Source organism: Sphaerisporangium sp. NPDC049457 (assembly GCF_055586705.1).
The window spans coordinates 1-56,655 of sequence record NZ_JBVJHR010000009.1; the positions used below are offsets into that span (position 1 = coordinate 1).

Below are 56,655 nucleotides of genomic sequence, written 5' to 3' on the forward strand. Positions count from 1 at the left end.
AAACTCTCCAAACAATGTCTGAAGAACCATCCCGGCAGACACCCCGCACACAACATGCAGGATGCCAACCAAAGGAAAACCATCCCCACACCCACAACCAAAAGGGGCGCGGAAGACGGGAGTAATGCATATTCATGCACTGGCTTTTAACACACTGTTGAGTTCTCAAGAAACGGACGCGTACACCAGCCGGAAACCAGACCCACAGGGCCCGACCCCCGTCCGGGGCGTTCATTTCGTCTGCCTTCATTTTAGCCGACCCGGTCGATCAGAGCCAAATCGCGGTGTTACCCGCACTTGACTTCCAACCACCCGAACCATCTAGCATTCAGGCCGCCCCGTCTCCAGGGCAACCCCTCTAGCTTACACAGTCTGTCGCAGCTGCGCAAGCGAAGCTTCGAAGATCTTTTGGAGGGGTGTCGCCATCATGCTCCCGCCGCCGCGCACGTCTCAGCCACGTGAAGTGGTGAGCGGGTTGGTGGCCGGGCGATGCCGACGACAAAAGATTAGCAGCCCTGGCGCGGCCCTCGATCCAATACAGGCAACGATCGAGTAGAACCTTTTCGCGTATGGGGCAAGACCAGTACAACAACGGGTAGGACCGAAGAATCACGAGCGGATCGAGGCTGACCACCGTGAGCGAACGCAGGACACCCCGTGCGCTGGTGATGCTGCTGGTCGCGGCCGCGGCCGTGGTGGTGCTGGCCGGCATCAAGGCGGTCAACGCGATCGTCGGCCCCATCGTCCTGGCCCTGGTCCTGGTCGTTGCGGTCTCCCCGATCAGAAGCTGGCTCGTTCGCAGGCGGGCTCCCAGCTGGCTGGTCGTCGCCGTGCCGTTCTCCGCGGTGATCGTCGTCTTGATGGGCATGGTCGCGATCCTCACCACCGCCGTCGTCCAGATGGCCGTGCTGCTGCCGGACTATTCGGCCCAGTTCAACAAGCTGGTGGCCGACGCCCAGGCATGGGCGGCGGCGCGAGGCATCGCCCCCCAGGTGAACCAGGCCCTGCGGTCGCTGGACCCGGGAAAGATCTTCGAGGTCGCCCAAGGTCTGGTGAGCAGCGTGCTGGGCGTGGTGTCCAGCCTCTTCCTGATAGTGATCTTGCTGCTGGCGATGAGCCTGGACGCGCCGGTCACCTCGCGCATCATGGCCGCCGCCGCGGCGGAGCGGCCGGCGATCACCAAAGCGCTGTCGACCTTCGCCTACAAGACCCGCCGTTACCTGCTGGTGTCGACGATCTTCGGCCTGATCTGCGCGGCGCTGGACGTGGTCGCGCTGTACCTGCTGAGCGTGCCGCTCCCCCTGTTGTGGGGTGTGCTGGCGCTGATCACCAACTACATCCCGAACATCGGGTTCGTCATCGGGCTGGTGCCGCCCGCGCTGCTCGCCCTGCTGACGGGCGGCCTGCGGAGCATGATCCTGGTGATCGTGGCGTACATGGTGATCAACATCGTCGTGCAGTCGTTCATCCAGCCGAAGTTCCTCGGTGACGCGGTCGGGTTGAGCACCACGGTCACCTTCCTGTCGTTGATCATCTGGGCCACGGTGCTGGGACCGCTCGGGGCGCTCCTCGCGATCCCGCTCACTCTGCTGACCCGTGCCCTGCTGATCGACAGCGACCCCGACCTGAAGTGGTCGGGCGCGCTGGTCTCCGGCGAGATCCCCGCGGAACGGCCGGGTTCCTGATAGCCGGGCGCCTCCGCGCCCGCGTCAGACCGAGGCGCCGATCCGCGAGCGAGGAACCCCCGGACGGGACGCGAGCGAGGACCATCCGGTTCGGCGCGCACCCCAGGGCATGGCGGCGACGAGAACCGGCAGCAGCACCGCCGAGCTCATCGCCCACGGCGAGTGCAGATACCACCAGCGCACGTCGTCGAACTGGGTCAGATAGAGATACCCCACCCCGGCCCAGGTAGAGGTGCCGATGATGGCCGGCCAGGCGAACCTCGTCGGCCGCGCCACGAGGAACGGCATGAACCACATGAGGTACTGGGCGCCGAGCCTCGGCGTGACGACCATGAAGGCCAGCAGCAGCGCCGTGGTCAGGTCGATCGGATCGGCGCGCCGCCACAGGAAGCCGACCACGAGCAGCGTGCCGTAGATCGCCCACTGGCCGTAACGTGCGAGGTCGGCGTCGAGGGCCCACTCTCCACCGGTCTTGAGCGCGGTCCATCCCCATTCGCCGATGATGGGACGCACGTCGCCGATGGTCCGGATCACCTTGGGAAGCTGGTCGAGGGACGTGCCCGCGCCGATCGGCAGCGTCACGAGGAAGAAGATCGGCGCGACGCCGGTGGCGAAGAAGGCGTAGATGCGCGAGCGCAGGTCCGGCAGGAACAGCAGCATGCCGGGGACCAGCCAGATCGGCCAACTCTTGGCGCACAGCGCGAGGCCCATCAGCAGGCCGGCGACGATCGCGTTGCGGACGGGCCGGGACGTCCTGGCGTTCCTAGCCACGACGAAGGCGGCGACGCCGAACACCAGCGAGACCGGCTCGACCTGGCCGTGGATTGAGGCGACCAGCACCGCGAGAGGGTTGCAGGCGTACTGGAAGGCGCGCAGGCCGGTGTCCTTGCCGCCCGCCAGCTTGCCGACCAGGGGGATCAGGATGATGTCGGCCACCACGGTGACCAGGCGTCCGGCGATCTCCCATGGGATGTGCATCCACAGCAGCAGGCCGTAGACGTACGGGATCGTGGGCAGGAAGTGCCAGCCCCCGTTGCTTTCGAGCACGGGATCGCGGTGGGCGAGGATGGCGTCGCCTGCCGGTTTGAAGCTCTTCATGAAGTCCACGGGCTGCCAGGTGGATTTCACGGCCAAGATCATGATCAGGACGCGTACCGCGATGCCGACGGCGAGCGCGACGGTCAGCGACGGCCGCCAGCCCTTCCATTGGGCCACGATCGCCAGCACGACACCTGAGACGAGGACGCACCCCGTGAGAATTGCGTTGTCCATGACGCCCACTAGCCTGCCGGAACGCAGCCCATACCGACTACTCGGGTGGGAAAATTGCCACCATCTATCCAGGATTGATCACACAAAGAAGTGTTTTGACTCCTATGGGTGACATCAACAGTTAGATGGTCATTTCAACCCCCAGTCGAACGCCCCAACATCCGCAGGTGCCCCGCGTTGATGGTCCGAGGTGACCGCGCGCCGAAGGACCGGCATGATCCCGGCGGCGGCCTCGGCAGGGATGGTCCGGCGTCCGGGCGGGCCGCTGCCGGGACGGGCGGCCACCGGAGAATGCTTTCCCGTTGGCCGCCCGCCGATCAGGAGCCGGCGTGATCTGAGTGAACTGCCAGTCGTTCTGGGCGATGCCGCTGCACGCCGCCTGCACGCCGCCGCCGGGTCAGGGCCGGTCGCGTTTCACCGACCAGAACGCCAGCCGCGCGAGCCCGTTGGACCTGGCCCAGTCGCGGATCTGGGTCCACGTCGCCGGCGTGGTGGTCTCCTGCTGGTCGGACAGGCCGTTCATGCCGGAGATGCCCATGGCCGAACGTCACGATGGTCTTGATGCCGGGATTGTTCTGCTTGAGTTGAGGGGCGCGGCGAAGTTGCCCGGGCTGCCGTTGAAGCCGAAGGTGGTTACGGCGCCGGCGGGCAGGTCGGCGGGCAGGTCGAAGGCGACGCCCCAGCCGTTCAGCGGGCTCGATGTGCCATTGCTGATCGTGCACTAGCCCTCGAAGCCGCTGCCCCAGTCCTGCGGCTTGGTGAACGTCGCGGTGGCCGAGGCGGCCGAGGCCGGCGCGGTGGTCACTGGTCCACTCGCCTGCCTGGCGACATATGGTCGGCACGGTCAGTTGTCTCGGTATAACGTGACAACTCCCTGCGTTTATGGAGTTCAGCGGCATGTTCTTCGGCATCACCAACATCTGGGCCTACGTGATCGGCGCGTTCCTGATCATCCTGCTCCCCGGCCCCAACTCGCTGTACGTGCTGACGGTCGGGGCTCGACGCGGCGTGCGCACCGGCTATCGCGCGGCCTGCGGCGTCTTCGTGGGAGACAGCGTGCTGATGGTGCTGTCGGCGGCCGGGGTCGCCTCGCTGCTCCAGTCGACCCCGCTGCTGTTCAACGTGGTCAAGTACGCCGGGGCGGCCTACCTGGCGTGGCTGGGCTTCAACATGATCCGCGCCGCCGTGCGGTCGTGGCGCGGCAAGGGGGAACAGGAGACGCCGGGAGAGGCGGCGCCCGACCTCGCCGACCCGTTCAGGAAGGCTCTGACGATCAGCCTGCTCAACCCCAAGGCGATCTTGTTCTTCATCTCGTTCTTCGTGCAGTTCGTCGACCCGCATTACGGGGCGCCGGCGCTGTCATTCCTGATCTTGGGCGCGATCTGTCAATTCTTCAGCGTTATCTACCTGTCAACGCTGATTTTCGGCGGCGTGTATCTGGCCAACCAGTTCCGGCGGCGGCGCAGGCTGTCGGCCGGTCTCACCTCGGGCGTGGGGGCGCTGTTCCTGGCGTTCGGCGCCCGGCTGGCCACCTCCAGCCTCGGGTGACGGCCGAGGCCTCCTGCGGCACGTCCCCCGGTTGTCGTGCGCCTTCGGCGCGACGCTCACCAGCGACAGGAGCGGCGCGGCGCCGAGATCTCGGCGCGAACCCGGCCGGTGTTACGACCTGGGTGTGACACGATGAGAGTCAGCGAGCACCCGGGCCCACCGGTCGATGAGGGGGCGGCGAGCACGCAACCGCACGTCAATTAATGATCAAATTAAACGATCTTTTCTTGCATATGTACGTCTTACTCAGACATTGTGTACGGTGGGCCACCAACGGCCATAATTCGGTGTTTCAGCCGAGTTTCGACAATCCCGTTCCAGGGTAGGCGTCGAAGCTTTAGCGTCGGTCATCCAACGTCCTCCCTGGGAGAAGCATGAACGCTCCGCACTTCACCCTGCCGAGGATCACCGCGCTCGTCCGGCAGGCCGTGCCCCGGCTCCTCGAAGGCGTCGTCGCCCCGCTCGCGGTCTTCTACGCCGCCTTGGCCGTTCTCGGCCTGGACGGGGCGCTGGTTGCGGCGGTGGGCTGGGTGTACGCCGGCGTCCTGTGGCGGGTCGTGCGCCGCCGTCCGGTGCCCGGCACGATGATGCTGGCCGCCATCGCCATCACCGCCAGGGCGGCGCTCGGCTGGTGGACCGGCAGCGCCGTCGTCTACTTCCTCCAGCCCGAACTGGGCACCATCTGCATCAGCATGGCCTTCCTGGCCTCGGTCCGGCTGAACCGGCCCCTCGTGCAAAAGCTGACCTTGGACTACATCCACCTCCCCTCGGCCGTGCTGCGGCACGAACGGATGCGGCGCTTCTTCGCCCGCATCACGCTGCTGTGGGCCTTCGTGCTGCTGGCCAACTCGGCGGTCAGCATCTGGCTGCTGCTGCACCAGTCGATCGGCACCTACCTGCTGGTGCGCACGTCGGTGGTCGCGGTCATCAGCGGCGCCGCGGTCGGCGTCTCGATCTACGCGTTCCGCAGGGTGCTGCACCGCCTGCACGCCGACGCGCCCGCCCCCGCCATCACCGCCGGCTGACCTGACGGCCCCCGCCTCGCGGCCCCTCCCTCGCTCTCCGCTGAAGTCATCCGGAGCGATCCCGGGCGATCCAGGACTCCTGACGTCTCACCTGCGCTCACCAGGTACGCGGATGCGCATATATGGGCAAAGATGAGGGCGTTTCCGGCAAGGAGAGGACAGGACCATGGGGTGTGCACTCGTGACCGGCGCGTCGCGGGGTCTCGGCGCGGTCATCGCCGAGCGGCTGGCCACCGACGGCTGGAAGGTCGTCGTCAACTACGCCCACGACAGCGCGGGAGCGAACGCGGTCGCCGGGCGCATCGGCGACGCGGCGTACGTGGCGCGCTTCGACGTCACCGACGAGGACGAGGTGGCGGCGGGCATCGAGGACATCCGCCGGCGGGTCGGCCCGATCAGCGTCGTGGTGAACAACGCGACCGGGCCGCAGCCGATGATGCCGATCGAGAAGCAGACCTGGCAGGACCACCTCGACCAGCTCCGGTTCTTCGTCAAGGCGCCGCTGCTGCTCCTGCACGCCGTGCTGCCCGACCTGAAGGCCGCGGGCGGCGGGCGCGTCATCAACATCGGCAGCGAGGTCGCCGACCTCGGCAACACCGACTTCGGGCACTACGTGTCGGCGAAGGCGGCCATGCACGGCCTGACCCGCTCGTGGGCGCGCGAGCTCGGCCCGCTCGGCATCACCGTCAACACCGTGGAGCCGGGTTGGATACCGGTGGAGCGCCACGCGGGCGACGACTGGAGCGACTACCGCGACCGGCTCCCGCTCCGCCACATGGGCGTTCCCGCCGACGTGGCCGAGGCTGTCGCGTACCTGGCCTCCCCCGGCGCCGGCTTCGTCACCGGCCAGCGCCTGGCGGTGAACGGCGGCAACACCATGAGCTGAGGCCGCGGCGACCGGGGACCGCGGGTCCATATTTCATCAACTGTTGATTTCAACGATTGATGAGTTTACCGTGGAGTCACACATACGGACAGCGTCGCCGGGGAAGGGCGGGCCCCGTCCACCCGGCGGCACAGGGAGAGACGACCATGCTCATCTCCGACGGTGACCACCGGCCCGCCGGCCTGGAGCACCACCCCCTCATCCTCGCCTTCGACGACATCACGGCCGACCTGCTGCCGCTGGTCGGAGGCAAGGCGGCCAACCTCGGCGTGCTGACCCGGGCCGGGCTGCCCGTGCCGCCGGGGCTCTGCCTGACCACGTGGGCCTACCGCCGCGTCGCCGAGACCGCGGAGCTCGCGGAGGTGCTGGACGCGCTGACGCGCACCGCCCCCGGCGACACCGCCGCGCTGGCCGAGCTGGCCGGACGGGCGCGCGCCGCCGTCCTGGCCGCCCCCGTCCCGGACGACATCGCCCGCGCCGCGCGGGAGGCCGCCGACGGCCCTGTGGCGGTCCGCTCGTCGGCCACCGCCGAGGACCTTCCCAACGCCAGCTTCGCCGGCCAGCAGGACACCTACCTGAACGTGGTCGGCCCGGACGCGGTGCTCGACGCCGTACGCCGGTGCTGGGCCTCGCTGTGGACCGACCGCGCGGTCGCCTACCGCGCGGCGAACGGCATCGACCACGCCGCCGTGCACCTGGCCGTGGTGATCCAGCGCATGGTACAGGCCGAGGTCGCCGGGGTGATGTTCACCGCGAACCCGGTCACCGGCCGGCGCCGCGAGACGGTGATCGACGCCAGTCCCGGACTCGGCGAGTCGGTGGTGTCCGGCGGGGTCAACCCCGACCATTTCGTGGTCAGCCCGGACAAGAAGATCACCAAGCGGCTGCTCGGCGACAAGCTGACCGTGATCCGTTCGGTGGAGGGCGGCGGCACCGAGCGGGTCGGCCGGGAGGCAGCGGACGGCCCGTGCCTGACCGACGACCAGATCATCGCCCTGGCGAAGCTCGGGACACGGGTGGAGGACCACTACGGCTCACCCCAGGACACCGAGTGGGCGATCGACTCCTCCGGCGCCCTGTGGCTCACTCAGGCGCGGCCGATCACCACTCTCTATCCGCTGCCCGAGGCGCCCGCCGACGGCCTGCGGGTGTACTTCTGCTTCAGCCTGGCGCAGGGCCTGCACCGGCCGATCACTCCCATGGGGGTCTCGGCCTTCCGCACGCTGGCCGGCTCGGTCGCCGCCCTCTACGGCGCGCGCAACGGCCCTCTGCCGCTCGTGGAGCCGGGCATGCGCCTGTTCGGGGACGTCACCGGCGTGATGCGCAGCCGCGTGGGGCGCGCCATCGTGCCCCGGCTGCTCGACTTCATGGAGGCACGCTCGGCGGTCGTGCTCCGCGGCCTGTTCGACGATCCACGGCTGAGCGTGACCCACCGTTCGCCGCTGCCGGCGGTGCGCCGGCTGGGCCGCATCGCGGCCAGGTACCGCATACCGGTGCGCATCATCCAGGCCGTGCGCGATCCCGAGACCTCCCGCCGGCGCATCGCCTGGGTGGGCGACCGGCTGCGCGAGCGGCTGGCGCTCGCGGAGGGCGCCACGGCGGCGCAACGGCTGGACCACGTGGAACGCTGCCTGGGCACCCAGGTGGTGCCGATGATCCCGCACATCGTCCCTGGCCCGATCGCCGGCTTCCTGATGATGGGCCTGGCCGCCCGCCTGCTGCGGGGACGCACCAGGCCGGGCGAGCTGCCGACCGTGCTGCGCGGGCTGCCGCACAACGTCACCACCGAGATGGACCTGGCCCTGTGGCAGGCGGCCGCCCGCATCCGGGCCGACGAGCCCTCCGCCCTCGCGCTGAGCGGCCCGTCGCTGCCGGAGGGCGAACTGCCCGCCGTGCTGCGCGAGGAGCTGGACGGCTTCCTCGCCCGCTACGGCCACCGGGCCGTGGCCGAGATCGACGTGGGCATGCCCCGCTGGCGGGACGACCCGTCGCACGTGCTCGGCGTGCTCGCCAACTACCTGCGGCAGGACGACCCCGCGCTGGCCCCCGACGCGCAGTTCGCCCGGGTGGCGCGCGAGGCGGAGGCGATGATCGACACGCTGGCCCGCCGCGCCGGCGGCCTGCGGGGGCGCGTCGTCCGCTTCGCGCTGGGGCGCACGCGGGAGCTCGCCGGCGCCCGGGAGATGCCCAAGTACAACTTCATCGTGGCCCTCGGCGAGATGCGCGGGCACCTGGCGGCGGTCGGCGGCGAGCTGGCCGGGCGCGGGCTGCTGGAGGAGCCCGGCGATGTGTTCATGCTGAGCATCGCCGAGGCCCGCGCCGGGCTCGCCGGCGCCGACCAGCGCGCGCTCGTCCGGACGCGGCGCGCGACCTACGAGCGGGAGCTGCGCCGCCGGCACATCCCCCGCGTCATGCTGTCGGACGGCACCGAGCCGGAGGCGGTCGGCGCCGCCACGCCCGTCGAGGGCGCCCTCACCGGCACTCCGGCCTCGCCCGGCACGGTGACCGGCACGGCGCGCGTCATCCTCGACCCGGTGGGCGCCCACCTGTCGCCCGGGGAGATCCTCGTCGCCCCGTCCACCGACCCGGGCTGGACGCCGCTGTTCCTCACGGCGGGGGGCCTGGTGATGGAGATGGGCGGGGCGAACTCCCACGGCGCGGTGGTGGCACGCGAGTACGGCATCCCCGCGGCCGTCGGGGTCCCCGACGCCACCACGCGCATCGCGACCGGCGACGTGATCACCGTCGACGGCACCACCGGTTCGGTCAGCCTGGCCGATCCGCCCGCCTGACCCGTCGAAGCCGGGCCGCCGTCAGGAGACCAGGCCGGCGAGGAAGCGCCGGGTGCGCTCGGCGTCGTCCCCGTCGGCGAACGTGGCGGCGGCGAAGTCGGTCACGCCGAGTGCGGCCAGGTCGGCGATCTGGGCGGCGACCTCGTCCTCCTCGCCCACGATCGCCACGTCGCCGGGGCCCGCCGCGCCCTCCCGGTCGAGCATCGCACGGTAGGAGGGGAGCTTGCCGTAGATGGCGAAGACGTCCGAGGCGCGCTCCCTGGCGGCGTCCTTGTCCCCGGTGACGGCGACCGGCAGCGCGCACACGATGCGCGGGGCCGGGCGTCCGGCCTCCCGGGCGGCCTCGGTGATGGCCGGGACGACGTGCTCGGCGACGGTCTTGGGCCCGGTCATCCACAAGATCGTGCCGTCCGCCCGCTCTCCGGCCAGGCGCAGCATGCGGGGCGCGAGCGCGGCGATCAGCACGGGCAGTTCCCCCTCCGCGCGCGGGGTGCCGAGGGCGATGTGCGCCCGGAGGGTGTCGCCGTCGAAGTCGGCCTGCTCGCCGCGGAGCAGGGGGACCAGCACCGACAGGTACTCGCGCATGTGGCGCGCCGGCTTGTCGTAGTCGTAGCCGTACATGTCCTCGATGACGAGCCGGTGGGACAGCCCCACGCCGAGCGCGAGCCGCCCGCCGAGGGCCAGGTCGGTGGTGAGCGCCTGCTGGGCCAGGACGGCCGGGTGGCGGGGGTAGGTCGGCACGACGGCGGTGCCGAGTTCGATGTCCGGCACCCTGGCGCCCGCGACCGCGAGCGCGGTGAGGGCGTCGAGCCCGAAGATGTTGGAGACCCAGGCCGAGGCGAACCCCGCGTCGGCGGCGCGGGCGATCCTCTCCTCCAGCTTGGCGATCGCGTCCGGCCCCGAGGGCTCGTTGAGGTACAGCCCGATGCGCATCGTCCGTCCGTCCGTTCCGAGATACCGAATTTCATTCTGTTCGTGTGCGCTCATCGTACGCATGCGCGCCCGTCGGAGCGACGCGGATCGGCCGCCGATCCCGCGCCGTGCCGGACTGCGGATGATCGGTAGAGTGACGGGGATGCGGAGTGTCGCGGCGTGCGGTCTGGTCCTGGCGCTGGCCTGCGCCTGCGGCGGCGCCGAGCCGTCCTTCGAACAGGCCGCGAAGTTCCTGCGCGACGACGCCGCCGCGCTGAGCCGGCTGTCGCTGCCGGGCAAGTCCGTGGCCCTCACCCGCGACACCGCCGGCTGCCCGGCCGGCACCGCGCGCAGCGTCTATACCCTCACCGGTGACCTTCCCCCGGACTCCGGAGCCCAGGGCCAGTCGACCGTCACCGCCATCCTGGCCTCGGAGCTCCACCGCATGGGCTACCAGGAGGGCGAGAGCGCGCAGGAGCGCTTCGGGGTGAACGTCAGCGTGCTGAAGAAGGAGTCCCTCGGCATCGTGTTCACCGTCACCGTGCGCCCCGACCGGCCGAACGTCGAGGTCACCGGCAGAACGGCCTGCGCGTCCTGACCGCCGGGCGGCCTTCCCTGCAAGCCCGGCCGGCGTCTCGCCCGGCGGGTCCGGCGGGCCCGGCGGGCGGCGGATGCGCACCCCGCCGCGGCCGCCCGCCGCTGGACGGCCGGGCACGGCGCCGTTCGCGATTTGCGCGTACGGAGATCGGCGGTAAGGTGGGAAACACCGACGCGGGGTGGAGCAGCTCGGTAGCTCGCTGGGCTCATAACCCAGAGGTCGCAGGTTCAAATCCTGCCCCCGCTACCACGAAGGCCCTGGCCGCCGAGAAATCGGCGGCCAGGGCCTTTTGTCGTCCCCGGGCTCGCGTCCCTTCCCGCCCGCCGCGTGTCCCGGGCCGCCCGCCGCGTGCGTCGCCCAAGGCCTCCTCCTCCGTCTCGCCGTGCGCCGATCCGGGCGGGGAGGTCGCGGACTCGCCGCAGGGCGCCCTCGGACACCGACCCGGCCGATCGGCGCGGACCGGAAGGACGCACGGCGGCCTCTCGCCGATTCCAGGGGGTGCCCGAACGGCGGGGGTGACGATACGATGTGCTCTGTTCCGTCTATCAAACCAACGTTCCAAATAATGGAATAGGCGATGGCTGATCTTCGTAGTTCACACTGGTACGCCGGCGATGACCGAAACGCCTATATTCACCGGGCCTGGATGCGCCGTGGCGTGCCCGGCACCGCGTTCGAGGGGCGGCCGCAGATCGCGATCGCCAACTCCGCCTCCGACCTGACCCCCTGCAACAGTCACCTCAACGAGGTGGCCGAGAGCGTCAAGCAGGGCATCTGGGAGGCCGGCGGGGTGCCGCTCAACCTTCCGGTGGTGTCGCTCGGCGAGACGCAGGTGCGCCCCACCGCGATGCTGTGGCGGAACATGGCGGCGATGGCCACCGAGGAAATGCTGCGCGCCAACCCCATCGACGGCGTGGTGCTGCTCGGCGGCTGCGACAAGACCATTCCGTCGCTGCTGATGGCCGCGGCGTCGGTGGACCTGCCGGCGGTGGTCGTGCCCGGCGGCCCCATGCTGACCGGCACCTTCCGGGGAGTGCCGCTGGGCTGCGGCACCGACGTGTGGCGGCTGAGCGAGGAGGTCCGCGCCGGCACGCTGTCGCAGCAGGCGTTCATGGACTCCGAGTCCTCGATGATCCGCAGCCGGGGGCACTGCAACACGATGGGCACCGCCTCCACCATGGGCCTGCTCGCCGAGGCCCTCGGCACCACCCTTCCCGGCACCGCCGGCCTGCCCGCCCCCGACAGCAGGCTGCTCGCCCGCGCGCACGAGACCGGCCGCCTGATCGTCGAGATGGTCGCCGAGGAGCGCCGGCCCAGCCAGGTGCTGACCAGCGGCTCGTTCCGCAACGCGATCATCGCTCTGGCCGCCCTCGGCGGGTCGACCAACGCCGTGGTGCACCTGCTGGCGATCGCCGGGCGCCTCGGCGTCCCGCTCGGGCTGGACGACTTCGACGCCATCGGCGCCGGCGTGCCGCTGCTGGTGGACCTGCAGCCCGCCGGGCGGCACCTGATGGAGGACTTCCACCGCGCGGGCGGCCTGCACGCCGTGCTGCGCGAGGTGGCGGACCTGCTGGACCAGGACGCGATCACCGTCACCGGCCGTCCGCTGGTCGACTACCTTCCCGAGGCGCAGATCTGGGACCACGAGGTCATCCGGGCCCGCGGCGAGCCGTTGCAGGCGGAGGCCGGCATCGCCGTGCTCCGCGGCAACCTGGCCCCCGACGGGGCGATCATCAAGCCCGCGGCCGCCTCCCCCCACCTGCTGCGCCACCGAGGACGCGCGGTCGTCTTCGACTCCATCGAAGACTTCCACGCCCGCATCGACGACCCTGAGCTTGACGTGGACGCCGACTCGGTGCTGGTGCTGCGCGGCTGCGGGCCGAAGGGATATCCCGGCATGCCGGAGGTGTCGAACATGCCGCTGCCCGCCAAGCTGCTCAAGGAGGGCGTGCGCGACATGGTGCGGGTCTGTGACGGGCGCATGAGCGGCACCGCGTACGGGACGGTGGTGCTGCACGTGGCCCCCGAGGGCGCCTCCGGCGGCCCGCTGGCCCGGGTCCGCACCGGCGACTGGATCACCCTGGACGTGGAGGCGAGGCGCATCGACGTCGACGTGCCCCAGGAGGAGTTCGACCTGCGGGCGCCGTCGCAGGCGATGATCGACGGCCTGGCCCGGCCCCGCCGCGGCTGGGAGGACCTGTACGTGCGCACCGTCATGGGCGCCGACACCGGTGCCGACCTGGACTTCCTGGCCGGGTCCAGCGGACACGAGGTGTCGCGCGAGTCGCACTGACACGGGCGAGGTCGCTCGTCCTCACCGGGAGGGGTGGACGAGCACCTTGCTCGCCTTGAGCCTGCCCTCGGCGAGCGCGCGGAAGGTCGCGGGGGCCTCGTCGAGGCCGACGCGGCCCTCGATCAGCGGCTCCAGCTCGGCGGCGTGCGCCGCCGCCCACACGGCGGTGTCGCGGAACCCGGCCTCGTCGTAGGTGAAGCTGCCCAGAATGGTGCGCTCTTCGGTGCTCACGGCGTACGCGGCGATCTCGACGCGGGGCGACGCCATGCCGAGCAGGACGACGCGCGCGCCCAGCCCGGACACCTCGAAGGCGTCCTGCAGCGTGCGGGCCGAGCCGACGGCGTCGATCACCACGTCGGCCGGTCCGCCGAGGACGGCCCTGACGCCGGCGGCGGACCGGTCCACCGGGTCAATTGCGGTGAAGCCGAGCCTGGTCAGCAGGTCGCGGCGCGCGGGGTCGAGCTCGCCCACCACGACGCGGGCGTCGCCGGCGCGGCGGACGGCGAGCGCCACGGCCTGCCCGATGGGGCCGCCGCCGATCACGTACACCTTGTCGCCCGCGGCGAGGGCGGCGCGCTCCACGGCGTGGTGGCCGACGGCGAGCGGCTCGACCAGGCCGCCGATGTCCGGCGGGGTGCCCTCGGGCAGCGGGACGAGGTTGCGGGCGGGGGCCGTCATGCGCTCGGCGAACGCCGCGCTGATGTCCGGCTGGACGCCGATCACCCGGCGGCCGGGGCAGCGCTGCGGCGTGCCGGCCGCGCAGGCGGCGCAGCGCCCGCAGCCGATCACCGGGTTGACCGTGACCAGGGTGCCGGGACGGCAGGCGCCCGTCGGGTCGGCGAGCACCCGGCCGACCGTCTCGTGGCCCATGACCTGCCCCGGATGCCGGCGCCCGTTCTCGCCGGTGTAGCCGTGCAGGTCAGAGCCGCAGATGCCGGTGGCGAGGATCTCCAGCAGCGCCTCGCCGGGACCGGGGCCGGGGTCGGGGCGGTCCTCGACCGCCATCTCCCAGGGCCCGTGGAACACCAGTGCGCGCATGTCGCCTCCGTCAGGTCGGGATCGGTCACCGCCGCGGATCCACGTGGATCTTGGGCGCGGGCCCCCAGGCGGGCGGGCGGCGGCCGGCCAGCACGCCGGCCACCTCCTCCAGGGGCACCGTCGCGGCCACCAGCGGGCGCGGGTCGACCACGCCCGAGGCGTACAGCCCGATGGCGTCGGCCATGCCGCCGAAGGCGCTGAGCACCCCGACGACGGTCACGTCCTTCAGCACGACGGCGCGGCTGTCGACCGCGCTGGGCTCGCTCGACAGGCCGATGAACACCACCCGCCGCCCCGGTTCGACCAGGTCCACGGCGAGGGCGGGCAGGGCGGGCGCGTTGGAGGCGTCGATGACGGCGTCGTAGCGCAGCCCGGGCAGCGTCTCGCGGGTCCACACGTGCGCGAACCCGAGCGAGCGGGCGAAGGCCAGGGACGGGCCGGCGAGGCCGAGGAGGTGGACCTCCGCGCCCTGGGCGGCGGCGATCAGCGCGGCCAGCAGCCCGATCGCGCCCGGGCCCATGACCAGCAGCCGCTCCCCCGGCGCGAGGGCCGCGCCGCGCACGGCGCGCAGCGCGTTGCCGCCGGGCTCGGCGAGGGCGCCGAGCGCGGGGTCCATGCCGTCCGGCAGGGGGTGCAGCGCGGTCACCGGGACGGGCAGCCGCTCGGCGAGGGCGCCGGGCCACCCGTTGCGGATGCCGACCTCGTACCGGTCCGCGCACACGTGGCGGCGCCCGCTCGCGCAGCGTTCGCAGCGGCCGCAGCCGAGCATGGTCTCGCCGGTGACCCGGCGGCCGAGCCAGGACGGCTCGACCCCGTCGCCGAGAGCGCGCACGATCCCCGACCACTCATGCCCTATGCGGACCGGGTAGCCGGCCTGGCCGGTGTGCAGGTAGGACATGTGGCCGGTGAAGAACTCGACGTCGGTGCCGCACACCCCGGCCCGCTCGACCTCGACGACGACCTCGCCGGGACGCGGCTCGGGCGGCGCGACGTCGCGCACGCCGGCCTCGCCGGGCCCGGTGACGACGAAGGCGCGCATGCCTACCGGACCCGCGGGACGCGCGGGCGGCGGCCCGGCCGGAAGGGGAGCGCGCACGGGAGACCGGCGCGAGGGCGGCGGCCGGGGCCGGCGGCCCGTCCGCCGGTCACCGGGCGGCCTCGCGCTCGGCGACCATGGCGCGGATGGCCGGCACCTGCGCGACGAGGCGGTCGAGCGGGGTGCGGTAGGCCGGGGCGGAGACGCTGACCGCTCCGCTCGGCACGGTCGGCGAGGTGAGGAAGGCGGGGACCGCGACACAGACGATGCCGGGCTCGTTCTCCTGGTCGTCGACGGCGTACCCCCGTTCGCGGGTGGCGCGCAGCTCGGCGGCCAGGGCTCGCGCGGTGGTCAGCGTGTTGGCGGTGCGGCGCTCCAGCGCGCGCCCGCCGGCCCAGGCGGTGACGGCGTCGTCGTCGGGCAGCGCGTGGGCGAGGAGCATCTTGCCGACGGCGGTGCAGTGGGCGGGGTTGCGCCCGCCCACTGTGGAGGTCAGCTTGACCGCGCCGTGCGGCGAGTCGGCCTTGGACCGGTAGACCACCGTCGCGCCGTCCAGGATCGCGTAGTGCGCGGTCTCGCCGTAGCGCTCGGCCAGGGCGTGCAGGAGCGGCCCGACGCGCACGTGGTCGGGGCGGGCCTCGTGGTGGGCGAAGGCCAGGCGCAGGAACTCGTCGCCCAGCACGTAGTGGCCGCGGCTGTTCTTGGCGGCGAAGCCGAAGCGCGACAGCGAGGCCAGCGCGCGGTGCACGGTCGGTTTGGGACTCGCCGCCACGCGCGCCATCTCTTCGAGCGCGATGCCCTCGGGATGACGTGCCAGCTCGGCGAGGATGGCGAGGACGCGGTCGGCGCCGACGAGACGCCGCGCGTCTTCGATCTCGGTGCCGCCGTCCTCAGCCACATTCCATATCGTAGACCAGCATTTCACTATTCGGAATTGACTCGCCTGGATGTCGTCGCCGGGATCCGCCGGGACGGGACGGCGACGCGGACCAGGTCCTCGGCGACCACGATCTCGCCGGGGAAGTGGCGGGCGGCCTGGGCGCCGAAGTGCGCCGGGTCGCTGTAGCGCTGGGAGAAGTGGGTCAGCACCAGGCGCCGCACCCCGCACTCGCGGGCCACGCGGCCGGCCTCCCCCGCGGTCAGGTGGCCGAAGTCGCGCGCGAGCCGGGCGTCCTCGTCCAGGAACGTCGACTCGATCACCAGCAGGTCGGCGCCCTCGGCCAGGGCGAAGACCTCGTCGCAGAGCCGGGTGTCCATGACGAACGCGAACCGCTGCCCCCGGCGCGGCACGCTGACCTCCTCCAGCGTCACCGCGCGCCCGCCGGCCCGTACGACGCCCTCGCGCTGCAGCTCGCCCACGCGCGGGCCGGCGACGCCGCGCTCGCGCAGCCGGTCGGGCAGCATCCGGCGCCCGTCGGGCTCGACCAGCCGGTACCCGAACGCCGGCACCGGGTGGTCGAGGGGACGCGCCTCGATCACGCCGAACCGGCCTTCGGCGATCACCCCGGGCCCCTGGACCGGCTGGGCGATCACGGTGGCCGCCTCGTGGTAGGAGCTCGCGTGGCGCAGCCGGGCGAAGTACTCCGCGCCCGCCGCGGGGAAGTGGGCGTACACCGGGTGCGGCACGCGGTCCAGGGAGATGCGCTGGATCACCCCGGGCACCCCGAGGCAGTGGTCGCCGTGGAAATGGCTGATCAGGATGCGGTTCACGTCGGTCGCGGCGACCCCGGCCATTATCATCTGCCGCTGAGTGCCCTCACCCGGATCGAACAGCAGCCCCAGGCCGTCCCAGCGCAGCAGGTAGCCGTTGTGGTTGCGCCGCCGGGTGGGCGTCTGACTGCCCGTCCCGAGCACGACCAGCTCGCGCGATGACACCGCCGGCCCTCACAGGTGCTCGGCGAGGAACCGGGCCGTCTCGGCGACCGCCTGTGAGACGTACGGCTCGGTGTCGTACAGGTCGATGTGCTGCTTGGCGTCCAGCCAGACGATCTCTTTGGGCTCGCCCATGCGCTTGTAGGCCTCCTCGGCGCCCTCGGGGGAGCAGAAGCGGTCGACGACGCCGTGCACGATGAGGCCGGGCTTGGGCGACAGGAAGTCGGCGCCCATCATGTTGTCCACGGTGATCAGCTCGCGGATCGACGCCCTGGTCACCTCGTTCTCCCACGAGGGCGCGGCCGACCGCTCGGTGCCGTAGTAGGCGAACGGCTCGTCCCCCGGCATGGCCGCCTCGCCGGACTCGGCCACCGCCGGGAGGTACTCGACCTCGCCGCCCTGGTCCTGCCGTTCGAGCACCTCGGTGAAGGACGCCAGCGCCCGTTGGTACCCCTGCTCGGACATGCCCGCCCGCATGGCGTAGGGGTCGTTGTAGGCGCCCGCGATGCCGACGAAGACCTTCACCCTGGGGTCGAACGCCGCGAAGCGCAGCGCGTAGCCGGCGCCGAGGCAGACGCCGACGACGCCGACCCGCCCGGCGTCGACCATGGGCAGGCCGCGCAGGAAGGAGACGGCGGCGCGCAGGTCGCGCAGTTTGCCCTGCGGATCCTCGTGCCGCCGGGGCAGGCCCCCGGAGGCGCCGAAGTTGCGGTGGTCGAAGGCCAGGGTGACATGGCCGGCGTCGGCGAGCCGGGAGGCGTACAGCCCGGTCACCTGCTCTTTGACGCCGGTGAACGGGCCGGTGAGCACCAGCGCCGGATGGGGCCCGTCACCGGAGGGGACGCGCAGGTCGCCGGCGAGCGTGACGTCGTCGGCGCTGAACTGGACGTGATCGGCCATGCCGTAAGTCAACCGCATGACGGCCCTCCCGCGCGCCTCCCTCTCACTCCAGCCAGCGGCCGAACCAGTCGGCCACCGCCTCCATGAAGGCGATCTTGTTGGCCTTGCGGAGGGTCTCGTGGCCCTCGTCCTCGAACAGCAGGTAGCGGCACGGGACGCCGCGCGCGGTGGCCGCGGCCACGACCTGCTCGGCCTCGTGGACCGGGACGTTGGTGTCCTGGGCCCCGTGGACGACCAGCAGCGGCGCGGCCAGCCGGTCGAAGGAGTGCAGCGGCGACAGCGCCCGCAGCAGCTCGTGGTCGGCCACCGGGTCGCCGTACTCGGTGACGGCCGCCGCGGCGATCCACGGTTCCGTGCGGGCGTAGAAGGTGGCGAAGTCGGCCATGCCGCACACGTCGACCCCGGCGCGGAACAGCTCGGGGTAGGTCACCAGCGCGGCGAGGGTGAGATAGCCGCCGTAGGAGCGGCCCATGCACGCCACCCTGGCCGGGTCGGCGACCCCGGCCTGGACGAGGTAGCCGACGCAGTCGGCGACGTCGTCGATGGCGTGGAAGCGCAGCGCGTGGTTGTCGGCGTCCTGGAAGGCGCGTCCGAAGCCCGACGAGCCGCGCACGTTGGGCGCCAGCACGCTGACGCCCGCGGCCAGCAGCCGCTGGAACAGCGGGTTGAACGTCGGCCGCTCCTGGCTCTCCGGGCCGCCGTGCAGGTGGATCGCGCACGGCCCGGCGCCGGGGCCGGCGCGGTACAGCCAGCCGGTGAGCTCCAGGCCGTCCCTGGCCGGGAAGCGCACCAGCTCGGCGTGGATCCGGTGGGGCAGCGGGTCGTCCCCGGCCACCCGGTGGTACGAGCCGGTCGCAAGGTCGCACAGCAGCACGTGGGACGGCGCGTCGGGCGACTCCCCCGCCATGACGGCCAGCGACCCGTCCAGGGACAGCCGCACCGAGCCGACCACGTCCACCGGCGGCGGCGGGAGCGGCCGGACGCCGCCCTCGATCAGGTCGGCGACCTGCAGCTCGGAGCGGCCGGCGACGTTCCAGGCCAGCAGCGCGACGGTGCCGTCCATGCTGACCGCGAACCGGTCGAGCTCGGCGTCGGGACGCTCGGCGACGACCTGCGGGGCGCCGCCCACCGGCATGGCGATCAGCGCGCTGCGGTCGCGGCCGGCGTTGGAGCGGATGTAGGCCACCTCGCCGTCCGGGGACAGCGAGCCGAGGTCGGTCGTGGGCGGCAGCAGCGGCCGCTCCTCGCCGAACGGAAGGTCGGCGACCGACATCTCGCGCATCCCGCGCGGGCCGTGGCGCAGCAGGGCGCGGCTGTGGTCGCGGCTCACCGCGCTCGGCCACATCAGCGGCCCGGCCGCGATGGTGTCGCGGTGGCCGAGGCCCGCGTCGATGAGCACCGCCTCGGTCGCCCCGGAGGCGGACAGCTCGGCGACCAGCAGCGTCGAGCCCTGCCCGGTCCAGCGGACGAACACCGCCGAGCCCTGGGCCGGGGCGCCGCCCGTGCCGGCGGGGCCGGCGAGCAGGCGGCGGTCGGCGCCGTCCGGCCGCACCGCCCACACCTGGGTGTGCTCTCCCCCGCCCGGCGACACGGTGACGGCCAGCCACTCGCCGTCGGGCGACCACAGCACGTCGCCGACCGGCTCGGGGCCGGTGTCGACCACTCGCGCGCGCCGGGCCCCCTCGCGGGTGAGCGGCTGGACCCAGACGCGCGGGGAGCCGTCGCGGTCGCTGACGTACGCGACGGCCTTGTTGTCGGGGGACAACGCGGGGGACCGGCAGGTCCATGAGATGTCGACGGTCAGACTCCTTGTGCTTGCAGCCACAATTCCAGGAGTCCAAGCTGCCACAACGCGTTGGCTCCCAGGGTCGTTCTGTGCTCGCCGGGCGCGGCGAGCAGCTTGTCCACCATGTCGGGACGGAACAGCCCGCGCGAGCGGGCGGCCTGCCCGGTGAGGGCGTCGCGGACCAGTTCGAGGAACGGCCCGTGGATGTGGCGGATGGCCGGGACGGGGAAGTAGCCCTTGGGCCGGTCGATGACCTCGTCGGGGACCAGGCCCCGCGCGGCAGCCTTGAGCACTCCCTTGCCGCCGGAGGCCAGTTTGAGCTCGGGCGGGCAGGTGGCGGCCAGCTCCACCAGCTCGTGGTCGAGGAACGGCGTGCGGGCCTCCAGGCCGAACGCCATCGTCATGTTGTCCACCCGCTTGACCGGGTCGTCGACCAGCATGACGCCGGTGTCCAGGCGCAGCACGGCGTCCAGCGCGGTGTCGGCGCCGGGCGTGGCGAGGTGGCGGCGGACGAAGTCGGCGCTGACGTCCTCACCGGCCAGGTAGCCGGGCTGGAGGACCTGGGCCAGGTCCTCGTGCGGCCGGTCGAAGAAGACCTTCGCGTAGGCGTCGGCGGCGGCGTCGCGCGCCACGTTCTCCAGCGGCGGGTACCAGTCGTAGCCGGCGAACACCTCGTCGGCGCCCTGTCCGGACTGCACCACCTTGACGTGCCGGGACACCTCCTGCGCGAGCAGGTGGAAGGCGACGCAGTCGTGGCTGACCATCGGCTCGCTCATCGCCGCCACGGCCCGTTCGAGTGACGGCAGCAGCCGCGGGTCGTCGACCATGATGCGGTGGTGGTCGGTGCCGAACCGCCGGGCGACCAGGTCGGAGTAGGCGAACTCGTCTCCGGACTCGCCGCCCGCCGCACGGAAGCCGACGCTGAAGGTGGCCAGGCCCCGCTGCCCCTCGCCGGCCAGCAGGGCGACGATCAGGCTGGAGTCCAGGCCGCCCGACAGCAGCACGCCGACCGGCACGTCGGCGACCATGCGCCGCCGTACGGCGGCGCGCAGAGCGTCCAGCACGGCCTCGCGCCACTCGTCCGGGCCCATCTCGTCCCGGCCCGCTCGCAGCACGTCGAGCTGCATCTCGCCGCTGCCGGGGGCGCCGCCGGACGGGCGGGTGTAGGGCGGGTCCCAGTAGCGGTCGTCGCTGGACGTGCCGTCGGGCTCGATGGTGCGGACCGTGGCGGGCGGCAGCTTCCGCACGCCGGTCAGGATGGTGCGGGGCGGGGGCACCACCGAGTGGAAGGTCATGTAGTGGTGCAGCGCCACCCGGTCGATGTCGGTGGGCACTCCCCCGCCGGCGAGCAGCGCGGGCAGGGTGGAGGCGAAGCGCAGGCGGGACGCGTCCTGGGTGACGTAGAGGGGCTTGATGCCGAGCCGGTCGCGGCCGAGGACGAGCCGGCCGGTGTCGCGCTCGGCGACTGCGAAGGCGAACATGCCCTTGAAGCGGTCGACGCAGCGCGGCCCCCAGTGACGGTAGGCCTTGAGCAGGACCTCGGTGTCAGACGTGGAGAAGAAGCGGTACCCCTCCGCCAGCAGCACCTCGCGCAGCTCCCGGTAGTTGTACAGGCAGCCGTTGAACACCCCGGTGAGCCCGGCCTCGGCGTCCACCATGGGCTGGGCGCCCCGGTCGGACAGGTCGATGATCCTCAGCCGCCGGTGGCCGAGGGCGACCGGGCCGAGGGACCAAAGGCCGGTGCCGTCCGGCCCGCGGTCGGCCATGGTGGCCGTCATCCGCTCGACGGCGCCGATGTCGGCCGTGCGGCCGTCGAAGCGGATCTCACCGCTGAATCCGCACATCAGAGGACCTCCCGCATGAGCCAGGTGTCCTTGGCCCCGCCGCCCTGCGAGGAGTTGACGATCATGCTGCCGTGCGGGGCGACGCGGGTCAGCGCGGCTTGCGGGACGACCGGCCGCTCGCCGAGGAACACGAACGCGCGCAGGTCCACCGCGTGCGGGCGCAGCCGCTCGCCGTCGAAGGTCGGATGGGTGGACAGGGCGATCGTCTCCTGGGCGACCCACCGCTCGGGCTCGGCGAGGATGCGCTCGCGAACCTCCTCCAGCTCGCGCGCGGAGGCGAGCCCACCGATGATCACCCCTTGGCCGCCGTAGCCGTCCACCGGCTTGACCACCAGCTCCGGCAGGCGGTCGAGCACCTGCTCGCGGTCTTCCGGCTCGCGGCACAGGTAGGTGGGGACATTGGCGAGCAACGGGCGTTCTCCCAGGTAGTAGTCGATGAGGCGGGGCACGTAGCGGTACAGGCTCTTGTCGTCGGCGAGCCCGTTGCCGGGCGCGTTGGCCAGGGTGAGCGCGCCGCGCTCGACGGCGTCGAGCAGCGCGTCGCCGAGCGGGCCGCCCAGCAGGTCGTCCTCGTCGATCCTGCGGTAGAGCACGTCGACCCGCCGCCCGGCGGCGTACACGACGCCGTCGCGCACCGACAGATCGCCCGGCTCGGCCAGGACGGCGTCCATCTCCTCGGCGAGGGCGCGGTGCTCGTAGTAGGCGGGGTCGCTCGGCCCCGAGGTCACCACGCCGAGGGCGGGGGCGTCCGCCGGGGACGCCGCGAGCAGCGCCCCGCGCAGCAGCGCCGCGGAGCCTTCGGGGTCGAGGACGCCGTCGCGGTCGAGTTCGGGGAGCGTGTGCAGCGCCGTGCGGCGGTTGCCCACCGCGTAGCCGATGCCGGAGGGCACTCTGAGGTTGTCCTCCAGGACGACCCAGCGTCCGGCCCCGTCGCGGGCGACGTCCAGGCCGGCGACCGTGCACCTGGTCGCGGCGCTGTGCACCCGCCGGCCGGCGGCGCGGTAGCCGGGGGACTCGTCGACGATCCACGCCGGGAGCACCCGGTCCTTGATCGCCTCGCGTCTGCCGTACACGTCGCGCAGGAACGCCTCCAGCGCGCGCACCCGCTGGGGCAGGCCCTCGCTGATCTTGGCCCAGTCGTCGCCCGCGATCAACCGCGGCACCAGGTCCAGCGGCATCTTGCGTCCGCCGCCCGCGCCGTCCCGGTCGAGCGCGCCGCCTTCCCCTCCCTCGGCGCCGTCGACGCGGAAGGCCATGCCGGTGCGCTTCATGTAGTCGTCGCGCACGGCCTCGCGCCTGCGCAGCTCGGCGGAGCCGAGCTTGTCCAGCACCTGGACGATGGGCTGGTACGGCTCGCGCACGATGCCCTCGATCACGGCCTCGTCCTGCACGGCCCGGTAGTCGTCGAGCAGCTCGGTGCTCAGGCGCGGGGAGGGCCCGCCGAACTCGGCCTGCCAGCCGTCGGACCTGGTCACGGCGACCAGCCGGTCGACCACGTCGGCCAGGGTGCCGCCGTGCGCGATGATCTGCCGCTGGCGCTCGGCCGAGCTTCCCCGGCCGAGCGCGTACTCGGCCAGCGTGGTGACCGACTCCCAGTCGCCGGTCGCCTCCAGCTGGGGACGCAGGCCGTCGAGCATGCGCCTGATGACCTCGCCCACGGGCCGCGGCGTGCCGTCCGCCGGGTCGACGAGGAGGCCTTCCAGGCCCGAGCGGGCGGACCGCCAGGTGGCGGCCCGCACCAGCTCCATGGGCACCTCGTGCTGGACGGGCCCCTCGTTCTCGATGGCGTCCAGCTCGCGCATGACCACCGCGCGGAAGACGCCGGCCAGCAGCACGACGTCCTCCACCCGGGGGCAGGCGTCGCACATGCGCATCTCGACCGTCGGCAGGTGCGCCGAGGGCCGGACGTCGAAGTAGATCATCCCGGGGTCGCTGATCACCCCGGACCGCACCAGCTCGTCGACCATTCGGTCGTACTCGGCAGCGGAGGAGAACCGGCGCACCGGCCCGGTGGTCGGCCAGCGCTGCCAGACCAGGGTGCGGGAGCTGGCGTACCCGCTGTCGGCCCCCATCCAGTACGGGGAGCTGGCGCTGAGCGCCAGCAGCGGCGGCAGCCACCGGGCGGCGCGGTGGGCCACCTCGACGGCGACGTCGCGGTCGGACACGTCCACGTGAACCTGGGCGCCGCAGATGAGCTGCTCGCGGGTGAGCAGCTGGTAGTCCTCCAGCATCTTCTCGTACCGCGCGTCCGGCGAGATCTTCAGCGCGGCGGGGTCCACCAGCGGCACCGTGCCGGCGGCGACGATGCCGAGGCCGAGGCCGTCGGCGGCCTCGACCACCGTGCGGCGCAGTGCGGTGAGGTCCTGGCCGAGATCCTCCAGCCGTACGTAGGGGCGGCTGTTGGACTCCACCACCGAGCGCTGGAGCTCGTGGGTGAACCGGTCCTTCGGTAAGCGCTCCAGCAGGTTCGCGGCCCGCGGGACCAGGTGACGCGTCTCAAGGTCCACGACGTGGAATTCCTCTTCGACACCTACGGCGATCGACTCCCCGTGACCCGACATCCCACCATCCTTTTTCGCCCTTTAGCAGGCCGTTGCTTGATGGCCCACTGCCCACAACGGAGCAAAAAGCACGTCACACCGCAAGTGGGCGACCGGTGAGGCGCCGCAACTCGCACACATGGCCCCGTTCCCGACTTTGCTCCCGGTCTTAACCGATTCTTTACTGTGTCCTCTGGCGCTTAAGGTCGTCGCAGAGATGTGATGGCTCCTGCCTGGAAGCCCCCACTCCCGGGCAGTCGAAAAGGAGTCACATATCGTGAGATCTCCCGCACGCAGCATGGCCGTGGCCGGCGTGGCCGCGGCCTTCCTGTTGTCAGCCGCCACCGCCGCCCTGGCGACCGGCGACGGCAGCGCGTCCGCCCCGTCCGCTCCGTCCGTCTCCTGCGCGGAGACCCTGTCCGCGCCGTCCCGCGAGGCGGCGTTCTCCGCGGCGGCCGCGGCCACCGGCGTCCCGGTGCGGTTGCTGAAGGCGGTCGCCTACATGCAGTCGCGCTGGGACGACCACCAGGGCCGCCCCAGCGGCGACGGCGGCTACGGGCTGTTCGACCTGAGCGCCCAGACCCCGCCGGCAAGGGACGGCGCCGGCAAGGGCCGCGCGGCTTCGCCGCGGAGCCAGATCGACGCCGCGGCCGCCCTGACCGGGCTCTCGGCGACCGCCCTGAAGCAGGACGCGGACGCCGGCGTCTGCGGTGGCGCGGCGCTGCTGGCCTCCTACCACCGGGACGGCGGGCAGGCGGACTGGTACGGCGCGGTCGCCCGCCTCGGCGGCAAGAAGGACTTCGCCGCGCAGGTGTACCGGACGCTGAAGAACGGCCAGAGCCGCCGCACCGCGGACGGCGAGCGGGTCACCCTGGCCCCCGACGCCTCGGCCGCGGCCCCCGGCCCGGCCGCCTCCGCGGTGGAGGTCGACTGCCCGGCCGGCCTGGACTGCGAGTGGATCGAGGCGCCGTACGCCAAGGGCGACGCCGCCGACCCCGACGGCACCACCGACTACGGCAACCACGATATCGCCGACCGCACCGGGCCGGGCGGCCCCAGGCTGCGGTACATCGTCATCCACGACACCGAGGGCTACTACGAGCCGTCCGTGCGGCTGGTGCAGGACCCGGCCTACCTGGCGTGGAACTACACCATCCGCTCCTCGGACGGGCACATCGCCCAGCACCTCGACCCCAAGGACGTGGGCTGGCACGCCGGCAACTGGTACGTGAACGCGCACTCGATCGGCATCGAGCACGAGGGCTTCGCCGGCACCGCCGCCTGGTTCACCGAGTCGATGTACCAGACCTCGGCCGCGCTGGTGCGGCACCTGGCCGCCAAGTACGGCATCCCGCTCGACCGCGCCCACGTCATCGGGCACGACCAGGTGCCGGGAACGGTGTTCGGCAACACCAAGAGCGTGCACTGGGACCCAGGGCCGTACTGGGACTGGGACCACTACTTCGAGCTGCTCGGCGCGCCCATCGGCGGCGGGCGCGAGACCACGACGGAGATCGCGGCCGGTGACGTCGTCGAGGTGCGCACCGGCTACGCCGGCAACCCCCAGACCGTCACCGGGTGCGCGGTGGCCTCGCCGAACTCCCCCGACTGCGTCCCCGGCGCGGGCGCCAACTTCGTCCCGCTGCGCCAGTCGCCCTCCGAGGAGGCGCCACTGGCCAGGGACCCGGGCTGGAAGCCGGGCGGCGAGGACGGCACCACCTACGTGAGCGACATCAGCGCACGCGTCACCTCCGGCCAGAAGCTCGTCGTGGCGCAGGTCCAGGGCGACTGGCTCGGCGTGTGGTGGGCCGGGTCGCCGGCCTGGCTGCACAACCCCGCGAGCAGGCCGGTCGTGGTCCGCACCGTGGCCAGGACCGTCACGGCGAAGTCGGCGACGACGCCGGCCGGCGTCTACGGCCGCGCCTACCCCGAGGCCTCGGCCTACGCCGGCACCGGCATCCCGGTGCAGGCGCTGTCTCCGCTGGAGTACAAGATCCCGGCCGGGCAGGAGTACGCGGTCAGCGACGAGGACGTCGTCACCGACTACTACCGCGCGACCAGCTTCGACGGGTCCGCGCCCGGCGACCGCACCGACCTCAAGGGCCAGGACCGGTACTACCAGCTGTGGTACGCCCACCGGCAGGTGTTCGTCCGCGCCGGCGAGGTCGACCTGCACGACGCCCGCATGCCCCCGATGACCGGCATCGCGCCGCCGGCCGTGTCCGGCGTCGCCAAGGTTGGCCGCACGCTGACCGCCTCCCCCGGCGTTTGGCGGCCGTCCCCCGACAAGGTCGCCTACCAGTGGCTGCGCGACGGCGTCCCCGTCAAGGGCGCCACCCGCGCGACCTACCACCTCACCGGGCACGACCGCGGCGCCCGGCTCACGGTCCGGGTGACGGTGTCGGCGGTCGCCTACACCGGCGCGAGCGCGACGTCCGCGCCCACCACCAGGGTGCGCCCGTTCTGATCTTTCCGCACCGGCACGACGAGGACGTCCCCGGTCCGGCGGCTCGCGCGCCGCCGGACCGGGCCGCTCAGGAGTCGAAGCCGAGCCCCAGCCGGTCCAGGGTGCGCAGCCACAGGTTGCGCCGGCCCTGGTGGGCGTCCGCCTGGGCGATCGACCAGCGGGTGAGCTGGATGACGCCCGATCTGATCGGCTCGGGCGGGAACGGCACCGGCTTCTCGCGCACCATGCGCAGCTCCGTCCGCTCGGTCGGCTCCCCCGCCAGCAGGTCCAGCATCACGTTGGCGCCGAACCGCGTGGCCCCGACGCCGAGCCCGGTGTAGCCGACGGCGTAGGCCAGCCGTCCCCGGTGCGCCTTGCCGAAGAACGCGCTGAACCGGCTGCAGGTGTCGATCACCCCGCCCCAGCGGTGGGTGAAGCGAACCCCCTCCAGCTGCGGGAACGTGGTGGAGAAGTGCGCGGCGAGCTTGGCGAAGGTCGCGTCGCGCTGCTCGTACTCCTGCCTGACCCGGCCGCCGTTGTAGTACACGGCGTCGTACCCGCCCCAAAGGACGCGGCCGTCCTCGGTGAGCCGGTAGTAGTGGAACTGGTTGGCGCCGTCGCCGATGCCCTGCCGGTTGCGCCACCCGACGGAGGCCAGCTGGGCGGGCGACAGCGGCTCGGTCATCAGCGCGTAGTCGTACACCGGCACCACGAAGTTCTTCAGCCGGCCGAGCAACGGCGGGAACACCCCCGTGCCGAGGGCGACCTTGGCCGCGCGCACCTTGCCGTGCGGGGTGGTCAGCTCGATCGCCGTCCCGTCGTCCCTGAGCGAGCGGACCGGGCTGCGCTCGTAGATGCGCACCCCCAGCGACAGGCAGGCCTCGCGCAGCCCCCAGGCCAGCCGCGCCGGGTCGAGCATCGCGCACCCGTCGCGGTCCCACAGCCCGCCGGCGTAGGTCGGCGAGGCCACCTCGGCGCGCACCTGGGCCTGGTCGAGCAGGCGGTGGTCCATGCCCAGCTCGCGGGCGATGGCGGCCTCCTCGGCCATCCCGTCGAGCTGCCACGGCTCGGTGGCCACGTGCAGCTCGCCGGTGCGTTCGAAGGCGCATCGGATGCCGTAGCCGGCCACGGTCCGCTCTATCTCGTCCAGGTTCTGCCTGCCGAGCCGCACGAGCGCCGAGATCTCCCGCGGCCAGCGCGCCAGGCCGTTGCCCAGCCCGTGGGTGAGGCTGGCGACGCAGAAGCCGCCGTTGCGCCCCGACGCGGCCCAGCCGACCCGCCTGCCTTCCAGCAGGACGACGTCGAGCGAGGGGTCGCGCTCCTTGGCCATGAGGGCCGCCCACAGGCCGGAGAAGCCGCCGCCGACCACGGCCAGGTCGGCGGCCGTCTCCTCGAAGAGCCGCCGCAGCGGCTCAGGTTTGTCCGGACTGTCCAACCAGTACGGCTTACGCTCCGCGTCAGCCAGTGCTTTCAGCGGATCCACGAATTCCACGTCCCAACGAACTGCGTCGTATGTCCCGGCGGGGCGCCTGCCCCAGGACCGGGTGATGGTCTCCCGCGTCAGGTGCGACGGCGGGAGGTCACCGTGTTGATCACGGCGATCGCCACGCCGACCGCGAAGATCAGCGTGCCGAGGATGTTGACCTGCGGAGGGACGCCGATGCGGACGGCGCCGTAGATCCACAGGGGGAAGGTGGTGGTCGTGCCGCTGGTGAACTGCGTGATGACGAAGTCGTCGATCGACAGCGCGAACGCCAGCAGCGCGCCGGAGACGACGCCCGGCAGGATCATCGGGAAGGTGACCCGCCAGAACGTGATCCAGGTGGAGGCGCCCAGGTCGCGCGCGGCCTCCTCCACCGAGCCGTCCAGGCCCACGACCCGGGCCCGCACGGTCACCGCGACGAACGACACCGAGAACAGCACGTGCGCGACGACGATGGTCCAGTAACCGGTCTGCACGCCCATGCTGATGAACAGCGACAGCAGCGAGGTGCCCATGACCAGCTCCGGCGAGGAGATCGCCGCGAACATGACCAGGTTGGTCGCCGCCTGGCCCCGGAAGCGGTAGCGGCCCAGGGCGATGCCCATCAGCGTGCCGAGCGCGGTGGTGACGGCCGTCGCGATCAGCGCGATCGTGATCGAGTTCCACAGGGCGCTGGTGAGCTCGGGATAGTCGCCGAGCCGTCCCCACCACTTGAACGTGAAGCCCTGCCAGCTCACGTTCGACTTGCTCTTGATGTCGTTGAAGCCGAACACGATCATCACGGCGATCGGCAGGAACAGCCACCCCAGCACGAGCCAGGTGTAGGCGAACAGCGCGCGCTCGCCCCGCCGGGAGCGCCCGCGGCGGACCGGCGCCGGCGAGGTGCCCTCGGCCCGCACGGCGGGCGCCGTGCTCGTCGGGGTGCTCGGCGGGGCGCTCATCGCGCCGCCGCCTCAAGGACGTTCTCGGTGCCGAGCGCCCTGGCGTAGACGAAGATGCCGACGAGCATCACCGCCATCAGCGTGAACGACAGCGCGGCGCCGACCGGATAGTTGTTGTTCGTCAGGTACTCCGTCTGGATGATGTTGCCGATCATCGTGTTGGCCGGGCCGCCGAGGATCGAGGCGTTGACGTAGTCCGAGGTCATCGGGACGAAGGTCATGAGCACTCCGGCGAACACCCCCGGCAGGGACAGCGGCAGCACGATCTTGGTGAACGACTCGCGGGGGCTGGCGTACAGGTCGTGGGCCGCCTCCACCACGCGGGGGTCGACGCGCTCCAGCGCCACGTAGATCGGCAGGATCATGAAGGGCAGGTAGTTGTAGGTCAGGCCGCAGATGACCGCCGCCGAGGTCGCCAGGATGTGGAAGTCGGCCGGCAGCAGCCCCACGTCCTTGAACGGCTGGAGCAGGATGCCGTCGTCGGCCAGCAGGAACTTCCACGACACCGTGCGCAGCACGAAGGACACGAAGAACGGCAGCAGCACCAGCAGCAGGTACGTCGACTTGCGGGCGCCGCCCTTGAACGCGATCCAGTACGCCACCGGGTAGGCCAGCGCGATGGCCGCGACCGTGCCGGCGAACCCGTACCCGACCGACCGCAGGAACTGCGTCTTGTACTGCACCAGCGCGTCGGTGTAGTTGGCCAGGTGGAAGGTCTGGACGAAGCCGTACACGACGTCGCCCTCCTGGGTGGAGACCGAGGCCATGAACACCAGCGGGACCACCAGGAACAGCACCAGCCACAGCCCGCCCGGGAGGACGAGCACGTAGGGCGCGAGCTTGCGTCTCATGGCGCTAGCCCTGGGCGATCGGCTGGAAGATGCGCTCGAAGACCTTCTCCTCGGCGGGCGTCAGGGTCTTGTAGGAGCGCAGCTTGGCCAGGTCGGCCTCCGACGGGAAGATCAGCGGGCTGCCGGCCAGCAGTTCGAGCGACTTCTTGTCGTCCCCGGTGGCCTTCTCAGCGTCGGCCTTGACGATCTGCTGCGCGCCGGGCACCGGGGTGATGTAGTTGATGTACTCGGCCAGCGCCGCCGCGGTGTCCGGCTTGTAGGCGAAGTCCATCATGGCCAGCGCGTCGACCGGGTTCTGCGCGGTCTTCGGGATGCACATGTTGTCGGTCCAGATCGTGCCGCCCTCCTGCGGGATCACGAACCTCAGGTCCTGTCCCTCGGCGATCTGCTGGAACACGTCGCCCGACCAGGCCATGCAGATCCAGATGTCGCCGCGCACGAGCGCGTCCACGTAGTCGTTCTCGTAGTACTTGCGGACGAGCCCGGCGTCGCGCTGCTCCTGGAGCTTCTGACCGGCCTTCTCCCAGTCGGCCTGCGTTGACTTGTCCGGGTCGATGCCCAGCGCGTACATCCCGAAGTTGGCGATCTCCTGGCTGTCGAGCAGCATGCCGATCTTGCCCTTGTACTTGGGGTTCCAGAGCTCCTGGATGCTCGTGACGTCCCCGTCCACGTACTTGGGGTTGTAGGCGATGCCGGTGATGCCGGACTGCCAGGGGATCGTGTAGGTGTTGTCCGGGTCGTAGGAGGGGTTCTTGTACTTCGCGCCCGCGTTGGCCGCGAAGTTCGGCAGCTTGGAGTGGTCGAGCGCCACCAGGTAGCCGAGTGCGATCGCCCGGCTCAGCTGGATGCCGTTGGTCATCACCATCAGGTCGTAGCCGATGTCCTGGCCGGCGGCGAGCTGCGGCTGGATCTTGCCGAACCAGGTGGAGTTGTCCTGGATGGCCTCCTGGTAGGTGACCTTGATGCCCGTCTCCTTGGTGAACCTCTCCAGGGTCGGGTACTTCTTGCCCTCCTTGTCGATGTAGAGGGGCCAGTTGGCGAAGCGCAGGGTCCCGTGCTTGGTCTTGTCGGCCCAGTAGCCGGCGGCGGCGCTCGGCTTGGGCGGCTCGACCTTCTTGCCCTGGACGCCGCAGGCCGCGAGACCCAGCGCGGCGGCCGACAGTCCCGCGACGCGCAGCGCGTCCCGCCTGGTGACGCCGTCGCCGCCACTGTTCGGGAGCAGGCCGCGACGCTGGGTCAGGCCACGGAGGAACGAGAGATCACGAGGAGGGGTCATGAGGTGGTTCAACTTCCTATCGCGTACGAGTGGTGCGGCTGCCAGGACAACCAGATGGAGTCACCGCGCTCCGCCGTGATGCTGCTGTCGTTGGCGTTCTGCTCGAAGACCGTGAACTCGGCGCCGCCGGCCAGGTTCACGGCGTAGCTGTTGTAGGTGCCCAGGTAGACCACCTCGGCCACGGTCCCGCGCACGGCGCTGAGACCCGCGGCGGGCTCCTCGTGCGAGATCCTGATCTTCTCGGGCCGCACGGTCACCTCGACGCTGCCGTCCAGCCCGGCCCCCTCGCCGACCGGCACCAGCACCCGGTCGCGCTCCCCCAGCCGCACCACCGCCATGCCCCCCTCGACCCGCTCGGCCGAGCCGGTGAGCAGGTTGGAGGTGCCGATGAACCCGGCGACGAACTTGGTCGCCGGCCGCTCGTAGATCTCCCTCGGACCGGCGAGCTGCTCGACCAGGCCGTCGTTCATGACGGCGATGCGGTCGCTCATCGTGAGCGCCTCGTTCTGGTCGTGCGTGACGTAGACGAACGTGATGCCGACCTCGCGCTGGATGCGCTTCAGCTCGATCTGCATCGCCTGGCGCAGCTTGAGGTCCAGCGCGCCGAGCGGCTCGTCCAGCAGCAGCGCCCGCGGGTGGTTCACCAGCGCCCGCGCCAGCGCCACCCGCTGCTGCTGGCCGCCGGACATCTCGCGCGGCCGCCGCTTCTCGCGGCCGGTGAGATCGACGATCTCCAGCATCTCGCCGACCCGCCGCTTGATCTCCTGGTCGCCGACGCGCCTGCGCCGCAGCCCGAAGGCCACGTTCTCCCAGACGTTCATGTGCGGGAACAGCGCGTAGGACTGGAAGACCATGTTCACGTCACGCTTGTTCGGCGGGACGTCGGTGACGTCCTGCCCGTGCAGCCGTACGGCGCCCCGCGTGGGGTCCTCGAACCCGGCGATCATGCGCATGGTGGTTGTCTTGCCGCAGCCCGAGGGTCCCAGCATGGAGAAGAACTCGCCCTCGGCGATCGACAGGCTGACCCCTTTGACGGCCTGTACGACCTCACCGTGCGCTTGGTATTCCTTGACGACCCCGTCGAGTTCGATGGCGGGCATCGGGGAGATGTCGGAGGCGGCCGTGGAGGCCGCCTCCTTGCCCGCCTGGATTTCCGTCATTCCAGGCTTATCCCTTACCTATGTCGGCAGCGTGCGCCGATGTAGTGCGTGTGGTGCTCGGTGATCACTCACCGATGTAGTGCATGACGTGCTTCACCCGGGTGTAGTCGTGCAGGCCGAAGACCGACAGGTCCTTGCCGTAGCCCGAGTGCTTGAACCCGCCGTGCGGCATCTCCGACACGAACGGGATGTGGGTGTTCACCCACACCACGCCGAAGTCCAGCCGCCGCGACATCCGCATCGCCCGGCCGTGGTCGGAGGTCCACACCGACGCCGACAGCCCGTACTTCACGTCGTTGGCCTTGGTGAGCGCCTCGGCCTCGTCGCTGAAGGTCTGCACGGTGATGACCGGCCCGAACACCTCGGTCTGGATCATCTCGTCGTCCTGCTCGAGCCCGTCGACCACCGTGGGCTCGAAGAAGTACCCCTTCTCGCCGACGCGCCGGCCGCCGGTGACCACCTTGGCGTGGCCGGGCGCCCTCGCGAGGAACCCCTCCACCCGGGCGAGCTGGCCGGCGTTGTTCAGCGGGCCGTAGAAGGCGTCCTCCACATCGAGGCCGCCGGTCTTGGTGGCCGCGGCCGCCTCGGCGAGGGCCGCGAGGAACGGCTCGTGGATGCTCTCGTGGACGAGCACCCGGCAGGCCGCGGTGCAGTCCTGCCCGGCGTTGTACAGGCCGGCGCCCGCGATCGCCTCGGCCACCGCGGGGATGTCCCTGACGTCGTCGAACACGACGACCGGCGCCTTGCCGCCCAGCTCCAGGTGCACCCGCTTGAGGTCGTCGGCCGCGTTCTTGGCGACCTGGACGCCCGCGCCCACCGAGCCGGTGATCGCCACCATCGACGCCGACGGGTGCCCCACCACCCTGGCGCCGGTCTCGCGGTCGCCGACGACGACGTTGAAGACGCCGGGCGGGAGGATCTCGCCGATGATCTCGGCCAGCTTCACCGTGGACACCGGGGTGGTGTCGGACGGCTTGAGCACCACCGTGTTCCCGGCCGCCAGCGCCGGGGCGATCTTCCACACGGCCATCATCAGCGGGTAGTTCCACGGGGTCACCTGGCCCACCACGCCGATCGGCTCGTGGCGGATCACCGAGGTGTGGTCGGCGAGGAACTCTCCGGAGGTAGGGCCCTCCAGCGTGCGCGCGGCGCCGGCGAAGAAGCGGAAGTGGTCGGCGGCGGGCGGGATCTCGTCCTCGGCCATGCGCGTACGCGGCTTGCCCGTGTTGCGGCACTCGGCCTCGACGAGCTCGTCGGCGCGCGCCTCGATGGCGTCGGCGATCTTCAGCAGGTGGCCGGCGCGCTCGCCCGGGGTGGTCGCGCCCCACGACGCGAACGCCGCGAGCGCCGCGGCGTAGGCCGCGTCGACATCCTCCTGCCCGGAGACCGGCGCCTGGAGGTAGACCTCTCCAGTGCTCGGGTCGATCACGTCGGAGAACTGGCCGCTCTGGGCGTCCGCGAGCTCACCATTGATGAAGTTCTGCAGACGGCTGGTCAACGTTGACCTCCTCTGGAGGTGGCTGAGTTGTCGCGACTCTGACAGAGGCCAGGGGCTACGACAAGGGATTTCGTCGCGAATATATCAAATTGCTACGAATTCGCTTGACAGAGCACGATGAACTGACAACATGTCGCACCAGGACCGCAACATGGCGGGAACGACTCCGTAATCGCCGCGCTGTAGCAGGCCCGGGGTTCTGAGGAAGGACGCGGAGATGACGACGCCGCCAAAGGCGCGACGGGACAACAACCACCAGGACGCCAGGCCGGGCCCCGTGGTGCTGGACGAGATCTCCAAGCAGATCATCGAGGAGTTGCAGGCCGACGGGCGCAAGCCCTACGCCGCCATCGGCAAGGCCGTCGGGCTCTCGGAGGCCGCCGTGCGCCAGCGCGTGCAGCGCCTGCTCGACGCCGGGGTCATGCAGATCGTCGCCGTCACCGACCCCCTCACCCTGGGCTTCCCCCGCCAGGCCATGATCGGCATCAAGTGCGAAGGCGACCTTGAGACGGTCGCCGACAAGCTGTCCTCCATCGACGAGATCGACTACGTCGTCCTCACGGCCGGCTCACTGGACATCATGGTCGAGGTCGTCTGCGAGGGCGACAGCCACCTGCTGGAGATCCTCGGCAAGATCCGCGCCATCCCCACCGTGCGCGCCACCGAGACCTTCGTCTACCTCAAGCTGCGCAAACAAACCTACTCCTGGGGCACGCGCTAAGGCTTCCCGCCCTCATCGGGCTCACACGGGCTGCTCCTGCTCGCCGACCAGGGCCTCGCGGCGGTCGAGGACGCCCGCCACCTCGGCGAGGAACGCGTCCACCTGGGTCACGGCGTACCCGGTCTTGAAGACGACGGTCGAGAAGGTGGCCTTCCTGACCTGCTCGGCCGTCAGCGGCCGCTCGCTGACGCCGCGCAGGGTCGCCACCACGTGGTCGAGGAAGACGTCGACCTCGTCCTCGTTGTACCCGGCTCCGAGCCGGGCGGGGCGGAACAGGACGCGTTCGACCCGCACCGCCTGCTCCTCCAGCCAGGCGGCCGCCAGCGGCCCCGTCCCCGGCTGCGCGGACGACGGCGGGGACGCCTGCGGGGAGGGCGGCCGAGCAGGCGTCCGGCCGGGACCGAGCCCGAGCGCGTCAGGGACTCCCGCGTCCAGGTGCCCCGCACGCGGACGCCCCGCACCGGCGTCCGCCACACGTGCGTCCACCGCACCCGGGTTCGCCGCACCGGGGTTCGCCGCACCGGGGTTCGCCGCGAGAGCGTCCACCACGCCGGGGGCCGCCCCGCCGGGGACCCCCGTACCGGGGGCTGCCGTACCGGGGGCCGCCGCACCGAGGTCGCGCGCGCCCGGCGGGCCGGCCACCGCCGGGGCGGGGGGCTCGGCCGTCACCTTGGGCATGCCCGGCAGGGTGGGCGCGTCGTCCTCGTCATCGTCCTCTCCCTTCGCCGCCTTGGTGCTCTCCGGCACCGGGGCCGCCTGCGGAACGGAGAAGGCGGACATCGGCTTCGCGGGCTCGAACAAGGAGGCGGCCCGGGGCGTCTCGCGGGGCGGCGCCGCCCTGAACGGCTCGAACGCGGACTCTCGGGAGGGTTCCAGCACGGGATGGGGGACGACGCGAGGCCCCGGCACGGGCGGCGCGGGGGAAGGGGAGGGGGGCGTTGGCGGCGACGCGGGTTCCGGCTCCGCGGGCGCCGTGGCCGCCTGGCCGTGGATCTCCACCGCGATCACGAAGGCGTCGAGCGCGTAGTCGACGGCCGTCTCGTTGTACCCGCCGAGTTTGGCGGCGAAGCGGGCGTCGCGAATCTCGTCCGCCGTGATCGGGGGACCGTCCAGGACTCCGCGGCCGAGGGTCGCCTCAATGCGCCGGATCAGCGCGTCGACCTGATCAGGGTCATAGCCGGTCCGCACACCCAGCACGCGTGGAAAGCGGTTCACGCCTATCCTCCAGGTTCACACCCCGGCTTTTATTTCCCTTGTTTACCATTCTGAACGCATGACATGGTGAAATCCAGGTAGTTAGCGACCGACCGGTAGGCTTGCCCACCTATGCGGCTCGCGAACCTCTCCTTCCGCTACGCACGCCGCGCCCCGTGGGTACTGCACGGTGTCGACCTCGACCTGCCGCCCGGCACGGTCGCCGAGGTCACGGGGCGCAACGGCGCGGGCAAGTCCACATTGCTGAGACTGCTCGCGGGTGCCACGCCTCCCACGCGGGGCCGGGTCACCGGCCGCCCGGCGGTCGTCGGGTACGCGCCCGAGATCTTCCCGGTCGAGCAGCCGTTCACCGTGATCGCCTACCTGTCCCGGATGGCGGCCGTCCGCGGCCTCACCCCCGCGTCCATCGACCCCTGGGTGGACCGCCTCGGCATGGCGGCGCTCCTCGACGTGCCCCTCGGCGACCTGTCCAAGGGAAGCGCACACAAGGTGGGGCTCGCGCAGGCCCTGCTCGCGCCGCCGGGGCTGCTCATCCTGGACGAGCCGTTCTCCGGCCTGGACGCGCAGGCCCGCGCGGAGTTGCCCGGCATCGTCGAGGAGGTCGCGGCGGCGGACGGCATCGTCGTGGTCAGCGACCACCAGAACGGCCTCGCCGGGCGGCCGGGCCTGCTGCGACTGCACGTCGGCGACCAGACGGTACGCCGGCAGGACGCCAACGACCCGGCCTCCGCCGCCGCCGCCGCTGCCGCCCCGCAGGCCGCCACCACCACCGGTGCGGTCGGTGCCGCCGAGCCCGCCGGCATCGCCACGGCCGGCGGCGCGGCCATCGCCGTCATCGAGATCGTCGTGGAGGCCGCGGAGGCCGAGGCGGTCGCCCGCAAGCTCCAGGCCGACGGCTACCCGGCCGTGATCCGCGGCGGGCGGAACCCCGGAAGCGAGGCGTGATGAGGCCCACGGCGTCCCTCACCAGGTTCAAGATCGAAGCGTACCTGCGGTCGCACCGCGTCATTCATCCCTTCGTCGGCCTGCTGGCCGTCATGATCATCCTGTACTCCGTGCGGGTGAACCTGGGACAGGAACTGTCCTCCTACGGCGACTCCGCGGCGCTGCTGGTGCCCGTCTTCGCCTGGGCGGCCCGCGGCCTGCTGGACACCGAACCCGACATGCAGCGGCTGATCTCCAGCACCGCCGCCGGACGCCCCGGGCGCGAGGTGGCGGCCGGCCTGGTCGCGTCGGCCGCGGTCAACGCCGGGCTGGCCGTGCTCGCGCTCGCCGTTCCGCTCGCCATCGGCTTCACCGCGACGCCGGGCCCCGCCGTCCTGCTGGGCGGGCTCGCGCTGCACGTGCTCTCGGTGGTCACCGGCATCGCCCTCGGCGCCCTGACCAGCCGCCCGATCCTCCCGGACGCGGCCACCTCGGCCCTGGCGCTGTTCGGCGGGTATGTGGCGATCCTGCTGGTCAGCCTCGCTCCCGTGACCTGGCTGACCGTGCCGATCATCCGCTGGATGCGCGCCGCCGGCGAGAGCGCCTTCCTCACCCGCTCGCTTCCCGAGCTCGCCGCCGTCACCGCGGCGTGGTGCGCGGTGGCCCTCATCGCCTACGTCCGCCTCCGCCACACCCGTCCGTAGTCTCCCCAGGCCACGCCCGGCCCGCGCAGGTCGTCCGCCGGACCATGCCCACTTTGCGTCTCAAGATAAGAGACGTTCCTTCTCGGAATATGGGAAGACGGTTAGGCTCACCACATCCCCCGTCGAAGGAGATGAGGACCATGCCGGCCCGACGCGCCGTCTACACCCATGGGCACCACGAGTCCGTGCTGCGCTCGCACACCTGGCGCACGGCGGCGAACTCGGCCGCGTACCTGCTGCCGCACCTGCGTTCCGGCATGTCCCTGCTGGACGTGGGCTGCGGGCCCGGCACCATCACGGCCGATCTGGCGAGACTCGTCGCCCCCGGACCGGTCGTCGGCATCGACCCGAGCGAGGGCGTCATCGCGCGGGCCACGGAAGCGGCGGCCTCGTCGGGCCTGACCAACCTCACCTACGAGGTCGGCGACGTCCACGACCTGGCGCACCCTGATGGCGCCTTCGACGTCGTGCACGCCCACCAGGTGCTCCAGCACCTGGCCGACCCCGTCGGCGCTCTGGTCGCGATGCGCCGGGCCTGCCGGCCCGGCGGGGTGGTCGCCGCCCGCGACTCCGACTACGCCGCCTTCGCCTGGTACCCGGAAACGCCGGTGCTCGACGAGTGGCTCGACCTGTACCACCGGCTGGCCCGCGCCAACGGCGGGGAGCCGGACGCCGGACGCCGCCTGCCGTCGTGGGCCCGCCGGGCCGGGTTCACCGACGTCACCTCCACCGCTTCGGTGTGGTGCTTCGCCACGCCGGACGACCGCGCGTGGTGGAGCGGGCTGTGGGCCGACCGCGTCACCGAGTCGGCCTTCGCCGAGCAGGCCGTGGCCTACGGCCTGGCCACCACCGCCGGCCTGGAGCGCATCGGCGAAGCCTGGCGCGAGTGGGGCGCGTCCGAAGACGGCTGGTTCTCAGTGCTCCACGGCGAGATCGTCTGCCGCGCCTGACCGACAGCGGCGGGCTAGCCCTTCTGCAGGCCGAGGGCCTCGGCCGCGCTTCGCAGCGCCGCCAGATGCTCGTCGACCGAGCCGAAACCCGCCTTCATGGTGTTGACGGCGATATGGGTGGCGCCGGCCTCCTGCCACTGGCGGGCCCGATCGGCCACCTCGTCCGGGTCGCCCGTCCAGGCGACCCGGCCCTCCATGCCGAGGGCGGAGGGATCGCGCCCCGCCCGCACGGCGGCCTCCTCCACGATCGCCTTGGCCTCGTCCAGGCTCTGGCCCGGAGTCACCTGCGGGAACCAGCCGTCCGCCAGCCGGCCGGCGCGCCGGTACGCCGGTGGCGACTGCGCGCCGAACCAGACGGGGATCGGCCGCTGCACCGGCAGGGGCGCGAGACCCGCTCCGGTGATCCGGTCATGGTCGCCGTGGAAGGTGACGGCCTGCTCGGTCCACAACCGGCGCAGCAGGCCGACCTGCTCCTCGATGCGCCTGCCGCGGACGGCGAAGTCCTGGCCGAGCGCCTCGTACTCGACCGCGTTCCATCCCAGCCCCACCCCGAGCCGGAACCGCCCGCCGGTGAGCAGGTCGACCTCGGCCGCCTGCTTGGCCACCAGCGCCGTCTGGCGCTGCGGCAGGATGATGATGGAGGTGACCAGCTCCAGGGAGGTCAGCGCGGCGAGGTACCCGAACAGGACCATCGGCTCGTGGAAGGTGCTGCGCACGTCGTACGGGCCCTGCCAGCCCTGGTGGACCGCGGGGTCGGCGCCGACCACGTGGTCGTAGGCCATCACGTGCCGGAAGCCGAGCTCCTCGACCCCCTGCCCGTAGGCCCGCAGCGCGCCCACGTCCGCGCCGATCTCTGTCTGGGGCAGGACGACTCCGATTCTCACGCGTGGCTCCCGTCGGCGGGTGAAGTGGACTCGGTGCCATCATTCCGTGGCCGGCCGCCGCTCAACCGTCCGTGCCGCCCGGCGCCGGGCCGGGCGGCGCCGCGCGCGTCGTCAGGAGGCGCGGGTGCGGCGGCCGATGACCCTCAGTCCTTCGACGAAGGCCGCGGCGAACTGGCGGGGGTTGGCAGGGATCAGGGCGCGCATGTCGGCCTCCTCGTATGGTCGATGTGACTTCGACCGAGGTTTCCAGCGTCCTGCCGCGCCGACTACGCAAAAAGCCGCACAAGACCAGGTCTCCGCGCTGAACCGTGAGTGGCCGGGCCTGGCCGGGCCCACGCGAAGCCGTCCGGGCGACCGGCCGATGTTCGGTCGGGGCGACCGGCCGGCGTTCGGCCGGGGGGACAGGGCCGACGTTCAGTCGGGACGGCCCGCGTTCAGTCGGGACGGCCCGCGTTCAGTCGGGACGGCCCGCGTTCAGTCGGGACGGCCGGCGGAGGCGCGGGCCTGCTCCGCGCCCCGGCGGGCGAGGGCGTCGGCGCGGTCGTTCTCCGGGTGGCCGGAATGGCCTTTGACCCAGAGCCATTCGACGGTGTGCCGGGCGGTGGCCTCGTCGAGGCGTCGCCAGAGGTCCACGTTCTTGACCGGCTGCTTGGCGGCCGTCTGCCAGCCGTTGCGCTTCCAGCCGCGCAGCCACTGGGTGATGCCGTTGCGGACATAGGTGCTGTCGGTGTGCAGGCGTACGGCGACCGGCCGGGTGAGGCTCTCCAGAGCCATGATCGCGGCCATCAGCTCCATGCGGTTGTTGGTCGTCCCGGCCTCGCCGCCGTAGATTTCCTTCTCCGTGCGGCCGTAGCGCAGCACGGCTCCCCAGCCGCCGGGCCCGGGGTTGCCGCTGCACGCCCCGTCCGTGTAGATGTCCACGACCCGCCCGGCCGCGTTCGCCTCGTTCGCCTGGTCCTGCACAGCCGGCATGCGCTCCTGCCCATAGGTCTCGCGGTCGGCACCAGTCATACCACTGCCCTCGCGCGCCGTGCCCGAGCGGGGCGCGGCGCCCGACGTGGGTCCGGCGATTGGGGTTCCTTCGGGGAACTGTGAGCGTTATGGTCATGGAGTCTCTTCAAGGAACTCCAAAAGGGGCGGCGCCCCACCGTCATGGCATCCGGAGCCCCGGTTCCCGGACGTCACCGCCGGAGTCGCCGGCCGCCTCGCGCGGCTCTCCGGCGTCCCCGCCGGCGGCCCACCCGAAGGCACCACAGAACTCACCCAGGAGATGACCACGATGCTCGCCCCGAACGTACGGCACGCGCTCGACGGCACCCCGATCGCCCACCTCGCCAGCGTCCTGCCCGACGGCGCTCCCCACTCCGTCCCGGTCTGGATCGGCACGCACGGCGACCGAGTCGCGATCATGACAGGCCCGGGCTCCCGCAAGGCCCGCAACCTGCGGCGCGACCCGCGGGTCGCGCTTTCCCTGACACCGGCGGACAACCCGTTCCAGCCGGTCATCGTCCGCGGCAGGGTGGTCGAATGGCTCGAAGGCGACGCCGCCTGGGAGATCGCCGACCGTATCGCGACGAAGTACATCGGCGGCCCCTACACGCGCGAGCAGGAGCGGGTCGTCGCGCTCATCGAGCCCGATCGGCAGATCATCGGGTGACACGCCGCATCACCCGGCGGCGCCGGCGCCGCCGGTGAACACGATCAGGTACGCGTGACCTCACGCGTCGGGCGTGGCGGCGGCGAGCTGACCGCAGGCGCCGTCGATCTCGCGTCCTCGCGTGTCGCGCACCGTGACGGCCACTCCGTGCGACTCCAGGCGGCGCACGAACGCCCGCTCGTCCTCAGGGCGGGAAGCCGTCCACTTGGAGCCGGGGGTCGGGTTGAGCGGGATCAGGTTGACGTGCACGAGCTTGCCCTTGAGCAGCCGGCCCAGCAGGTCGGCCCGCCACTCCTGGTCGTTGATGTCCTTGATCAGGGCGTACTCGATCGAGACGCGCCGCTTGGTGGTGGCGGCGTAGCTCCAGGCGGCGTCCAGCACCTCGCCGACCTTCCAGCGGGTGTTGACGGGCACCAGCGTGTCGCGCAGCTCGTCGTCGGGAGCGTGCAGCGAGACGGCCAGCGTCACCGGCAGCCCCTCCTTCGAGAGCTTCTCGATGGCGGGGACGAGGCCGACCGTGGAGACGGTGACGCCCCGGGCCGAGATGCCGAGGCCCTCGGGCGCGGGGTCGACCATGCGGCGCACGGCGCCGATCACCGCCTTGTAGTTGGCCAGCGGCTCGCCCATGCCCATGAAGACGATGTTGCTCACCCGGCCGGGGCCGCCCGGGACCTCGTCCCTGGCGAGCGCGCGTGCGCCGGCCACGACCTGCTCGACGATCTCGGCCGTGGACATGTTGCGGGTCAGCCCGGCCTGCCCGGTGGCGCAGAACGGGCAGTTCATGCCGCACCCGGCCTGGGACGACACGCACATGGTCACGCGGTCGGGGTAGCGCATCAGCACCGACTCGACGAGCGCCCCGTCGAAGAGCCGCCACAGCGTCTTGCGCGTCATGCCGCCGTCACAGGTGATCTCGCGCACCGAGGTCAGCAGGCTGGGCATCAGGCTGGTCACCAGATGGTCGCGCGAGGACGCCGGCAGGTCGGTCATGTGCTCGGGGTCGGCGGTCAGCCGTTCGAAGTAGTGCCGGGAGAGCTGGTCGGCGCGGAAAGGCTTCTCACCCAGCTCGGCGACGGCCGCACGGCGCTCCGCCATGGACAGGTCGGCCAGATGGCGCGACGGCTTGGCCCGTCGGGGGGCGACAAAGGTTAGCTCGGCGGACATGTCCTTCTCTTAACGGTTTGCCGGAAGCTGCATCGGACAGCCATTCCGTGTGATCTATTGCGATCCTCGGCCGAACGGGGAGAGGTTCACCGGAAAGGCGGATACGCGTTGGGCATCACCGATGTCGTTCTCACCGACACCAGCCCCTACGGTAGTCGCGTGGTGACCGTCGAACACGACGGGTTGTCGTCGGTAGCTTACCTGCGCGACGCCGAAGGCGGGATTCACGGAGCCGTGTGGCTCGCCAATCATGGACCCGCGCCCTCCTCTGTCGACCTGGCGCGCATCGAGTCCGGCCAGACCCCGGTCATGCCGCTGGGCAACACCCGTGTCCCCGAGGGCACGCCGCCGTTCACGGCGGACGAGCTGGAAGTGCTGTGGTTCGAGGAAGGCGACGGCGCCGCCCTTTACCGCAACGGCGAGCTCCTGGCGGTGATTCCCGGCTGGGCGGACCTGGAACGCGGCATGCCCGGCTACGCCAGGGACGCCGTCGGGGAGTCGCCGTTCGCCTGGCCGCTGGGCGAGGCGCTGGAGGGGCTCGCGCCGCGCATAGCCAAGGCCCGCTCGTACTGGGAGTGGCGGCTCGGCGACGCCGCCTGGCCGTCCTTCCAGCAGTTCGTCATGAGCCACCTGGACGCCCGGATCGGCCCGGCCGCGCGATATTGGGACGTCGGCGGCGGCCGGCTCCCGGCAGTGGGCATCACCGAACGCCCGCGGGACGGGTACACGGTGCTGTCCACGGTGGGAATGAGCTGCCAGCGCATGCCCACGGTCGAGCAGTACATCGAGGAGCCGGACACCTACGCGCGCGTCGAGCTGGCCGTGGCCACGCGGGGGGAGGCGACGGAGGCGGCGCAGCTGTTCCTGTGGCTCGCACGCTACCCGTGGCACTCGGTCACCTGGCTCGGGCACGGACACACCGCGCGCTGGTACCGCGAGGCGGCGTCGTTCCCGCTCGGCTCCGCCTACCAGGGGGTGCTGCTGGTGGACACGGTGCCGGGACTGCCGGACCTGTCGGGATTCGCGTTCAGCGGCGATGAGGTGCGGTGGCTGTGGCTGGTCCCGGTGACCGAACAGGAGCTGCGGCTGATCGCCGAGCATGGCCACCAGGCGTTGCCGCTGTCGGGCCGCGTCCCCTGACGGCCGGTCGGCCCCCCGTACGCGGACGTCAGGCGGGGACGAAGACGGCCAGCAGCAGCCAGACGGGGAAGAGCGTGGCGAGCAGCGAGTCCAGGCGGTCCATCATGCCGCCGTGGCCCGGCAGCACGTTGCCCATGTCCTTGATGCCGAGATCGCGCTTGATCACCGACTCCACGAGATCGCCCAGCGTCGCGCAGACGGCGACCACGACGCCCACCACGGCGCCCTGCCAGTACTGCCCGTCCAGGAGGAACCGGACCAGCAGCGCCCCGCACAGCACGCAGGCCAGCACGGAGCCGGCGAAGCCCTCCCAGGTCTTCTTCGGGCTGATGATCGACATCTTGTGCCTGCCGAAGAGGATGCCCGCGAAGTAGCCGCCGATGTCGCTGCACACGGTGACGGCGACGAAGATGACCACCCGGTCTGGACCGTCCTGATGGCTCAGCATCAACGGCACGAACCCGGCGATCAGCGCGGGATACACCGCCGTCAGGACGCTGGCGGAGGCGTCGCGGACGTATCCGTCGGGGCCTTGCAGCATGCGCCGGCTGAGCAGCACCAGCACGGTCAGCGTGAACGCGCCCAGCAGCCAGATGGGGCCGCCCCAGTACGCTCCGGCGAGCATGGCGACCAGGCCCGCCAGGACGGTCGGCATGGAGACCTTGGCGTCGCGGACGGCGAACGCGCGAACCATCTCCACGACGCCGATGCCGACGGCGGCCAGGACCACGACCAGGAAGAGCACCTTGACGAAGTAGAGGGAGCCGATGACCACGGCTCCGAGCGCCACGCCGACCGCGATCGCCGCGGGAAGGTTGCGCCCGGTGCGGATGCGCCCGGGCTTGCCCGCCACACCGGGCGCGCCGGTGGTCTCACCGGTCGCGGGGGGCTCGGGCGGGCGTGCTCCGGACCCGTGACCTCCGACCGGCCCGGTGCCGTCCGCCGCCGTACCTTCCACAGTGATCCCACTCTCGTGCGACGACCGCGCCCGGTGACCCACTTCGCCAGTGCCGCCGGAGGGCGGGGAGGGGGCGCGGTGGCCGCCGAACGCGGCGAGGGCGCTTCCCCACGGCCGACACCGGAGTGGAAGCGCCCCAACCTGACCTTTCAGAACCGCTCAGTGCTCAGACTTCGAGCAGCTCGGCCTCTTTGTGCTTCAGCAGCTCGTCGATCTTGGCGACGTGCTTCTGGGTGAGGTCGTCGAGCTCCTTCTCGGCGCGGCGCACCTCGTCCTCGCCGGTCTCGCCGTCCTTGACCATCTTGTCGAGGGTCTCCTTGGCGTGGCGGCGGATGTTGCGCACCGAGACCTTGCTGCTCTCGGCCTTGGTCCTCGCGACCTTGATGTACTCCCGGCGGCGCTCCTCGGAAAGCTCGGGGAACACCACCCGGATCACCGCGCCGTCGTTGCCGGGGTTGACCCCGAGGTCGCTGTCGCGGATCGCCTTTTCAATGGCGCTCATCGAACCCTTGTCGTAGGGCTGGATGATGACCATGCGGGCCTCTGGAACATGGAACGAGGCCAGCTGCTGCACCGGGGTCGGCGACCCGTAGTAGTCGACATTGATCTTGTTGAACATCGAGGGGCTGACTCTGCCGGTGCGGATCGCCGCGAAGTCCTCCTTGGCGACCGCGACCGCCTTGTCCATCTTCTCCTCGGCTTCGAAGAGGGTTTCGTCGATCACAGCGGCTCCCTATTTCCCTGCCGGACTCACCAGCGTGCCGATCTTTTCACCGCGGACCGCCCGCAGGATGTTCCCCTCACCCATCAGGTCGAAGACCACGATGGGCAGGCCGTTGTCCATGCACAGGCTGATCGCGGTGGCATCCATGACACCGAGACCCCGCGTCAGCACCTCGCTGTAGTCGAGCTGGTCGAAGCGGACGGCGTCGGGGTTCTTGCGCGGGTCGGAGTCGTAGACCCCGTCGACCTGAGTGCCCTTCAGCACGGCCTCCGCACCGACCTCCAGGGCACGCTGCGCGGCGCAGGTGTCGGTGGAGAAGAACGGCGAGCCGAGCCCGGCGCCGAAGATGACCACGCGCCCCTTCTCAAGGTGGCGGATGGCGCGCCGGGGCAGGAACGGCTCTGCGACCTGCTGCATCGTGATGGCCGTCTGCACCCGGGTCTCGACGCCGCGCTTCTCCAGGAAGTCCTGCAGGGCGAGGCAGTTGATGACCGTGCCCAGCATGCCCATGTAGTCGGCCCGGGCGCGGTCCATGCCGCGCTCGGACAGCGCGGCGCCGCGGAACATGTTGCCTCCGCCGACGACCACCGCGACCTGCACGCCCTCGCGCACGGCCTCGGCGACCGAGTCGGCGAGCTTGGCGACCACGACGGGGTCGATGCCCAGTGGCTCGGCGCCCGCGAACGCCTCGCCGGACAACTTCAACATGACGCGCTTCCAGCGGAGCGGCCCGTCGTACGACGAAGCCGCCGGCGTAGCGGATCGATGGTTCTCCTGCACGACGGCGGCCTCCTCGGTGGTGATGATGAGCTGGTCAGTCCCTCTCGGGGCTAAGCCTATGCCTGACCGACCTTGTAGCGAGCGAAGGCCAGGACCTTCACCCCGGCCTCGGCCGCGAGCTTGGCGATCGTCTTCTTGTTGTCCTTGACGAAGGCCTGCTCCAGGAGGGTGAAGTCCTTGTACCAGCCGTTGATGCGGCCATCGACGATCTTGCCGATGGCGGCCTCCGGCTTGCCCTCCTCGCGGGTCATCTGCTCGAAGACCGTGCGCTCCTTCTCGATCACGTCGGCCGGGACGGAGTTGGGGCTGAGGTACTTGGGGGCCATCGCGGCGGTGTGCTGGGCGATGTCCTTGGCCAGGTCGGCGTTCGGGGTGTCGAGCTGCACCAGGACGCCCACGGCCGGCGGAAGCTGCGGGTCGGTCTTGTGCATGTAGGAGGCGATGTAGCCGCCCTCCAGCACGACGAAGCGACGGACCTCGATCTTCTCGCCGAGGGCGGCGTTGGCCTCGTCCAGGTGCTCCTTGACGGACTTGCCGTCGAGCTCGGACTCCAGCAGGCTCGGCACGTCGGTCGGCCGGGTGTCGAGGACGTGGGCGACGACGCGGGCGGCGAGCTCCTGGAAGCGCTCGCCCTTGGCGACGAAGTCGGTCTCGCAGTTGAGCTCGAGCAGCGCGGCGAGCGACTCGCCCTCGTGCTTGACGGCGATCAGGCCGTTGGAGGCGGTGCGCGCCTCGCGCTTGCCGACGTCCTTCGCGCCCTTGACGCGCAGGAGGTCGACGGCCTTGTCGAAGTCGCCGTCGGACTCCTCCAGGGCCTTCTTGCAGTCCATCATGCCGGCGGCGGTCAGCTCACGAAGCCGCTTGACGTCGGCCATGTTCACGGAAGCCATTGTCTTTTCCTCGTCGAGTCGTCGTGGATCGGGTGGGTGCGCCCCTGGTCGGCACACCCACCCGTGAAGAGACTTGCTCGCCGTACGGCAGATGCCCGTACGGCCTGACGGAGCCTCAGCCCTGCTGCTCGGTGCCCTCGGCCTCTGCGGCGGGAGCGGCCGGGGCGTCCTCGGCGGCGGGAGCGACCTCAGCGACCTCGGCGACCTCGGCGACCTCGGTCGCCTCCGCGGCGGGGGCGTCCTGCTGGGCGGGAGCCTCGGCGGCGGCTTCCGGAGCGGCGGCCTGCTCGTCGCGGGCGAGCAGCTCGCGCTCCCACTCGGCCAGCGGCTCAGCGGCGGGGGTCGGCTTCTCGTCACCGCGGGTGGCGCCGGCACGCGCCATCAGGCCGTCGGCGACGGCGTCGGCGATCACGCGGGTGAGCAGGCTCACGGCGCGGATGGCGTCGTCGTTGCCCGGGATCGGGTAGTCGACCTCGTCGGGGTCGCAGTTGGTGTCGAGGATGGCGACGACCGGGATGTTCAGCTTGCGGGCCTCGCTGATCCCGATGTGCTCCTTCTTGGTGTCGACGACCCACACCGCGCTCGGGACGCGAGCCATGTCCCGGATGCCGCCGAGGGTGCGCTCGAGCTTGTCCTTCTCGCGGCGGCGCATCAGGAGCTCCTTCTTGGTGAGCCCGGAGCCGGCCACGTTGTCGAAGTCGAGCTCCTCGAGCTCCTTCAGGCGCTGGAGCCTCTTGTGCACGGTGGAGAAGTTGGTGAGCATGCCGCCCAGCCAGCGCTGGTTGACGTAGGGCATGCCGACCCGCGCGGCCTGCTCGGCGATGGCCTCCTGGGCCTGCTTCTTGGTGCCGATGAACAGGATGGTGCCGCCGTGGGCGACCGTCTCCTTGACGAAGTCATAGGCGCGGTCGATGAAGGACAGCGACTTCTGCAGGTCGATGATGTAGATGCCGTTGCGCTCGGTGAGGATGAAGCGCTTCATCTTCGGGTTCCAGCGCCGGGTCTGGTGCCCGAAGTGGACGCCGCTCTCGAGCATCTGCCGCATGGTGACGACGGGGGCCATGAGTAATGGTCCTCCTGGGTAGAGCGCCGCGAAGGCGCGTTTCTCGGTTGTCCGCGGAAGCCTGGGGCTCCCGCCCTGACGCCCTGAGTCGTCCCATCCGCGTCGAAACGCGGACCGAGAGGACGAATCGCCTGTGGGCGTGCGAAGTCGGCCCGCATGGCGAGCCACCAAAAGTGTACCCGGAACCAACCCGCCCCCAGCCCACCCCACAAGACCCTCACCCCAACCCCCACCGCCCTCCCCCGATCAACCACCCACCACACCGAACAAGATCACCACGAAGGGCAGAACCATTGCCCGCCCAACCAGGCACCCGACGCCCCCTCCGGCCAACGCAACCCGCCCCGACTCAGCACGTCCCGATCACCCGACAGAGCTCCCTCCGCCGAACGCGACTCACCCGGACTCAGAGCATCCCGATCACAGGCAGAGCCGACGCGCGCCTCAACACCAGCCGGATGGCTCCCCCGCTGACGCCGCACTCAACGCGGACCGCGGCGCCCACGCCGCCCGCCAACTCCGGCGCGCCGCTGCGGACACCCGCCGTCCGATGGCCGGTGATCTCCGGACGTCGGACATCGGACACGTACTTCGGACGCCGTGCCGCGGCTCTTGCCGTCTCACCCCATCCGTACCTGGTCGGCTACGGCGACGGCGGTTATGCACAGAACGACGTTCGGTCAGGTCGCGCTACGTCACTTCCGGGCAACCTGCTCGCATGCGTCTTCCGATCACCCGCCCGGCCCCGGTGCTTTTCATCACGCTCGGCCTCATATCGGTGCCCGCTGCCCGCCCCCAACCCGCCACGGCGACAGCCGCACCGCCTTCCCCGGTCCCCGCCGCCTCGCCCTCACCTGCCGGCACGAGCGCCCATCATCAGAACCGTCGGGACCCGCGCACGCGCCACACGATCTCGGCCGCAGAGCCCCCCAGCGTGGGGCAGACGCCGTCACCGTCCATGCTCACGAACCCGCCGACATCCATCCCAGGACATCCCTCCGAGGCGCCCGCCGCCCCGCCCGGTGCGATCACCGACTCGAAGTTCACGGATGATCCCGTCCGGTGGAGCCTGCCGCTTGACGGGCCGGCCAGAATTTTGCGCCGGTTCGCCCCGCCACCGCGCCCGTGGCTCGCGGGGCACCGAGGCATCGATGTCGCCGCGCGCCCTGGTCGGCGGGTGCGGGCGGCCGGTCCGGGCATCGTCGGATATGCCGGCCCGCTCGCCGGCCGAGGCGTGATCATGATCCTTCACTCCGGCGGACTGCGCACGACGTATCTGCCCGTCCACGCGACGGTCCGGCGCGGGCAGACGGTGAACCGCGGGCAGATCATCGGCACGACCGAGGGGCGAACTTGGCACTGCCCGTCCCCCTGCCTGCACTGGGGTTTGATCGACAAGTCGCGTTATCTTGATCCACTGCTGCTCGTCGGCCTCGGTCAGGTGCGCCTCCTCCCCCACTGGCCCACAACACCTCCCGTCACCCCCTGACAGAGCGCGACGAGCACGGTTCCCGCACCGCCGACCACCCTCCTGTCACCTGAACCGGCCCACATATCGTCCGGCCGCCAGCCCCGTACCTCTCCAGGCTCCTGATCTTCGGACTTCCCGACATACGGCCAGACCCAGGCTTCGACCGGTCATCTCCTCCTCGCATTGCCTCATAGCTTCGAAGCTGGGCTCGGCGGGGGGAAAGGCGGTTCAGCGCGGGCGGCGAAGGCGCCAGCCACGGTCTGAGCGTTCCACGTAGCCTGCCGCCGCCAAGGCTCCGAGACGGCTGAGAACCGTGGGGATGTCCACACCCGCGGCGACGGCGATCGTCGCCGGTCCGGCTCCCGATCGCGCCGGCACCGCCTCCAGAACGGCTCGGGTCTCCTCATCGAGAAGGTCTCGCGACAGCACAGGCCCTCGCGGCTCCGGAGCCAGGTCGTCGCCGATGGCTCCCACCAGTTCGATCACGTCTCTGCACGAGGTGACGCAGACGGCCTCCGCTCGCCGGATGAGCCGGTGGCAGCCCGCGGAGTTCTCAGAGGTGACCGGACCTGGCACCGCGGCGAGATGGCGCCGGAGGGCGACCGCGTGCGCGGCGGTGTTGAGCGCCCCGCTCCGCAGGGCCGCCTCCACGACGACGGTGCCTCGTGACAGGGCGGCGATCACCCGATTGCGGATGAGAAATCGTGGTCGCGTCGGACGCACACCGGGCGGGCACTCGCTCACGATCACTCCTTTCCGGCGGACGACCGCGAACAGGTCATGGTTGGCAGTGGGATAGACGATGTCGATGCCGCACGCCAGCACTGCGATGGTCGGAGCCGAGCCGGCCAGGGAACCGCGATGCGCGGCCGCGTCCACGCCGTAGGCCCCGCCCGAGATGACGGTCCAGCCGGCCTCCGAAAGCCCGGCGCCCATCTCCGCCGAGACGTGGGTGCCGTACGGAGTGGCGGCCCGCGAGCCGACCACCGCCACCGAGCGAAGGCAGGAGAACCGGAAATCGGCGTCTCCACGCAACCACAGCGCGAGAGGGCGATCGGGTCCGAGGTCGTCCAGCTGGGTCGGCCACTCCAGGTCGCCGGGCACGATCAGTCGGGCGCCCAGCCGTTCACCCTCGTCGAGGTCGGCCACCGGGTCGGCCGTCTGGAGCCGGGCTCGCCACGCCCTGAGGTGGCGCTCGACATCCGGCGGCCTGCTCTTGCCGGAGGTCATCTCATCGACGAAACAGGGATCGAGCCTTCCCTGCCGTACCTGCCCGAGCGCGCCCTCGGGCCCGTACGCGGCGACCAGCCTGCCCATGAGGCCGTCGCCCGTGTCGGAGATGCGCATCAGCGTGACCCTGGCCAGCCTTCCCGGGCCACGCTGGAACGTCGCCGACCTTCCGGTATCAGACCGGCGATCCCCCTCGTCAGCGGACGAGACCGGCAGCAAGGTGGGGCCGTCCCGGGACGGCACGCACGGCGGCGGGACCTCCTCGCCGTCCGCCATCGTGAACGTGGTGACCGTCTGGGACCGCTCGGAGGGCGGGGCGACGGGCGCGGACGGCGTGGCGACCGCGGCGACGACTTCGGCCGGCACGGAGGACGCCGCGGCGGCTTGCGACACTCCGGCCGCCGGTGAGTCGACGCGTTGCTGGGCGTACATGGATCCTCCAGTACGGATGAGTCAGCGCGGGGGTGAGGGGGTGTGAGTGGAGATGAGCCTGCTCGGGGCCGGCTCAGAGTCGGTCTCCTTGCGCAGCCAGGCCGGCGAGGCAGGGGCGGCGTCAGTCGGTGCCCAGCCATAGGGCCATGGCTGCGTTGCTTTCTGAGAGGTCGGGTATGTCCTTGCCTAAAAGGTCGGCCAGGGTCCACGAGAGGCGGATGACGCGGTCGAGACCGCGGGCGCTCAGTTCTCCGGTGTCCAGGCAGCGGTACAGAGGGGCCATCGCCGGTGCGGGCAGGCGGTGATCAGCGTGGAGCGCCGCGGTGGGGATCTCGGCGTTGCATCTCCACGGCGTGCCCGCGAGGCGCTTCAGGGCGCGTTCACGGGCCAGTGCCACCCGCTCGGCCACCACGGCGCTCGATTCGATGAACTGCCGGTCCGACAGCAGCTCGCGCCGTGTCGAGCGGGTGAGCTTCACCTTGACGTCTATGCGGTCGACAAGGGGCCCTGAGAGGCGCGCCAGATAGCGCCGCCGCTGGTGAGGGGTGCACTGACATGGGCTCTCGGGGGTGGACGGCTGGGCGCACGGACAGGGATTGGCGGCGAGCACGAGCATGAACCGGGCAGGAAACGTGACCGTGCCGATGGCGCGGGCGACGGTGACCTGCCCGGACTCGAGCGGTTGCCGGAGTGAGTCGAGCACGCGCGCCGGGAACTCGGGTGCTTCGTCCAGGAACAGCACGCCCCGGTGGGCGAGGGAGACCGCGCCCGGCCGGATGACGCCGCTTCCGCCGCCGACCATCGCCGCGACGGTGGCGGTGTGATGCGGCGCCATGAACGGCGGATGCCGCAGCAGCGGACGCCCCGGCGGCAAGGTGCCCGCGACCGAGTGGATGGCGGTGACCTCCAGCGCCTGGTCGCGATCGAGGGGAGGCAGCAAGGTGGGAAGGCGTTCCGCGAGCATCGTCTTGCCGGTGCCGGGCTGGCCCAGCATCCACAGGTTGTGCCCGCCCGCCGCGCAGACCTCCAGGGCGCGACGGGCCATGGCCTGACCGGCGACGTCGGCGAGATCAGGTGACAGGCCGGTCGCGTCGGAGCCGGGGCTCGCAGCGGGTTCCGCTGCTTCGCGCATGACCGGCATGTCGGCGGCCTCCGCCTCTCGGAGGTTCTCGACCAGCTCGGCGAGCGTGAGAACCGGTACCACGGTGACTCCCGGCACCAGGCACGCCTCCGCCGCGTTGGCCATGGGAACGACCACGCAACGCGCGCCGGCCTCCACCGCGGCGAGCACGGCGGGCAGGACGCCGCGCACCGGTCTCAACGAGCCGTCGAGCCCGAGCTCTCCGAGGAAGAAGGGCGGTGCGATGCGCTGTTTGGGCACCACCCCGGCCGCTCCGAGCAATGCCACCGCGATGGCCAGGTCGAAGAGGCTGCCGCGCTTGGGGAGGCTGGCCGGGAACAGGCTTATGGTGACCCGCGCGTCCGGCCAGGGAAATCTGCTGTTGATGACGGCTGAGCGGACGCGGTCGCGGGCCTCGCTCAGCGCGGTGTCGAGCATGCCGATCAGGTGGACGCCGGCGATGCCGTGGCCCACATCGGCCTCCACCTCCACCACGTGGCCGCTCACCCCTACCAACGCGACGCATCGCGTGCGAGCGACGGCCATCTACGACACCCCCCGGTCGTGCCGGATCGAGAACTCACCGGCGAAGCGCTCAAGGGCGACCACGTCGATGCGGATGGAGGAGAACCACTCACGCCGGCCGGTGAGCCAGCGGGCCGCGACGGTGCGGAGCTTGGCGAGCTTCGCCGCCGTCACCGCCTCGAAGGCCGAGCCGTGGCTGCGCCCGGAACGGGTCTTGACCTCCACGACCACGAGGATCGGGCCCTCACGGGCCAGGATGTCGATCTCGCCCTCGGAACAGCTCCAGTTGCGCTCCAGGATCTGCAGGCCCGCCGCCCGCAGGTAGTCGACGGCAAGCTGCTCGCCGTGCCTTCCAAGCTCGTGTGCCATGGTCATGGGACCACCTCCGGCCCCGACCTTCGCGCATGACGCTCACCCGCCAGATCACCGAACGGCGTTCTGTGGATAGGGCGATGATCAAGCGTCGGTGTTTCGCGTCCTGGGGATCGAGATGAGCGATGAAAGGCCCCTATTGCGGTTGTCTGACGTGGCGCTCTCGCAGCTCCGCCAGGGTGAAACCATCACGGGAGAGACGAGTTACGGCATAACGGACCTGTGGACGAAACCCATTGGGGTAGCCGGACGCTCCCCGAGGGATCGCGACGTCCATGACGGTGCATCGCTCGGAGAAGATTCCTGCTCCGCGACGATCAAACGCCTCCGTGGCGGCCGCTCACGTCCGCGACGGGTCCGCGACGGGTCCGCGTACCCGAGGTTTCTCGCGGATTCGGCGCCTGCCGCACAGCAGGCCGGCCGGTCCCTTAGGTCCCTTACCGGCCTGCGTACAACGCACCGGGCCACATGGGGCTGGTGGGGGCCCGATTGAGTGGTGCGGAGTGGGGTTGGGGCTGCGCTTGGCCTTGGGTGAAGGGTGGGCGCAGCTCGGGCGTGGGTGGCCGTCAGGTCGCGAGGACCGTCTCACGCGTCAGGTCGGGAGGACCGTCCTACGCGTCAGGTCGCCAGGACCGCCTCGGGCGTCAGGGTGAGAGGGCCGTCTTGGTCGGGAGACCCGTCTTGAACACCAGGTCGGGGGTCGGCTTGGGCGTCAGGGCGAGAGGCCGGTTTGGGTGTTGGGTTGCGAGTGGTGGGTTGGGTGTCAGTTCGAGAAGCCTTCTTTGGGCATTTCGAGGTCTGGCTTGGCCAGTTCTTCGACGTTGACGTCCTTGAACGTCACCACGCGGACGTTCTTGACGAACCGTGCCGGGCGGTACATGTCCCAGACCCAGGCGTCCTGCATCTTGACGTCGAAGAACACGTCGCCGTTCTCGGCCGTGCGGACGTCGAGGTCGACGGAGTTGGTCAGATAGAAGCGCCGCTCGGTCTCAACGACGTAGGTGAAGAGACCCACCACATCGCGGTACTCCCGGTAGAGCTGCAACTCCATCTCGGTCTCGTATTTCTCGAGATCCTCTGCGCTCATCCCGGTCCTCCACTTCCCTTCCTCCCCCGGTGCCGCCCATCAGAGGACACCGGCCCCCAATTCATTGTCGCCTATCTCGGCCCCCGCTCCCGACCGCACCACCGAGTTCACCGTCACAAACGAGAACCGATGATGCGGGCTGGGGCCGTTGGCGGCGAGAGCGCGCCGGTGGCGGGCCGTGACGTACCCCTTGTGCTCGGCGAAGCCGTACTGGGGATACTGATCGTCCAGCGAGGTCATCATGCGGTCCCTGGTCACCTTGGCGACGATGGACGCGGCCGCCACGCACGCCGAGACCTGGTCGCCCTTCCACACGGCCAACGACGGCGCGGGCAGGCCGGGCACCGGGAACCCGTCGATCAGAACGTACCCGAGATCGCACCCCAGACCGGCGACGGCCCGCCGCATCCCGGCGATGTTGCACTTGTGCAACCCGCGCGCGTCGATCTCTTCGGGCGGTATCACGATGACCTTCACCGCGTGCGCCGCGGCGAGGATGTGGTCGTGCAGCACCTCGCGCCTGGCGGGGGTGAGCACCTTGGAGTCGGCCAGGCCGTCGATCTCGGACCGCAGGACCACGGCGGCGACCACGAGCGGCCCGGCACAGGCGCCACGGCCGGCCTCGTCCACGCCGGCGATCGGGGACAGCCCGCGGCGCGCCAGCGCCCTCTCGTAGCCGTAGAGCCCTGAGTCCCGGCGCACGACGCTGGGGCGCGGACGGAAAAGTACGGTCATGGGGCAGGCGGCTCGGCGCCCCGCCGCGAGGGAACGGACCTGCGCGAGAGTCGAGCCCCCTGGCCGGTGAACGGCGATGCGAGCGCGACCATGGCCACCAGCCTACGCCCCAATCGTGAAGAGGGGTACGTTATCGCACCTTTGCGAACGTGTCGGGTACGGGAAGGGTGGTGACCCGGGAGAACGGCCAGTAGAGCGCGAAGGCCCGGCCGATCACGTCGTCGGTGGAGATGGTGCCGTGGTACCGGTCGCCCATGAACGCGCGGGAGTCCTCCGAGGCGGCCCGGTGGTCGCCCATCAGCCACAGCCGGCCCTTGGGCACGGTGACGTCGAAGTTCTGCTGCGAGGGATAGTCCTGCGGGTTGAGGTAGGACTCCTCGTCGAGCGGGACGCCGTTGACGGTGATCCGCCCCTTGGCGTCACAGCACTTCACCTGGTCACCGCCGACGCCGATGACGCGCTTGATGAGGGTGGTGCCGTCCCAGCCCTTGAAGACCACGATCTCGCCGCGCCCGATGTCGCCGGTGATCCGGTTGACGACCACCCTGTCGTCGATGAGCAGGGTGTTCTCCATGGACTCCGACGGAATGTAGAACGAGTCGAGGACGAACAGGCGCACCAGCACCGCGACGAGGACCCCGACGAGCACCAGAACGACCGACTCTCGCCAGCTGGACTTCTTCTTCGCCTTGGCGGCCGGGTCGCCCGGGCCATCCGGGTCGCCCTGCCCGTCGCCGGCGTCCGGCGTGGCGGGCGCCGCGGCACCGGCGGAATCCCCGGCAACGGCGGCGTCTTCGGCTCTGGGGGTGTCCCCGGCCGCGGAAGCCTCGCCGGACGCGGAGGCCGCCTGGACGACGGCGGCCTGTGCGGCGGGCTCGGCATTGTGCGGGGCGGCGGCCGGGTCGCGGGGCTCCGGCTTGTCCTCTGTGACGCTCATCGGAATCGCGGGGCGCCCCTGGCACCGGTCGGTCCGGGGAGGAGCGGCCCTGTCTCCTTCGTCTGGTCGGGGGAAGGCGGCCCGCCACCGTCGGAGCGGCGGCGACGGACGACGGTGCGGCCCGGCGGCCTCTGGAGGCCGCGGCGGGCGTGCCCGGGAGTGCTGCGGCGGCGGGCGGGGGGCGGACGGTCAGTCGGCGCGGCGGCGCGCCCTGCGGACGACCCAGCGGCGGCGCACCCCCATCAGCGGGACCGCCCCGGCGAGGCCGAGCAGCAGCGGAGCCGAGTCGCCCGCCATGGCGACGGACTTCAGGGCGGCCTGGTTGAAGGTGTCGGGGATGGGCAGCGTCGTGGCGCGCGAGAACGGCCACACGATGACGAACGCCCGCCCGACCACCTTGTCCTCGGGAATGGCGCCGCCGCCGGGGTCGCCCTGGTGGGAGCGCGAGTCGAGCGAGACCGAACGGTGGTCGCCCATCACCCACAGGCGGCCCTTCTCGACCTTGATCTCGAAGAACTTCTGCGACGGCTGGTCGTCGGGGTACAGGTAGGCCCGCTCTTCGAGGGGGACGCCGTTGACGGTGATCCGCCCCTTGGCGTCACAGCACTTCACCGTGTCGCCCGGCAGGCCGATGACGCGCTTGATGTAGTCCTTCTCACCGGGGACCACGCCGAAGGCCGTGCCGACCCAGCGGAAGAACCCCGCGACCGGGTTGGAGGGGTCTGGGACGTCCACCTCGCTGGCCCAGGAGTCGACGCCCGAGAACACCACGATGTCGCCGCGCTCGATGTCACGGGTGTGGTAGACGAGCTTGTTGACCAACACCCTGTCGTTGACGAGCAGGGTGTTCTCCATGGACTCCGACGGGATGTAGAACGCCTGGATCACGAAACTCTTGATGATGAGCGCCAGGACCAGCGCGACCACCACCAGGACCGGGAGTTCTCGCCAGAACGAGCCCTTTTTCTCCTTGCCGCCGCCCTTGGCTGACGGCTTGGTGTCTTCCGCGACCACGTCTACCTCGTCCTCGACGGGGCGGCGCGGCCCGCCGGCCCCCTGGCCATCGCTAGTCATCGCTGTCGAGCCTAAATGATGCGCGCTCCGCGGCGGGCCGCCGACTCGGCATCACGTCCAAAGAAACTCCGTGTCCGAAAAGCACTCTTGGGGCCGGACACGCCCGCGACCGTGGGGACACGCCGCGGGCGGGACCCGGGCGACGGCTTCGGACGCCGATGAAATTTCAGCAAAATGGCCCGCATCCCTTGCGGGTGCGGGCCACTGCGGCGCCCG

49 protein-coding genes and 1 tRNA gene are annotated in these 56,655 nt (G+C 71.3%); 17 read left to right on the forward strand and 33 right to left on the reverse strand.

The genetic code is table 11. From position 1 onward, the window contains the following. Positions 1-635 precede the first annotated feature (635 nt). Positions 636-1,685, forward strand: coding sequence for an AI-2E family transporter (locus ACZ6QO_RS15460; RefSeq protein WP_465851149.1), 1,050 nt, complete (start codon positions 636-638; stop codon positions 1,683-1,685). Between the two features lie 24 nt (positions 1,686-1,709). Here ACZ6QO_RS15460 and ACZ6QO_RS15465 read toward each other — a convergent pair whose 3' ends face one another. Next, positions 1,710-2,957: a hypothetical protein gene (locus ACZ6QO_RS15465; protein ID WP_465851151.1), complete on the reverse strand. Its 1,248-nt coding sequence runs from the start codon at positions 2,955-2,957 to the stop codon at positions 1,710-1,712. A 397-nt stretch (positions 2,958-3,354) separates the two neighbouring features. Beyond that, complete coding sequence (locus ACZ6QO_RS15470; RefSeq protein ID WP_465851153.1) at positions 3,355-3,495, reverse strand: hypothetical protein; 141 nt, start codon at positions 3,493-3,495, stop codon at positions 3,355-3,357. Here ACZ6QO_RS15470 and ACZ6QO_RS15475 point away from each other — a divergent pair. The 5 genes from ACZ6QO_RS15475 (at position 3,494) to ACZ6QO_RS15495 (ending at position 9,208) form a co-directional block, all read left to right on the forward strand. After that, positions 3,494-3,682, forward strand: coding sequence for a hypothetical protein (locus ACZ6QO_RS15475; protein WP_465851155.1), 189 nt, complete (start codon positions 3,494-3,496; stop codon positions 3,680-3,682). The two genes, ACZ6QO_RS15470 and ACZ6QO_RS15475, sit on opposite strands and share 2 nt — an antisense overlap. A 157-nt stretch (positions 3,683-3,839) precedes the next feature. Next, positions 3,840-4,505 carry a leucine efflux protein LeuE gene (gene leuE / locus ACZ6QO_RS15480; RefSeq protein ID WP_465851157.1) on the forward strand — a complete coding sequence of 222 codons (666 nt, stop codon included), beginning with the start codon at positions 3,840-3,842 and terminating at the stop codon, positions 4,503-4,505. A 374-nt stretch (positions 4,506-4,879) separates the two neighbouring features. Beyond that, positions 4,880-5,530 (forward strand): VC0807 family protein, encoded by a 651-nt coding sequence (locus ACZ6QO_RS15485; RefSeq protein ID WP_465851159.1) that lies wholly within the window; start codon positions 4,880-4,882, stop codon positions 5,528-5,530. Between the two features lie 166 nt (positions 5,531-5,696). Next, the gene (locus tag ACZ6QO_RS15490; RefSeq protein WP_465851160.1) at positions 5,697-6,416 is read left to right on the forward strand and encodes an SDR family oxidoreductase; all 720 of its coding nucleotides are present in this window, start codon (positions 5,697-5,699) and stop codon (positions 6,414-6,416) included. 146 nt (positions 6,417-6,562) lie between these two features. Continuing rightward, the gene (locus tag ACZ6QO_RS15495; protein ID WP_465851162.1) at positions 6,563-9,208 is read left to right on the forward strand and encodes a PEP/pyruvate-binding domain-containing protein; all 2,646 of its coding nucleotides are present in this window, start codon (positions 6,563-6,565) and stop codon (positions 9,206-9,208) included. A 21-nt stretch (positions 9,209-9,229) separates the two neighbouring features. Here the strand turns inward: ACZ6QO_RS15495 and ACZ6QO_RS15500 are convergent, their stop codons facing one another. Further along, positions 9,230-10,141, reverse strand: a complete 912-nt coding sequence (locus tag ACZ6QO_RS15500) for an LLM class F420-dependent oxidoreductase (RefSeq protein ID WP_465851164.1) — start codon at positions 10,139-10,141, stop codon at positions 9,230-9,232. A 142-nt stretch (positions 10,142-10,283) separates the two neighbouring features. On the opposite strand from ACZ6QO_RS15500, the gene ACZ6QO_RS15505 reads away from it, so the two are divergent. From ACZ6QO_RS15505 to ACZ6QO_RS15515, 3 genes are all read left to right on the forward strand, one after another. After that, the gene (locus ACZ6QO_RS15505) at positions 10,284-10,718 is read left to right on the forward strand and encodes a hypothetical protein (RefSeq protein ID WP_465851166.1); all 435 of its coding nucleotides are present in this window, start codon (positions 10,284-10,286) and stop codon (positions 10,716-10,718) included. A 172-nt stretch (positions 10,719-10,890) separates the two neighbouring features. Next, positions 10,891-10,967: transfer RNA gene (locus ACZ6QO_RS15510), tRNA-Met, on the forward strand. 328 nt (positions 10,968-11,295) lie between these two features. Next, the gene (locus tag ACZ6QO_RS15515) at positions 11,296-13,011 is read left to right on the forward strand and encodes an IlvD/Edd family dehydratase (RefSeq protein ID WP_465851168.1); all 1,716 of its coding nucleotides are present in this window, start codon (positions 11,296-11,298) and stop codon (positions 13,009-13,011) included. 21 nt (positions 13,012-13,032) lie between these two features. On the opposite strand, the gene ACZ6QO_RS15520 is transcribed toward ACZ6QO_RS15515, so the two are convergent. The 8 genes from ACZ6QO_RS15520 to ACZ6QO_RS15555 form a co-directional block, all read right to left on the reverse strand. After that, positions 13,033-14,049, reverse strand: coding sequence for a zinc-dependent alcohol dehydrogenase (locus ACZ6QO_RS15520; RefSeq protein WP_465851170.1), 1,017 nt, complete (start codon positions 14,047-14,049; stop codon positions 13,033-13,035). Positions 14,050-14,074: 25 nt separating this feature from the next. After that, complete coding sequence (locus ACZ6QO_RS15525) at positions 14,075-15,088, reverse strand: zinc-dependent alcohol dehydrogenase (protein ID WP_465851172.1); 1,014 nt, start codon at positions 15,086-15,088, stop codon at positions 14,075-14,077. Positions 15,089-15,194: 106 nt separating this feature from the next. Further along, positions 15,195-15,983, reverse strand: coding sequence for an IclR family transcriptional regulator (locus ACZ6QO_RS15530; RefSeq protein WP_465851174.1), 789 nt, complete (start codon positions 15,981-15,983; stop codon positions 15,195-15,197). Positions 15,984-16,009: 26 nt separating this feature from the next. Beyond that, entirely contained in the window at positions 16,010-16,960 is a 951-nt protein-coding gene (locus ACZ6QO_RS15535; RefSeq protein ID WP_465851175.1) for a ribonuclease Z, read from the reverse strand. Between the two features lie 9 nt (positions 16,961-16,969). After that, the gene (locus ACZ6QO_RS15540; RefSeq protein WP_465851177.1) at positions 16,970-17,875 is read right to left on the reverse strand and encodes an alpha/beta hydrolase; all 906 of its coding nucleotides are present in this window, start codon (positions 17,873-17,875) and stop codon (positions 16,970-16,972) included. Positions 17,876-17,900: 25 nt separating this feature from the next. Further along, positions 17,901-19,682: a S9 family peptidase gene (locus ACZ6QO_RS15545; RefSeq protein ID WP_465851179.1), complete on the reverse strand. Its 1,782-nt coding sequence runs from the start codon at positions 19,680-19,682 to the stop codon at positions 17,901-17,903. Continuing rightward, the gene (locus ACZ6QO_RS15550) at positions 19,658-21,487 is read right to left on the reverse strand and encodes an N-acetylglutaminylglutamine amidotransferase (protein WP_465851181.1); all 1,830 of its coding nucleotides are present in this window, start codon (positions 21,485-21,487) and stop codon (positions 19,658-19,660) included. Before ACZ6QO_RS15550 ends, ACZ6QO_RS15545 begins: the two co-directional genes overlap by 25 nt. Then, positions 21,487-24,048 carry a glutamate--cysteine ligase gene (locus tag ACZ6QO_RS15555; RefSeq protein ID WP_465851182.1) on the reverse strand — a complete coding sequence of 854 codons (2,562 nt, stop codon included), beginning with the start codon at positions 24,046-24,048 and terminating at the stop codon, positions 21,487-21,489. The genes ACZ6QO_RS15550 and ACZ6QO_RS15555 overlap by 1 nt, the downstream gene beginning before the upstream one ends. Positions 24,049-24,304: 256 nt before the next feature. Between ACZ6QO_RS15555 and ACZ6QO_RS15560 the strand changes: the two genes are divergently transcribed. Then, positions 24,305-26,494, forward strand: coding sequence for an N-acetylmuramoyl-L-alanine amidase (locus ACZ6QO_RS15560; protein ID WP_465851184.1), 2,190 nt, complete (start codon positions 24,305-24,307; stop codon positions 26,492-26,494). A 67-nt stretch (positions 26,495-26,561) separates the two neighbouring features. On the opposite strand, the gene ACZ6QO_RS15565 is transcribed toward ACZ6QO_RS15560, so the two are convergent. The 6 genes from ACZ6QO_RS15565 to ACZ6QO_RS15590 all read right to left on the reverse strand — a co-directional run bounded on the left by ACZ6QO_RS15565 (position 26,562) and on the right by ACZ6QO_RS15590 (position 33,682). After that, positions 26,562-27,956 (reverse strand): NAD(P)/FAD-dependent oxidoreductase, encoded by a 1,395-nt coding sequence (locus tag ACZ6QO_RS15565; protein WP_465851601.1) that lies wholly within the window; start codon positions 27,954-27,956, stop codon positions 26,562-26,564. A 77-nt stretch (positions 27,957-28,033) separates the two neighbouring features. Further along, on the reverse strand, positions 28,034-28,897 hold the full coding sequence (locus tag ACZ6QO_RS15570; RefSeq protein WP_465851186.1) for an ABC transporter permease: 864 nt from the start codon (positions 28,895-28,897) through the stop codon (positions 28,034-28,036). After that, positions 28,894-29,748 carry an ABC transporter permease gene (locus ACZ6QO_RS15575; RefSeq protein WP_465851188.1) on the reverse strand — a complete coding sequence of 285 codons (855 nt, stop codon included), beginning with the start codon at positions 29,746-29,748 and terminating at the stop codon, positions 28,894-28,896. The genes ACZ6QO_RS15570 and ACZ6QO_RS15575 overlap by 4 nt, the downstream gene beginning before the upstream one ends. A 4-nt stretch (positions 29,749-29,752) precedes the next feature. Further along, a complete protein-coding gene (locus ACZ6QO_RS15580) occupies positions 29,753-31,024 on the reverse strand; it encodes an ABC transporter substrate-binding protein (RefSeq protein ID WP_465851190.1) in 1,272 nt (423 codons plus the stop codon). Between the two features lie 8 nt (positions 31,025-31,032). After that, positions 31,033-32,184, reverse strand: a complete 1,152-nt coding sequence (locus ACZ6QO_RS15585) for an ABC transporter ATP-binding protein (protein WP_465851192.1) — start codon at positions 32,182-32,184, stop codon at positions 31,033-31,035. 64 nt (positions 32,185-32,248) lie between these two features. After that, positions 32,249-33,682 (reverse strand): gamma-aminobutyraldehyde dehydrogenase, encoded by a 1,434-nt coding sequence (locus ACZ6QO_RS15590; protein WP_465851194.1) that lies wholly within the window; start codon positions 33,680-33,682, stop codon positions 32,249-32,251. Between the two features lie 217 nt (positions 33,683-33,899). On the opposite strand from ACZ6QO_RS15590, the gene ACZ6QO_RS15595 reads away from it, so the two are divergent. Further along, positions 33,900-34,403: an Lrp/AsnC family transcriptional regulator gene (locus tag ACZ6QO_RS15595; protein ID WP_465851196.1), complete on the forward strand. Its 504-nt coding sequence runs from the start codon at positions 33,900-33,902 to the stop codon at positions 34,401-34,403. Positions 34,404-34,424: 21 nt separating this feature from the next. Here the strand turns inward: ACZ6QO_RS15595 and ACZ6QO_RS15600 are convergent, their stop codons facing one another. Further along, positions 34,425-35,618 (reverse strand): DivIVA domain-containing protein, encoded by a 1,194-nt coding sequence (locus ACZ6QO_RS15600; RefSeq protein WP_465851197.1) that lies wholly within the window; start codon positions 35,616-35,618, stop codon positions 34,425-34,427. A gap of 111 nt (positions 35,619-35,729) precedes the next feature. On the opposite strand from ACZ6QO_RS15600, the gene ACZ6QO_RS15605 reads away from it, so the two are divergent. The 3 genes from ACZ6QO_RS15605 (at position 35,730) to ACZ6QO_RS15615 (ending at position 38,196) form a co-directional block, all read left to right on the forward strand. Further along, on the forward strand, positions 35,730-36,563 hold the full coding sequence (locus ACZ6QO_RS15605) for an ABC transporter ATP-binding protein (protein WP_465851199.1): 834 nt from the start codon (positions 35,730-35,732) through the stop codon (positions 36,561-36,563). After that, entirely contained in the window at positions 36,563-37,246 is a 684-nt protein-coding gene (locus ACZ6QO_RS15610) for a hypothetical protein (RefSeq protein WP_465851200.1), read from the forward strand. The genes ACZ6QO_RS15605 and ACZ6QO_RS15610 overlap by 1 nt, the downstream gene beginning before the upstream one ends. A gap of 140 nt (positions 37,247-37,386) precedes the next feature. Then, entirely contained in the window at positions 37,387-38,196 is an 810-nt protein-coding gene (locus tag ACZ6QO_RS15615; protein WP_465851202.1) for a methyltransferase domain-containing protein, read from the forward strand. Positions 38,197-38,210: 14 nt separating this feature from the next. Here the strand turns inward: ACZ6QO_RS15615 and ACZ6QO_RS15620 are convergent, their stop codons facing one another. Both ACZ6QO_RS15620 and rnhA read right to left on the reverse strand, forming a co-directional pair. Further along, positions 38,211-39,080, reverse strand: a complete 870-nt coding sequence (locus ACZ6QO_RS15620) for an LLM class F420-dependent oxidoreductase (RefSeq protein WP_465851203.1) — start codon at positions 39,078-39,080, stop codon at positions 38,211-38,213. 474 nt (positions 39,081-39,554) lie between these two features. Further along, on the reverse strand, positions 39,555-40,052 hold the full coding sequence (gene rnhA / locus ACZ6QO_RS15625) for a ribonuclease HI (RefSeq protein ID WP_465851204.1): 498 nt from the start codon (positions 40,050-40,052) through the stop codon (positions 39,555-39,557). A 298-nt stretch (positions 40,053-40,350) separates the two neighbouring features. Here rnhA and ACZ6QO_RS15630 point away from each other — a divergent pair, with 298 nt between their 5' ends. Then, entirely contained in the window at positions 40,351-40,737 is a 387-nt protein-coding gene (locus ACZ6QO_RS15630; RefSeq protein WP_465851205.1) for a PPOX class F420-dependent oxidoreductase, read from the forward strand. Positions 40,738-40,797: 60 nt separating this feature from the next. Here the strand turns inward: ACZ6QO_RS15630 and rlmN are convergent, their stop codons facing one another. After that, complete coding sequence (gene rlmN / locus ACZ6QO_RS15635; protein WP_465851207.1) at positions 40,798-41,901, reverse strand: dual-specificity RNA methyltransferase RlmN; 1,104 nt, start codon at positions 41,899-41,901, stop codon at positions 40,798-40,800. Positions 41,902-42,060: 159 nt separating this feature from the next. Between rlmN and ACZ6QO_RS15640 the strand changes: the two genes are divergently transcribed. Further along, entirely contained in the window at positions 42,061-43,041 is a 981-nt protein-coding gene (locus tag ACZ6QO_RS15640) for a suppressor of fused domain protein (protein ID WP_465851208.1), read from the forward strand. A 28-nt stretch (positions 43,042-43,069) separates the two neighbouring features. Here the strand turns inward: ACZ6QO_RS15640 and ACZ6QO_RS15645 are convergent, their stop codons facing one another. The 5 genes from ACZ6QO_RS15645 to rpsB all read right to left on the reverse strand — a co-directional run bounded on the left by ACZ6QO_RS15645 (position 43,070) and on the right by rpsB (position 47,456). Continuing rightward, entirely contained in the window at positions 43,070-43,999 is a 930-nt protein-coding gene (locus ACZ6QO_RS15645) for a phosphatidate cytidylyltransferase (protein ID WP_465851209.1), read from the reverse strand. Between the two features lie 166 nt (positions 44,000-44,165). Beyond that, entirely contained in the window at positions 44,166-44,723 is a 558-nt protein-coding gene (frr, locus tag ACZ6QO_RS15650; protein WP_465851211.1) for a ribosome recycling factor, read from the reverse strand. 9 nt (positions 44,724-44,732) lie between these two features. Continuing rightward, positions 44,733-45,431 (reverse strand): UMP kinase, encoded by a 699-nt coding sequence (gene pyrH, locus ACZ6QO_RS15655; RefSeq protein ID WP_248960581.1) that lies wholly within the window; start codon positions 45,429-45,431, stop codon positions 44,733-44,735. A gap of 128 nt (positions 45,432-45,559) precedes the next feature. Beyond that, the gene (gene tsf / locus ACZ6QO_RS15660) at positions 45,560-46,393 is read right to left on the reverse strand and encodes a translation elongation factor Ts (RefSeq protein ID WP_465851213.1); all 834 of its coding nucleotides are present in this window, start codon (positions 46,391-46,393) and stop codon (positions 45,560-45,562) included. A 115-nt stretch (positions 46,394-46,508) separates the two neighbouring features. Further along, positions 46,509-47,456, reverse strand: coding sequence for a 30S ribosomal protein S2 (gene rpsB, locus ACZ6QO_RS15665; protein ID WP_465851215.1), 948 nt, complete (start codon positions 47,454-47,456; stop codon positions 46,509-46,511). A gap of 958 nt (positions 47,457-48,414) precedes the next feature. Between rpsB and ACZ6QO_RS15670 the strand changes: the two genes are divergently transcribed. Beyond that, on the forward strand, positions 48,415-48,945 hold the full coding sequence (locus ACZ6QO_RS15670) for a murein hydrolase activator EnvC family protein (RefSeq protein WP_465851602.1): 531 nt from the start codon (positions 48,415-48,417) through the stop codon (positions 48,943-48,945). Positions 48,946-49,155: 210 nt separating this feature from the next. Here ACZ6QO_RS15670 and dprA read toward each other — a convergent pair whose 3' ends face one another. From dprA to lepB (ACZ6QO_RS15705), 7 genes are all read right to left on the reverse strand, one after another. Further along, positions 49,156-50,589 (reverse strand): DNA-processing protein DprA, encoded by a 1,434-nt coding sequence (dprA, locus tag ACZ6QO_RS15675; RefSeq protein ID WP_465851216.1) that lies wholly within the window; start codon positions 50,587-50,589, stop codon positions 49,156-49,158. A gap of 121 nt (positions 50,590-50,710) precedes the next feature. Further along, positions 50,711-52,255: a YifB family Mg chelatase-like AAA ATPase gene (locus ACZ6QO_RS15680; protein WP_465851217.1), complete on the reverse strand. Its 1,545-nt coding sequence runs from the start codon at positions 52,253-52,255 to the stop codon at positions 50,711-50,713. Beyond that, positions 52,256-52,609, reverse strand: a complete 354-nt coding sequence (locus ACZ6QO_RS15685; protein ID WP_465851219.1) for a YraN family protein — start codon at positions 52,607-52,609, stop codon at positions 52,256-52,258. 760 nt (positions 52,610-53,369) lie between these two features. Beyond that, positions 53,370-53,693, reverse strand: coding sequence for a DUF2469 domain-containing protein (locus ACZ6QO_RS15690; protein WP_012888569.1), 324 nt, complete (start codon positions 53,691-53,693; stop codon positions 53,370-53,372). Between the two features lie 39 nt (positions 53,694-53,732). Beyond that, positions 53,733-54,428, reverse strand: coding sequence for a ribonuclease HII (locus ACZ6QO_RS15695; protein WP_465851222.1), 696 nt, complete (start codon positions 54,426-54,428; stop codon positions 53,733-53,735). A 130-nt stretch (positions 54,429-54,558) separates the two neighbouring features. After that, positions 54,559-55,365: a signal peptidase I gene (gene lepB / locus ACZ6QO_RS15700; RefSeq protein WP_465851224.1), complete on the reverse strand. Its 807-nt coding sequence runs from the start codon at positions 55,363-55,365 to the stop codon at positions 54,559-54,561. Positions 55,366-55,554: 189 nt separating this feature from the next. Next, positions 55,555-56,439 (reverse strand): signal peptidase I, encoded by an 885-nt coding sequence (gene lepB, locus ACZ6QO_RS15705; protein WP_465851225.1) that lies wholly within the window; start codon positions 56,437-56,439, stop codon positions 55,555-55,557. Positions 56,440-56,655 lie beyond the last annotated feature (216 nt).

Bases quoted from the DNA above. Each gene is read 5' to 3' on its own strand.
- ACZ6QO_RS15605 (WP_465851199.1), top strand. From the start codon at position 35,730: ATGCGGCTCGCGAACCTCTCCTTCCGCTACGCACGCCGCGCCCCGTGG.
- ACZ6QO_RS15555 (WP_465851182.1), bottom strand. From the start codon at position 24,048: ATGTCGGGTCACGGGGAGTCGATCGCCGTAGGTGTCGAAGAGGAATTC.
- ACZ6QO_RS15630 (WP_465851205.1), top strand. From the start codon at position 40,351: ATGACCACGATGCTCGCCCCGAACGTACGGCACGCGCTCGACGGCACC.
- ACZ6QO_RS15470 (WP_465851153.1), bottom strand. From the start codon at position 3,495: ATGGGCATCTCCGGCATGAACGGCCTGTCCGACCAGCAGGAGACCACC.
- ACZ6QO_RS15575 (WP_465851188.1), bottom strand. From the start codon at position 29,748: ATGAGACGCAAGCTCGCGCCCTACGTGCTCGTCCTCCCGGGCGGGCTG.
- ACZ6QO_RS15680 (WP_465851217.1), bottom strand. From the start codon at position 52,255: ATGGCCGTCGCTCGCACGCGATGCGTCGCGTTGGTAGGGGTGAGCGGC.
- ACZ6QO_RS15540 (WP_465851177.1), bottom strand. From the start codon at position 17,875: ATGCGGTTGACTTACGGCATGGCCGATCACGTCCAGTTCAGCGCCGAC.
- ACZ6QO_RS15570 (WP_465851186.1), bottom strand. From the start codon at position 28,897: ATGAGCGCCCCGCCGAGCACCCCGACGAGCACGGCGCCCGCCGTGCGG.
- ACZ6QO_RS15595 (WP_465851196.1), top strand. From the start codon at position 33,900: ATGACGACGCCGCCAAAGGCGCGACGGGACAACAACCACCAGGACGCC.
- lepB (WP_465851224.1), bottom strand. From the start codon at position 55,365: ATGAGCGTCACAGAGGACAAGCCGGAGCCCCGCGACCCGGCCGCCGCC.
- ACZ6QO_RS15585 (WP_465851192.1), bottom strand. From the start codon at position 32,184: ATGACGGAAATCCAGGCGGGCAAGGAGGCGGCCTCCACGGCCGCCTCC.
- dprA (WP_465851216.1), bottom strand. From the start codon at position 50,589: ATGTACGCCCAGCAACGCGTCGACTCACCGGCGGCCGGAGTGTCGCAA.
- ACZ6QO_RS15485 (WP_465851159.1), top strand. From the start codon at position 4,880: ATGAACGCTCCGCACTTCACCCTGCCGAGGATCACCGCGCTCGTCCGG.
- ACZ6QO_RS15490 (WP_465851160.1), top strand. From the start codon at position 5,697: ATGGGGTGTGCACTCGTGACCGGCGCGTCGCGGGGTCTCGGCGCGGTC.
- ACZ6QO_RS15515 (WP_465851168.1), top strand. From the start codon at position 11,296: ATGGCTGATCTTCGTAGTTCACACTGGTACGCCGGCGATGACCGAAAC.
- ACZ6QO_RS15690 (WP_012888569.1), bottom strand. From the start codon at position 53,693: ATGAGCGCAGAGGATCTCGAGAAATACGAGACCGAGATGGAGTTGCAG.
- ACZ6QO_RS15610 (WP_465851200.1), top strand. From the start codon at position 36,563: ATGAGGCCCACGGCGTCCCTCACCAGGTTCAAGATCGAAGCGTACCTG.
- ACZ6QO_RS15520 (WP_465851170.1), bottom strand. From the start codon at position 14,049: ATGCGCGCACTGGTGTTCCACGGGCCCTGGGAGATGGCGGTCGAGGAC.
- ACZ6QO_RS15500 (WP_465851164.1), bottom strand. From the start codon at position 10,141: ATGCGCATCGGGCTGTACCTCAACGAGCCCTCGGGGCCGGACGCGATC.
- rnhA (WP_465851204.1), bottom strand. From the start codon at position 40,052: ATGCCGGCTGTGCAGGACCAGGCGAACGAGGCGAACGCGGCCGGGCGG.
- ACZ6QO_RS15495 (WP_465851162.1), top strand. From the start codon at position 6,563: ATGCTCATCTCCGACGGTGACCACCGGCCCGCCGGCCTGGAGCACCAC.
- rlmN (WP_465851207.1), bottom strand. From the start codon at position 41,901: ATGTCCGCCGAGCTAACCTTTGTCGCCCCCCGACGGGCCAAGCCGTCG.
- ACZ6QO_RS15615 (WP_465851202.1), top strand. From the start codon at position 37,387: ATGCCGGCCCGACGCGCCGTCTACACCCATGGGCACCACGAGTCCGTG.
- ACZ6QO_RS15550 (WP_465851181.1), bottom strand. From the start codon at position 21,487: ATGTGCGGATTCAGCGGTGAGATCCGCTTCGACGGCCGCACGGCCGAC.
- lepB (WP_465851225.1), bottom strand. From the start codon at position 56,439: ATGACTAGCGATGGCCAGGGGGCCGGCGGGCCGCGCCGCCCCGTCGAG.
- ACZ6QO_RS15695 (WP_465851222.1), bottom strand. From the start codon at position 54,428: ATGACCGTACTTTTCCGTCCGCGCCCCAGCGTCGTGCGCCGGGACTCA.
- pyrH (WP_248960581.1), bottom strand. From the start codon at position 45,431: ATGTTGAAGTTGTCCGGCGAGGCGTTCGCGGGCGCCGAGCCACTGGGC.
- ACZ6QO_RS15670 (WP_465851602.1), top strand. From the start codon at position 48,415: ATGCTCACGAACCCGCCGACATCCATCCCAGGACATCCCTCCGAGGCG.
- ACZ6QO_RS15505 (WP_465851166.1), top strand. From the start codon at position 10,284: ATGCGGAGTGTCGCGGCGTGCGGTCTGGTCCTGGCGCTGGCCTGCGCC.
- ACZ6QO_RS15685 (WP_465851219.1), bottom strand. From the start codon at position 52,609: ATGACCATGGCACACGAGCTTGGAAGGCACGGCGAGCAGCTTGCCGTC.
- tsf (WP_465851213.1), bottom strand. From the start codon at position 46,393: ATGGCTTCCGTGAACATGGCCGACGTCAAGCGGCTTCGTGAGCTGACC.
- leuE (WP_465851157.1), top strand. From the start codon at position 3,840: ATGGAGTTCAGCGGCATGTTCTTCGGCATCACCAACATCTGGGCCTAC.
- ACZ6QO_RS15525 (WP_465851172.1), bottom strand. From the start codon at position 15,088: ATGCGCGCCTTCGTCGTCACCGGGCCCGGCGAGGCCGGCGTGCGCGAC.
- ACZ6QO_RS15475 (WP_465851155.1), top strand. From the start codon at position 3,494: ATGGCCGAACGTCACGATGGTCTTGATGCCGGGATTGTTCTGCTTGAG.
- ACZ6QO_RS15580 (WP_465851190.1), bottom strand. From the start codon at position 31,024: ATGACCCCTCCTCGTGATCTCTCGTTCCTCCGTGGCCTGACCCAGCGT.
- rpsB (WP_465851215.1), bottom strand. From the start codon at position 47,456: ATGGCCCCCGTCGTCACCATGCGGCAGATGCTCGAGAGCGGCGTCCAC.
- ACZ6QO_RS15465 (WP_465851151.1), bottom strand. From the start codon at position 2,957: ATGGACAACGCAATTCTCACGGGGTGCGTCCTCGTCTCAGGTGTCGTG.